Below are 57,167 nucleotides of genomic sequence, written 5' to 3' on the forward strand. Positions count from 1 at the left end.
TATCGAGCGGCGAGCGAGTGCAGCTTCATCCGCTGCTCGGCCTCGGTGAACAGCCTTGGCAGCAGACCGGGGGTGCGGGTGACTGAGCGCTCGAACCGCGCGATGTCGACGAGGTCGATGCCGGTGCCCATGATCACGATGCCAGCCTACTCGGCGGCATCCGGCGGCATCCGGCCGACACCACCCTGCCCCCACGGCCCGGGCCTCCCCTTCCCGCACACTTGTCGGCGCAGAAGACGGGCGCAGTTCGGAAACGCCCATCTGCGCCGACATCCGTCCATCGCGCCGTCATCCGTGCGCCCGGCACGACGCGCACTCCTCCTGCACAGGAACCTGATTCGGCTGGACCATCCACAATCCGCCGGAATGGGGCCCGCGCGACCCGGCGTCCGAACATGCTCGAATGATGTTGGCACCCGCAGAACTTCTCGCGCGCTTCGGCGGAGTCGCGCGCGGCGTTCTGCTGCAGCAGTTCGGGTGCAGCAGGCGCGTGCTCGCGGATGCCGTGAATCACGGCACCATCCGGCGCATCCGCCCCGGCGTCTTCGCGCTGCCCACCGCCGACCGGAAGATCGTCACGGCGGCAGCGCACGGCGGCGAGCTGACCTGCGCGGATGCCCTCCGCGCGAACCGCGTGTGGGTGCTGTCGAGCCCCGACGACGTGGTGCACGTGTGGTTGGGCCGCGCCGGCCGACCGCATCCGCATCCTGCCTGCGAATGCGTCGTGCACCACTCCCCTGGCACGTCCCGCGTCGGACACGCTTCGGTCGCGACGGCGCTGATCCACGCTTACCGATGCCTGCCGGCCGAGGAGTTCTTCGCCGCCTACGAGTCGGCGTGGAACCGCCGGCTTCTCACGGCATCCGACCGTCGGCGCATCGCTGCCGAGCTGCCGCAGGCGGCGCAGTGGATGCTGCAGCTAGCCAGGTCCGACGCGCAGAGCGGGCTGGAGTCGCTGCTTCGGTTCCGGCTGCACCTCCTCGGCATCCGGCTGGAGTGCCAGGTGCAGATCGGGCAGGTCGGGCGGGTGGATTTCGTGGTCGGGGGCCGTCTCATCCTCGAAGTCGACGGCCGCGAGAACCACCACGACGCCGAGAGGCGCCACAGCGACCTCGTGCGCGACGCGGCGTCATCCGCCCTGGGGTACGAGACACTGCGGTTCGACTACTCGCTCGTGGTGCACCAATGGGACCAGGTCGTGCCGGCGATCATCGCCGCGATCGGGCGGATCGGCGACTGACGCAGCCTCGGCCTGCGGGTCGGCTGCCTGCGCGCCTCGCACACATGTCGGCAGAAAGACCGGATGCCAGCAGCATCCGCCCATTTCTGCCGACATCCGTGAATCCTGCCGACATCCGTGCGGGACGGCGGGTGGCAGGGTGCGGGGCGGCGGGTGGCAGAGTGCGGGGTGGCCGGTGGCAGGGTCCCGGATGCCAGGGAGCCCGCCACCCCAGCTCACTCGACGGTGACGGACTTCGCGAGGTTGCGCGGCTGGTCGACGTCGAGACCCTTCGCGGTGGCAAGCGCCATGGCGAAGATCTGCAGCGGCACGACGGCCAGCACGGGCTCGAACATCGCGCCGGCGAGCGGGATGTGGATGACCTCGTCGGCGAAGGGCAGCACCGCGGCGTCGCCCTCTTCCGCGACGACGATCACACGGGCGCCGCGCGCGCGGATCTCCTGGATGTTCGACACGACCTTCGAGTGCACCAGCGCCGAGTGGCGCGGCGACGGCACGATCACGAACACCGGCTGACCGGGCTCGATCAACGCGATCGGGCCGTGCTTGAGCTCACCGGCGGCGAAGCCCTCGGCGTGGATGTACGAGATCTCCTTGAGCTTGAGCGCACCCTCGAGCGCGATCGGGTATCCGACGTGGCGGCCGAGGAACAGCACCGAGCGGGTGTCGGCCATCCAGCCGGCGAGCTGGGTGACGTGCTCGTTCTCGTTCTCGAGCACCTGGGCGATCTTGGCGGGCAGCTCCTGCAGCTCTGCGACATCCGCGGCCGCAGAAGCAGAGAGGGTGCCGCGCACCCGGCCCATGTGCAGGCCGAGCAGCAGCAGCGCGGTGATCTGCGCCGAGAACGCCTTGGTCGATGCGACGGCGACCTCGGGGCCGGCGTGGGTGTAGACGACGGCATCCGACTCGCGCGGGATGGTCGCGCCCTGCGTGTTGCAGACCGACAGCGTGCGCGCGCCGCGCTCGCGCGCGTACTTCACGGCCATCAGGGTGTCCATGGTCTCGCCCGACTGGCTGATCGAGACGACCAGGGTGTTCTCGCCGATCACCGGGTCGCGGTAGCGGAACTCGTGGGCGAGCTCGACGTCGACCGGCACACGTGCCCACTGCTCGATGGCGTACTTGCCGACCAGCGCCGCGTACGAGGCGGTGCCGCAGGCGGTGATGATCACGCGGTCGATGCCGACGAACAGCTCGTCGAGCCCGTCGAGCTCGGGGATGACGACCTGGTCACCCTGCACGCGCCCGCGGATCGTGTTCGCGACGGCCTCGGGCTGCTCGGCGACCTCCTTGGCCATGAACGACGACCATCCGCCCTTCTCGGCGGCGGCGGCGTCCCACGAGACCTCGAACGGCTGCGCCTCGACGGGGTTGCCGTCGAAGTCGGTCACCTCGACCGACGAGGGGGTGATGGTGACCATCTGGTCCTGCCCGATGGCGAGCGCCTTGCGGGTGTGCTCGACGAAGGCTGCGACGTCGGAGCCGAGGAAGTTCTCGCCCTCGCCGAGGCCGATCACCAGCGGCGAGTTGCGACGCGCGCCGACGACGACGCCGGGCTGGTCCTGGTGCATGGCGAGCAGCGTGAAGGCGCCCTCGAGGCGGTTCACGACGGCGCGGAAGGCGGATGCCAGATCGCCGGATGCCCGGTACTCGCGCCCCAGCAGAGCTGCAGCGACCTCGGTGTCGGTCTCGCTGCGGAACGTCACGCCCTCGGCGATCAGCTCGTCGCGCAGGGCGGCGAAGTTCTCGATGATGCCGTTGTGGATGACGGCGAGCTTGTCATCGTCGGCGAGGTGCGGGTGCGCGTTGACGTCGGTCGGGCCGCCGTGGGTCGCCCAGCGGGTGTGGCCGATGCCGGTGGTGCCCTCATTCAGCGCGTGGTCGGCGAGCGAGTCGCGCAGGACTGCGAGCTTGCCGGCCTTCTTGCGCATGCCCAGGGAACCCTGCTCATCGATCACGGCGATGCCGGCCGAGTCGTAGCCGCGGTACTCGAGGCGGGCGAGCCCGGCGAGAAGGATGTCCTGGCTGGGGCGCGGGCCCACGTATCCGACGATTCCACACATGGTCACCAGAATAAGTGAGCCGATTTGCGAGGGCTCCGAACGAATCCCCGCGAGGGGCGACCGGGCGGTTCACAGCGGGATCGAGCATGATCTGTGCATGGCCACTTCTGACCCTGTCGCGGATGCCCGCGGTCGAGCCCGCTCCCGCCGAACCCGTCGCTGGATCTGGGGCATCGTCTTCGTCGTCGTCGGTGTGCTCGTGGCCGTCGCCGTGGTGGCCGTCGGCTACCTCGGCAGGCTCTCGGCCTCGTACGACAAGGCCGAGACGCTGCCGTCGTCAGAGGTCTTCCCGACGGCGACGGCGCGCCCGGCCGATGTGAACGCCGAAGCGGTGAACATCCTGCTGCTCGGCTCGGATTCGCGGAAGGGCCTCGGCGGATCGCTGGGCGACATCCGCGGGCAGCGCGCCGACACGATGCTGCTGGTGCACATCCCCGCCGACCGGTCTGGCGTGCAGGTGATCTCGTTCATGCGTGACAACTGGGTCGAGATCCCCGGTTACGGCAACGCGAAGCTGAACGCCGCCCTCGCCTACGGCGGCACGCCGCTGCTCGTGCAGACGCTCGAGCAGATCATCGATGTGCGCATCGACCATGTCGCGATCACCGACTTCGAGGGGTTCAAGGGTCTGAGCGAGGCGCTCGACGGCGTGACCGTCGACAACCGCATCGCGTTCAAGAATGGCGGCTACACGTTCCCGCAGGGCAGCATCGACCTGCGTGGCGACGAGGCGCTGGCCTATGTGCGCGCCCGGTACCCGTTCTCAGACGGCGACTATCAGCGTGTGCGCAACCAGCAGGCGTTCATCAAGGGCATGGTCGACAAGCTTCTCAGCCGTGAGACGCTGACCGATCCCGGTCGCATCGCCGCGTCGGTCGACGCGCTCGCGCCGTACCTGGCGGTGGATGCGGGTCTGGATGCCGGCACCGTAGCGTCGCTCGGGATCAGCCTGCGCGATGTCGACAAGAGCGAGATCCTGTTCCTCACCTCACCGACGCTCGGTACCGGCATGGTGGGCGACCAGTCGATCGTGAAGCCCGACTGGGACGGCCTCGCCGCCCTGTCGGATGCCCTGCAGAACGACACGGTGCCGCAGTACGCCGCCGAGCATCCGAGCCAGTAGTCAGACCTTGCGCAGCTGCACGCTCTCGACGGCGTGCTCGGCGCCCTTGCGCAGCACGAGCGTCGCGCGGTGCTTGGTGGGCATGACGTTCTCGACGAGGTTGGGCATGTTGATCTCGTTCCAGTAGCCCAGCGCTGTGGTCACCGCCTCGTCGTCGGTGAGGTGCGCGAACACGTTGAAGTACGACGACGGGTTGCTGAAGGCTCCCTGACGCAGGGCGAGGAAGCGGTCGATGTACCAGCGCTCGATGTGCGCGGTGTCGGCGTCGACGAAGATCGAGAAGTCGAACAGGTCGCTGACCGCGACGTCGTTCGGCGCGGGCGGCGGCTGCAGCACGTTCAGTCCCTCGACGATCACCACGTCGGGGCGGCGGACGACGACGTGCGCGTCGGGCACGATGTCGTAGCGCATGTGCGAGTAGAACGGGGCGCGCACCTCGGCGGCGCCGCTCTTCACCTCGGTGAGGAACGAGATCAGCGCGCGGCGGTCGTATGACTCGGGAAAGCCCTTGCGGTCCATCAGACCCCGGCGCTCGAGCTCGGCGTTCGGGTAGAGGAAGCCGTCGGTGGTGACCAGCTCGACCCGCGGGGTGCCGGGCCAGCGGCTCATCAGCTCGCGCAGCAGGCGCGCGATGGTCGACTTGCCGACCGCGACGGAGCCTGCGACACCGACGACGAACGGGGTGGTCGTGTCGCTCTCCTGCAGAAACGCACTGGTCGCCGCGCCCAGCTCGCGCGTCGAGCTGGCGTACAGGCTGAGCAGCCGGCTCAGCGGCAGGTAGACCTCACGCACCTCGGTGATGTCGAGTCGGTCGCCGATGCCCCGGATGCCGACGACCTCGGTCTCGGTGAGCGGCTGATCGAGCCCCGCGGCGAGGCGCGCCCAGTCGGCGCGGTCGATCTCACGGTACGGAGACAGCGGCTGGTTCGGGGCGACGCTCACGCAGCCAATCGTAGCGAGAGCGTGCGGATGCGGGCGCGTGCGGACGCATGCCCCGTCGGCTCGCGAGCGCCCCGCTACACTGACGCTCATGTCGAGGGCATCCGCGTCGCAGCCCCCGACGATCCGCTATTTCGGAGACAGCCGATGCCGCTCGATCTGGCAGTGGCAGCTGATCGTCGCGTTCACCACGGTGGCGATCGCGGTCGGCGTGGCGGCCCTGTCGCCGGTGCGCTTCGTCGACTGGAGATTCAGCGTCAGCGTGATCCTGATCGTCACGATCACGATGGCGACGCTCTCGATCCCGTGGCACCGGCTCGGCTCGGCCGCTGTTCTCGCCCTGCCCGTGTTCGACGCCCTGATGATCGGCCTGATGGTCTCCGGCCAGACGCCGGCCGGCTCATTCCTCTGGGTGTTCCCGGTCGCGTGGGTGGCGACGTATTTCCGCACCGCGGCGCTGGTCGGGATGCTCTCGCTGATCGCCGGGATCGAGCTGGTGATCCTGCTGACATCGGGCATCACGGTGCAGGCGACGATGGAGCTGCTGATCTCGGTCGTGGCCCTCTGCTTCGTGGGTGTCATCATGAGCGTCGGCTCGACGCGCAACAGATCGTCGCGTCGGCTGCTCAGCGCCCAGTCCGACCGTCTGGTGCATGCTCTCGAGCGCGTGCGGCTGCAGAAGGCGCGCAATCTGCGCGTGCTCGACGCGCTCGACATCGGCGTGGCGCGGGTCGGTCGGGGCGGTGTGGTCGAGGTCGCCAGCGCGGCGTTCCGTCGGCTCTACGCGCTGGAGTCAGCGGTGGACCTGCATCCCGCGCGAGCGGTGGAGTACCGCACGCGGCGCGGCGACGTCGTGCCCGCGAGCGAGACGACGATCTCTCGCGCGGGGCGGGGCGAACTCTTCCAGAACGAGGTGGTGTGGTTGTTCGGCCTCGACGGACGCTGGCGAGCGCTGCGGGCGTCGACCAAGGCGATCGATCCCGACGTCGCCGACGACGGGCTGCTGCTGCGCGTCGAGGACGTCACCGAGAGCATCGACCCGCGTGCCGGGGAAGATGCGGTGCGCCGCTCGATCGCGCACGAGCTGCGCAATCCGCTCACCGCGGTGCTGGGGCACGTCGAGCTGCTTCTGGAACGCGACGATCTCGATGCCGCCGCACGACGGCAGCTCGACGTGGTCGAGCATGCCGGCGCCCGCATGGAGCAGCTCATCGACCGCGCGCTGAGCGTGCCCGGCGCCCGCGACGATGACGCCGACGAGCCGTTCGATCTGGCCGACATCGCCGGCGCATCGGTGGAGGGATTCGCGCCGGCGGCCGAGGCGAACGGAGTGGCCATGGAAGCGCGCCTGTTCGAGGATCTGCCGATCCGCGGCGATGCGTTCCGCCTGCGTCAGGTCGTCGACAACGTCGTCGGCAATGCCATCAAGTTCGCCCAGCGCGGCGGACGGGTGATCGTACAGGGCCAGCGGGAGGAGAGCGGAGACGTGCGGCTGCTCGTGACAGACAACGGGATCGGCATCTCGGGCGAAGATCTGCCGCGCATCTTCGAGCGGGAGTTCCGCACTCAGCTCGCGCGCCAGCGCGGCATCCCGGGCACCGGTCTCGGATTGAGCATCTCTCGCGACATCGTCATGTCGGAGGGCGGTCGGCTCGAGGTGACGAGCGAACTCGGCCAGGGCACCAGCGTCAGCATCGTGCTGCCCACCTTCGACGCGGATCGGGAGCGGATGCCCGCATGATCACCTCCACACTGATGATGCCCGTCGTCGTGCTGACGACGCTGGCGACGGTGATCTCCGTCGGTCTCGGATTCCTTCCCCGGCCCTCCCGGTCGGCGGCGCTCTGGGCGACGGCGTTCGCGATCGCGATGGTGGGCGCGTACGTCTGGCTGGCACAGGAGCACACCGCTCCCGAGCAGCTGCGCGCGCTCGGCTCGGGTCTCGTGATCACTCCGATGCCGTTGATCTGGGCGGGTCTGCGGGCCTACCGCGGCCTGGACAGGCAGCATCTCGCGGTCGCCTTCCTGTTCGGTCTGCTGGCGCCGGTCACGCTGCTGCTGTCGACCTTCGCCGACGTGTACGGGGTGGCGCTGCGCGTGGTGTTCACCGCGATGTCGGTGTTCGCGGCTCTGATCATCGTCGAGCTGGTGCGCCTCGGGCCGCGGCTGCGCGACGAGGCCCTGCCGCTGCTGGGCGTCTCGTTCGGGTTCATCGTGTTCGCCGTCATCGTCGACGTGAACGGCGTGATGGTCATGACCGGCGCGATTCGCGCCGCCGAGGGCTCCGACAGTCTCGAACTGGTCCGCACCCTGAACCAGGTCGGCATGGCGGCGTACATCGTCTGCGCGCTGATCACCACGCTGCTGCTGACCATCTGCGGCGACGACGCGGCGGTGACGCCGCGAGACGCCTTCGAGCGCACCGCCCGCAACCGGCTCGAGCGCGCGCAGGCCGCCGACGACGACGGGTGGTCGCTGATCGACATCCGCCTGGATGATCCCGATGACATCCGCACGGCGACCAGCACGGCCGCGTTCCACGCCGTCACCGAGAGGTTCGCCCGTGACATCGAGAGTGTGCTGCCTGCGGATGCCGACATCGACAGGGTCACCTCGACCCGCTTCGTCGCCCTGGTGCCGCGGTCGCAGGGCGGGGTGCGCGAGCTGCTCACGCAGCTTCTCGAGAGGGTGTCGACCATGGAGCCCCACCACTCGGTGCCGGTGCGGCTGACCGCCAGCATCGGCTGGGCGCCCGTCTCGGCGATCGGGTACGACTTCTCGACCCTGATCACCCACGCTGATGCCGCCGCCCGTCACGCCTACTCTGCGGGCGGCGACCGCTGGGAGCGCCGGCGCGGCGACGCGGCGACGCGCGGATCGGCTCCGGCAGTCGAGCGTCGCGGCGGGGTCATCGAGGGTCGGTCACGGTAGCATCTGCGTGGGGGAAGTGCCAGTACTGCCGAGAGCTCGGCGTCATGACCTCCAGAGTTGGGGGACTCTGAGATGCTCGACGCGAATGAGCGGCACAAGACGGCGGTGATCGTCGAAGACGATCCGGATGTGCGCCACCTGCTCTCGGAGGTGCTGGAGGCGGCGGGATTCACCACGATCGCCGTCGACAACGGCCTGGACGGCGTGCGGGCCGTGCGAGAGCACCATCCGCTGATCACGACGCTGGATGTCACGATCCCGGGCATCGACGGCTTCGAGGCGGCGCGGCGCATTCGCGCCGAGAGCGAGACGTACATCATCATGCTGACCGCGCTCGACGGCGAGACCGACGTGGTGCTCGGGCTCACCGCCGGTGCCGACGAGTACATCAGCAAGCCGTTCCGTCCGCGCGAGCTGCGCGCGCGGATCAACGCGCTCCTGCGGCGTCCGCGCGCCAGTGCGCCGGCCGCCTGGGTCGCCCATCACGATCTGCGCTTGCACCCTGATGACCGCTCCGTGACCGTCGGCGACGACCAGATCGACCTCACCCGCACCGAGTTCGACCTGCTCGCGGCGCTGCTGCGCGAGAAGGGCCGGGTGCTCAGCAAGGCCGACCTCGTGCAGGTGCTGCGCGGTGAAGAGTACTCCGTCGGCGTCGGGCTGCTCGACGCCGACAAGCGCTCGATCGAGGCGCACATGACGAATCTGCGCCGCAAGCTCGGCGACAGTGCGGTGCAGCCCCGCTACATCGAGACCGTCCGCGGGGTCGGCTACCGCCTGACGTCTGCGGCCGGGGCCTGACCGGCAGACCGGGCGGTTCGCTCGCGCAGTGAGGGTCGGGCCTCTGCTCCTCCCCATCGACTCGCACGGCGTTCGGGCGCCGCGCGCAGTCTGGCAGAGGCCCGATGCGCTCGGGTGTTCCGCTACGCACGGCTCACGCTACCGACGGCGGTCACGGCCGCGAAGCCGTTCAGCAAGAACAAGCGGTTACCTGCGCTGATCCTGAGGGAAGGTCGGATCGGCCGGGCCGTGCGGGCGTTCGCAGGGGCCCGTAGCCCCGTCAGCACGCCGCGATACGATCGGACCCGTGCGCGTACTCCTCACCGGCGGTGCCGGCTACATCGGCTCTCATGTCGCTCTCGTACTTCTCGAGCGCGGCGACGACGTGATCGTCGTCGATGACTTCTCGAACAGCAGCCCCGAGGGGCTGCGCCGGGTCGAGAAGCTCACGGGCGGGTCGATCGAGCTGGTCGAGGCCGACCTCGCCGACCGTGCCGCTGCCGAGGCCGCGCTCGCCGACCTCGACTTCGAGGCGGTGATCCACCTCGCGGGCCTCAAGGCGGTCGGCGAGTCGGTGGCTCAGCCCTCGCGGTACTTCCGCACCAATCTCAACTCGACCCTGAACCTGCTCGACATCATGCGCGCGAAAGACGTGCGAAAGCTCGTCTTCAGCTCGTCGGCGACGGTCTACGGCACGCCGGATGCCGATGTCGACCGTCTCGACGAGTCGCAGCCGATCGGGATCGGGATCACCAACCCGTACGGTCGCACCAAGGCGTTCATCGAGCAGATCATCGCCGACGTGCAGCAGGCGTGGCCCGAGCTCGAGGCCGTGCTGCTGCGCTACTTCAACCCGGTCGGCGCGCACCCGTCGGGAGAGATCGGCGAGGACCCCGCCGGCATCCCGAACAACCTGATGCCCTTCGTCGCCCAGGTGGCGGTGGGGCGCCGCGAGAAGCTCTCGGTGTTCGGCGACCAGTACCCGACCGTCGACGGCACGGGTGTGCGCGACTACATCCACGTGATGGATCTGGCCGAGGGGCACGTCGCGGCCCTCACCCACCTCTCCCCCGGCGTCGAGGCGTACAACCTCGGCTCGGGCGAGGGCCACAGCGTGCTCGAGGTGGTTCGCGCCTATGAGGCGGCGAGCGGACGCGAGATCCCGTTCGAGGTGGTCGCCCCGCGCGCGGGCGATCTCGCCGCCTCCGTCGCCGACCCGGCCAAGGCCAACGCGGATCTCGACTGGCGCACAACCCGCACGCTCGGCGACGCGTGCCGCGACTCGTGGGCATGGCAGACCAAGAACCCGAACGGGTTCGCACCGGTCGGGTGAGCGCGGCTTTCGGCAGCGAGCCGTAGGGTGATGCCATGACCGAGCGTGACGACCTCAATCGCCCCCGCCTGCGACGGGCGGATCTGCGGCGCCTGCGCGATGCGCTGACGAAGGGCGAGGCTCCGCTGCCTGCGACCGTCACGCCGACACCGGAACCCACGCCCGCGCCGGCGCCTGCGCCGGTTCCTGCTTCGGCGAACGCCGCCACCCACGGCGGCACGATCATGACGGTGTGCACCGGCAACATCTGCCGCTCGCCCATGGCCGAGGTGCTGCTGCGCTCGGCGCTGAGCGACCTCGGGGTGCGCGTGCACAGCGCCGGCACGCATGCGCTCGTCGACGAGGCGATGACCGAGCAGGCCCTGCAGCTGGCCGTCACCCATGGGGCCGACACGACCGTCGCGGGCGAGCATCGCGCCCGCCTGCTCACCGAGCCGCTGCTGACCGAGACCGACCTCGTGCTCACCATGGCGCGAGAGCACCGCTCGCACGTGGTGCAGATGATGCCGGCGCTGCTGCGCCGCACCTTCACCGTGCGCGAGTTCGCGCGCCTGGGGGCCACGCTCACCGACGACGAGGTGCGCCGCGGTGTCGCCGCGGCCGGGGCTGACGGCGGCGCGCGGCTGCAGGCACTGGCGCGTCTGGTCGGCGGCCAGCGCGGCCTGGTGCCCGCCGATCCCGACAACGACGACGTGATCGACCCGTACCGCCGCTCGCAGAAGACGTACGATCTGTCGGGCTCGCAGCTGGCTCCTGCAGTGACCGAGGCTGCCCGGGTGATCCGCGCCGCGCTCACGTGAGCACTGCCGATATGACGGCACGGCGCCGGCGACCCGTGCTGCGCGTGCTGCCGAACCTGCTGCTGGCCCCCTATGCGCTCAGCGTCTTCCTCATCACGCTGCTGCCTGCCTCACAGGCGGGCCGGGTGACGGGCATCGTCGACCTGCTCGCCCGGTGGGTCGACGCGCGTGTGCCGTACGTCGAGTCGTATGCCCTGCTCGAGTTCCTCGCCAACGTGGCGCTCTTCGTTCCGCTGGGCGTGCTTCTGCGCTGGGGATGGCCGCGGATGCCGTGGTGGATCACGACCCTGATCGGACTGGCGATGACCCTGACGATCGAGTCGGTGCAGACGCTGCTGCCCTCGCGCTTCCCCACGATCTCGGACGTGATCGCGAACACGGCGGGAACGGCGCTCGGCGCCCTGTTCGTGGCGACGCTGTCGGTGATGTTCCGCCGCCGCTGACCCGGCCGGGCCCGCCTAGGAAGCCATGAGCCGGGCCGCAGCAGCCCAGCAGGATCAGCCCTGGCCCGCCAAATACTCGGCGAGTGCGAGTGCGCTGTCGCGGGGTGCGAACCCGGTGCCGGTGATCTTCGCGAGGTCGAGCACGCTGTTGCGAGGTCGAGGTGCCACCGGGCCCGTCGCGTTCGCAAAGTACTGCGCGGTGGTGACCCCGGTCACCCGGGCGGGGTCGTGGCCCGTGAGGCGGAAGACCTCGCGGGCGATGTCGGCCCACGACTGGCGCTCTCCGCTGCCGGTGACGTTGTAGACGCCGTACGCCGCGCGGCTCTCGAGAAGGTGCACGGCCGCGGCGGCGAGGTCGTCGGTGAACGTGAGCCGCCCGGTCTGGTCGTCGACGACGGAAGGATCGATCCCGCGCTCAGCCAGAGATCGCATCGTGCTGACGAAGTTCTTGCCCTCTCCGATGACCCACGAGGTGCGCAGCACGTAGTGGCGCGGCGCGGTGACAGCGGCCAGATCGCCGGCGGCCTTCGTCTGCCCGTACACCCCCAACGGTGCCAGCGGGTCGTCTTCAAGGTAGGGGCGGTCGGCGCGACCGTCGAAGACGTAGTCGCTCGAGATGTGCACGAGCGTGATGCCATGCTCGGCGGCGACTGCGGCGAGGCGCGCGACGGCCGTGGCGTTCACGGCCCACGCCGCGGCACGCCCGTCGGGGCTCTCGGCCGCGTCGACGGCGGTGTAGGCGGCGGCGTTGACGATCGCGCCGTACTCGCGCCAGCGCCGGGCGGTGCCCAGATCGGCGGAGGTGAGGTCGAGCGCGCCGCGGGTGGCGTACTCGACGTGCGGGTGCTCGCCGAGCTGGCGTCGCAGCGCGCGACCGAGCTGCCCGTCGGCCCCCGTGACGAGGATCTTCTTGGGCGGGATCGGGGTGACCTGCGCGAGCCGCGGGTGGTTCTTGTCTTTGTCGGAGATCTCGACCTCGGCGAGCGGAATCGGCCAGTCGACGGCCGCGGTCTCATCGGCGAGATTGAGGAACGCGTACTCGGCGTCGGGTGACCAGTGGTCGTTGACCAGGTACACGTAGGCGGTGTCGGGTTCGAGCGTCTGGTACGAGTTGCCGACGCCGCGGGGCACGAAGATCGCCTTCGAGGGGTCGAGTTCAGTGGTGAAGACAGTGCCGAAGGTAGGGCCTTCGCGCAGGTCGACCCAGGCGCCGAAGATGCGGCCGGTGGCGACCGAGACGTACTTGTCCCACGGCTCGGCGTGGATGCCGCGGGTGGTGCCGACCGCGTCGTTGAACGAGATGTTGTTCTGCACGGGGCCGAAGTCGGGCAGGCCCGCGGCGGTCATCTTCTCGCGCTGCCAGTTCTCTTTGAACCAGCCCCGGCTGTCGCCGTGCACGGGCAGGTCGAGAACGACCAGCCCGGGGATCGGCGTCTCGATGACCGTCAGCGTCTTGCCGAACGCGACGCTCACTGGCCCTTCCCCGCGTAGAACGCCTCCACCGCGTCCTTCGACGGCGCCCACCACGACTCGTTCTCGCGGTACCAGTCGATTGTGGCGGCCAGGCCCGCCTCGAAGTCGCCGTATTGGGGCATCCAGCCCAGCTCCTCGCGCAGACGCGTCGAATCGATCGCGTAGCGGAGGTCGTGGCCGGCCCGGTCGGTGACGTGGTCGTATGCGTCGGCCGGCTGGCCCATCAGGGTGAGGATCAGCTCGACGACGGTCTTGTTGTCCTTCTCGCCGTCGGCACCGATCAGGTACGTCTCGCCGATACGCCCCTTCTCGAGGATGGTGAGCACGGCCGAGGAGTGATCGTCGGCGTGGATCCAGTCGCGCACGTTCTGGCCCGCGCCGTACAGCTTCGGGCGGATGCCGCGGATTACGTTCGTGATCTGCCGCGGGATGAACTTCTCGACGTGCTGGTATGGGCCGTAGTTGTTCGAGCAGTTCGAGATCGTCGCCTGCACCCCGAACGAGCGCACCCAGGCGCGCACGAGCAGGTCGGAGCCGGCTTTGGTCGATGAGTAGGGCGATGACGGGTTGTACGGTGTCGTCTCGGTGAACCGCTCGGGGTCGTCGAGCTCGAGGTCGCCGTAGACCTCGTCGGTGGAGATGTGGTGAAAGCGCACATCGTGCTTTCGCACGGCCTCGAGCAGCGTGTATGTGCCGATGATGTTCGTGTCGAGAAACGGCCGCGGGTCGTGCAGCGAGTTGTCGTTGTGCGATTCGGCCGCGTAGTGCACCACGGCATCCGCGTCGGCCACCAGCGCGTGGACGACGGCGGCGTCGGCGATGTCGCCCTGCACGAACCGCACCCGCTCTTCGGGCAACCCGTCAAGAGATGCGCGGTTGCCGGCATACGTCAGCTTGTCGAGCACCGTCACGTCGTGATCGGTGTGCTCGATGACGTGGTGAACGAAGTTCGAGCCGATGAATCCGGCGCCTCCGGTGACCAGCAGTCTCATCGATCGCCCCTCTCGAGCAGTTCCAGCAGATACGACCCGTAGCCCGACTTCACCAGCTTCTCGGCGCAGCTGCGCAGCTCGTCGTCATCGAGAAAGCCCTGCCGCCACGCGACCTCTTCCGGAGCCCCGATCTTCATGCCGGTGCGTCGCTCCATGGTGCGCACGTAGTCAGAGGCATCCGTCATCTGGTCGAACGTGCCCGTGTCGAGCCATGCGGTGCCGCGCGGCAGCACCTCGACCTGCAGCTTGCCGCGACGCAGGTACTCGCTGTTCACGTCGGTGATCTCGTACTCGCCGCGCGCGCTGGGCGCGAGGTTGCGCGCGATCTCGACCACGTCGTTGTCGTAGAAGTACAGACCGGGCACCGCGAAGTTGCTCTTCGGCTGCGCCGGCTTCTCTTCCAGCGACACCGCCTGCCCATCGCCATCGAACTCGACCACGCCGTACGCGCTCGGCTCGGCCACCCAGTAGGCGAACACCGCACCGCCGTCGATGTCGGCGAACCGCTTCAACTGCGTGCCCAGGCCCGGCCCGTAGAGCAGGTTGTCACCGAGAACGAGGGCGACGCTGTCGTCGCCGATGAAGTCGGCGCCGATCGTGAACGCCTGCGCCAGCCCGTCGGGCGAGGGCTGCTGGGCGAACGACAACCGGATGCCGAACTGCGATCCGTCCCCCAGCAGACGTTGGAAGTGCGCCGCGTCATGCGGGGTCGTGATCACCAGGATGTCGTCGATGCCGGCGAGCATCAGTGTCGACAGCGGGTAGTAGACCATCGGCTTGTCGTACACCGGAACCAGCTGCTTCGAGACGCCCAGCGTGATCGGATGCAACCGCGTGCCCGATCCCCCGGCGAGAATGATCCCCTTCATCTCTCCCCTTCCCCTCGCCATTCTGTCGGTCCCCGCTCGCGCGGACAAGCAAGCGCGCTGACGCCGCCGAAGCGATGCGCGTTCGGACGTCGCTTCCATCGGATGCACGGCCACGGCCTCATACGATGGAGAGCATGACGCTGACAAGAGCCGAGCGCCGTGCTGCCCTGACGCGCCGACCCCTGTTTCGCAGCTATCGCTTCTGGATTCCCGCCGGGGTTGTGCTCGTTCTTCTCGTCGTCGCCGGCATCGCCGCGGTGATCGGCAAGCAGGTGTACGACCATGCCATGTCGGCTAAGGGCTCGCTCGAGCAGGCGATGCCGCTCGCCTCGAAGGCCGCCGATCAGGTCGTCGCCGGCGACAGCGAAGGGGCGAAGGCGACAGCTGCGCAGCTCGCGAAGCTGACAGCGGATGCCAGAGAGCAGACCAGCGGCGATCTGTGGAAGGGCCTGGAGTGGGTGCCGGTCGCGGGCGCCAACCTGCACGCGGTGCGCACCGCTGCGGCTGTGACGGATGATCTCGTCACCGATGCGCTGACGCCGGCAACCGCGCTGTCGCTCGACGCCCTGAAGCCGATGGACGGCGCGATCGACCTCGACGGCATCGCCACGATGCAGACGGTCGTTTCACAGACCGCTGACGCCGTCGAGAAAGCGGCTGACGACCTCGATGCAATCGACCGCGACGCGCTGATCGACCCGGTCGACAGCGCGATCGGGAAGCTCACCGGCGCGATCGACGAGATCCAGCCGATGCTGAAGCCCGCGGCAGAGATCCTGGGTGTGCTGCCCGAGGCACTCGGCGCCGACAAGCCGCGGCACTACCTCATGATCTTCCAGAACAACGCCGAGTCGCGCGGTACCGGCGGCAACCCGGCGGCGCTCGTGATGATCGACGTCGACAAGGGCAAGATCAGCATCGGGCAGCAGGCGTCGAGCGCTGACTTTGAGAACGGCCGCGAAAAGCCCGTCATGCCGCTGAGCCCCGAGACCGTAGCCCTATACGGAGACAAGATCGGCCGCTACATCTCAGATGCCACTATGTCTCCGGACTTCCCCGAGACAGCATCGATCGTGCGTGCTTGGTGGGCGGAGGAGTTCAACACGCCAGTCGACGCGGTCATCTCGTTCGACCCCGTCGCGCTGAGTTATCTGCTGAAAGCCGCCGGCCCCGTGGAGGTCGCGGCGGAGCCGCTTGAGGTCGGCGGGGGCCGAGAAGTGCAGGTGTTGACGGAGCCTCTTGTGCTCACTGCTGACAATGCGGTGCCCTTCCTGCTGAATCAGGTCTACGTGGAATACGAGGGTGGCCAATACCAGGACGCCATCTTCGCAGCGTCGGCGCGCTCGATCTTCTCTGCTCTTACTTCGGGAAGCGCCCAGCCGAAAGCTCTGCTCGAGAGTTTGGGGCGAGCTGTCGACGAGGGGCGACTGATGTATACGCCGACGACCGAAGCCGAAGCGGAGCTGGTAGCCGACTCGAAGCTCTCGGGCAGGCTACCGACCTCAAATGAGGAGTCGACCATCGTCGGCGCCTACATCAACGACTTCACGCAATCCAAGCTGGATTACTACATGCAGTTCGATCTCGCCGCTACGTCGACCCAGTGCACTTCACCTGAGGCGCCGGTCTTCACCGTAACCTCCACGCTGAACAACACTGTTGACCCGGCCGAAGCAAAGGACTTGGCGCCGGCCATTCACCCCGCAAGGTACTTTCCGAAGGGGCACATCGCCACGGACCTGGTCGTGTACGGGCCGGTCGAGGCGAAAGCGACGCGCATAACCGTCGACGGAAAGATCACCAAGGCCACGCAGGTGGGGCACTTGGGGCGCCCTGCCATCAAGGTGCCCATCATCAACAAGCCCGGGCAGACTCATGTCGTCGAAGTTGTCTTCCAGGGAGCGGAGGGCGAGTACGGCTCTCTGGACGTGCGGCACACGCCGATGGTGCGCCCAGCCACCGTCGAGCTCAGCTCGCCTGGTTGCGAATGAGTCGAGACACTGACCGAGCGTTCAGCGAGAAACCTACAGCTCATGGACAGAGAAGTGGCGCGCGGATTCGAGTGCGGCTTCCACCACCGCCAGGGTGCGCTGCCCCTGCTCCATGGTGACGACGTCGGTCTGCTCGCCGAGCACGGCGTCGCGGAAGGCCTCGTGCTCGACCCTCAGCGGCTCGCGCTTGGCGAAGGCGTATCGGGTGACGTCACCCTCCGACACGCCGCGGAACGAGGAGACGGACTCCCATTCGAGGGGAATCGTGCCGTTGGCGTAGAAGGTCAGGTCGCCCGTGGAGGTGTCGGCGACGAATGCGCCCTTCTCGCCGGTGACGACCGTGACGCGCTCCTTCATCGGGCTGAGCCAGTTCACGATGTTGTTCACGATCACACCGGATGCCGTGCGGCCGGTGATGGTGATCATGTCCTCGTGCTCACGTCCGGACTTGAACGCGGTCTGCGCGAAGACCCGGTCGTAGTCGGACTGCACGACCCAGGCGGTCAGGTCCACATCGTGCGAGGCGAGGTCCTTCGCGACTCCGACATCCGCGATCCGGGCCGGGAACGGGCCCTGTCGGCGGGTGACGACCTGGTAGACGGCACCGAGCTCGCCCGCCTCGATCCGCCGGCGCAGCTCCTGCAGCGCCGGGTTGAACCGCTCGATGTGTCCCACCGCGCCGATCAGACCCGCATCCTTGAACGCGTCGACCATGCGCTGGCCGGCCTCGAGGGAGTGCGCGATGGGCTTCTCGACCAGCGTGTGCACGCCCGCGGCGGCGAGCTTCAACGCGGCATCCTCGTGGAACCGGGTCGGCACCGCGACCACCGCGATGTCGATCCCCGCGTCGATGAGCGCGTCGATGTCGGGCAGCACCTGCAGCTTGCCCGCCACACCGTGCGGGTCACCGCCGGGGTCGGCGATCGCGACGAGGTCGACCCCGTCCAGTTCACGCAGCACCCGCGCGTGGTGCCGGCCCATCATGCCGACGCCGAGCAGTCCCGCCCGCAGCGTCTCGGCCATCAGGCGCCCGCTCCGGCGACGGTGTTCACCGCGGTGACGATCCGCTCCAGGTCCGCCTGCGTCAACGACGGGTGCACCGGCAGCGAGACGACCTCGCGTGCCGCCCGCTCGGTCTCGGGCAGATCCAGGCCCGGCGCGTACGGCGCGAGCGACGGCAGCCGGTGATTCGGGATCGGGTAGTACACCCCGGAACCCACCTGGTGCTCATCCTTCAACGCCCGAACGAAACCGTCCCGATCCTCCGGCACGCGGATCGTGTACTGGTGATACACGTGCACCGCACCCTCCGCGACCGGCGGGACCACGACACCGCGCAGGTTCGCGTCCAGGAACGCCGCGTTCGCCTGACGGGTCTTCGTCCACGCGTCGACCTTCGTCAGCTGCACCCGCCCGATCGCGGCGTGGATGTCGGTCATGCGGGCGTTGAACCCGATCACCTCGTTCTCGTACTGCCGCTCCATGCCCTGATTGCGCAGCAGCTTCACCCGCCGGGCGATCTCCGCCGTGGCCGTGGTGACCATGCCGCCCTCACCACTGGTCATGTTCTTCGTCGGATACAGGCTGAACATCGCGAACTCGCCGAACGAACCCACCGGGCGGCCGTCCAGCGACGCACCGTGCGCCTGCGCCGCATCCTCGTACAACGCGACACCCCGCTCGGCGGCCAGCTTCTCCAGCTCGCGCATCCGCGCCGGGTGACCATACAGATGCACCGGGAGGATGCCCTTCGTCTGCGGCGTGATCGCCGCAGCCACCGCCGCAGGGTCCAGCGTGAACGTCTCCGGCTCGATATCGACGAACACCGGCGTGCCACCCGTCAGCGCCACCGAGTTACCCGTCGCTGCGAACGTGAACGACGGCACGATCACCTCATCGCCCGCACCCACACCCGCCGCGAGCAGGCCCAGGTGCAGACCAGCGGTGCCGCTGTTCACCGCGACCGAGGGGCGCCCCGGCACGAAATGCTCCGAGAACTCCGCCTCGAACGCCGCCACCTCGGGCCCCTGCGCCACCATCCCACTGCGCATCACACGGTCAACAGCTTCGCGCTCCTCATCACCGATGATCGGCTTCGCCGGGGGAATGAACTCGCTCATACGTAATTGACTCCTCAAGATGGGATCTGCGTTCGGTAGTGATCGGCGCACGGTCAGGATGCGGTGCCGACGACGATTCGCGGGGTGCCGGCCCAGAGGGTGGCGTCGGAGGCGTTGCGTCCGTCGACGAGCAGCTTCACGCCGGGGATGCTCGCGGGTGCGAGGGCCCGGTAGTCGGCGTGGTCGGTCTGCAGGATCGCGAGGTCAGCGGCGTCGCCGATCGCGTACGGCTCGAAGCCGAGGCGACGCAGCTCGTCGTCGCTGTAGAGCGGGTCGTGGACGACGACCTGGGCGCCGCGGGCCTTCAGCGCGTCCACGGTCGGGAAGACGCCGGAGAACGCTGTCTCCTTCACCCCACCACGGTAGGCCGCGCCGAGCACGACCGCCCGCTGCCCCTTCAGATCACCCAGGATGCCCTCGGCCTGCGCGACCAGCCGCTCGGGCATGGAGGCGTTCAGCTGACGGGCGACGCGCACGATGTCCGCATCCGGGTCAGTCGACAGGTACAGGCGCGGGTACACCGGGATGCAGTGCCCGCCGACCGCGATACCCGGGCGGTGGATGTGGCTGTACGGCTGCGAGTTACAAGCATCGATCACCTTGTACACGTCGATGCCGTGCGAGGCCGCGAACAGACCGAACTGGTTCGCCAGGCCGATGTTCACGTCCCGGTACGTCGTCTCGGCCAGCTTCGCCATCTCCGACGCCTCCGTGGAACCGAGATCCCACACCCCGTTCGGCTGCGCGAGATCGGGCCTCTCGTCGAACTGCAGCACCGCCTCGTAGAACTCCCGCGCCCGACGGTTGCCCTCCGCGGACAGCGCACCGATCAGCTTCGGGTACTTGCGCAGGTCCTCGAACACCCGACCGGTCAGCACACGCTCCGGCGAATACACCACATGGAAGTCGACACCTTCCGTCAGCCCGGACCTCTCTTCCAGCATCGGCTTCCACCGCGTCCGCGTCGTCCCCACCGGCAATGTCGTCTCGTACGAGACCAGAGTCCCCGGAGTCAGATGCTCCGCCAGCGATCGCGTCGCAGCGTCCATGTACCTGAAATCCGGCTCCCAGGTCTCGTCGTCCACGAACACCGGAGCCACCAGCACCACCGCATCCGCCCCCGGAATCGCGTCCGCGTAATCCGTCGTCGCACGCAACCGACCAGCAGGGATCAGTTCCTCAAGACGCTCCTGCAGATGCGCCTCACCCGGGAACGGCTCCACCCCCGCGTTGATCGAGTCCACAGCCTTCTGATTCACATCGACACCGACCACATCATGACCGGAAGAGGCGAACTGAACAGCAAGAGGAAGCCCGATCTTTCCCAGGGCGACGACGGCGACACGCATAGATCCAGTCTACGGCGTGCGGGTCCCTCATCTGTGGTGCCGGGGGCACACCTTGGATGAATCGGCCTGACTTTCGTTCCTATCGGGAGCCTTGTCCGGTAGGTGCCGGTTGGCCTGATTCTTGGCCAGCGTAGTACGCGTCCTCGACCTCGATGGGGGTGCGCATGTCGAGCTCTCCGTGGAGCCGTGAGTTGTTCCACCACCACACCGATTCGAGGGTCGCGAGTTCGACCTGCTCGACGGTCCGCCAGGGGCCGCGCTGGCGGATGCACTCAACCTTGAACAACGAGTTCAGCGCTTCGGCCATCGCGTTGATGCTCCTATAGTTGTCAACTCATGATTTCGTCGGTTCAGGAGTCTGTCTTGATGAGGTGGTAGACCTCGCGGATCACGTAGCGTTTCAGGCATCGGATGATGTCGCATTTGCTCTTGCCTTCGGCGGTGCGGCGGGCGACGTAGGCGATTGTCGGTTCGTGGAATCGCATCCTGACGATCACGGTCCGGTAGATCGCCGCGTTGAGCTGACGGTGCCCTCCGTGGTTAATCCGGTGCTTCCCGCTGGTCATCCCGGACCCTGTAGGGATGGGGCTGATGCCGGCGAGCTTCGCGAACGCCGCCTCGCTCTTGATGCGCTCGGGGTTGTCGCCTGCGACGATGAGGATCTCCGCAGCGGTATCGACGCCGATCCCGAACTCGTCAAGTAGGTGCGGGGCGCTTTGGAGCACGAGCTGCTCGATCTGCGCCTCGAGGTCCTTGATCTCGTCGTTGAGCGCGATCCAGCGTTTCGCGATCGACCGGAGCGCGTGAGGATTCGCGTCCTCGGGCGTCTCCAAGCCGCGCGGTCGGAGCGCGGCGCAGTGCCGCGCGACCATCATCTGAGTCTTCTTCGCGGTCTCGCGTCGGAGGTCCTCGGACGCGTGGACGAGCATCGCTTTGAGGGTGATCATCGCGCCGGTGCGGTCTTTCACCGCGGTATCGTGCGTGACTTTCAGCTGCCGGATCATCTCGACGGCGCCGACTGCGGTCTTCGGGACCGCGGTCGCGAACCCCGCGAGTACGGCCCGGGCGGCGTTCTCCGCGTCCAGGGTTTCGGATTTCCCATTCAACCTGCGCAGCCGCCGGTCGGGACGTGAAACCTCGATCACCTTGTGGCCGTGGCGGCGGACGAACGAAATGAGTCCGGCCCCGTAGGACCCGGTTCCCTCAATCCCGAACACGATGATCTTCCCGAAACTCACCGCCCATTCCAACAGCTGCTGAGGGCGCGCGGCCGACGGCGGCGCGATAGCCGCGCGCGGTAGGAAAGCCCTGCACTGCCGGTCGGAGGACTCGGCAGATGAGCTCATCCCGAGCAAACCGGCCACGTGACGGACCGCGCTCATCATGTTCGGGTGCGACGGCCGCGTCTCCGCGAGCATCCGCAACGCCCGCTCACTCATCTCCGGCGAGTACTTCCTGTTCATCGTGTTCCATCCTTGCTTGAAGAACGGGACGAAAGTCGGGCCGATTCAGAAGCGGCATAACCGAACCAACACCGTGTCCACGATCAAGGGTCAAGGCCCCTGGCCCTGCTCAATTGTCGTGAGCTCGGTGTGGTGCCCGAGGACGGCGTCGCGAAAGGCTTCCTGCTCCACACGCAGCGGCTCGCGGTTGGCGAAGGCGTACCGGGTGCCGACGCCCTCCGACACGCCTCTGGCCGCCGGCGAGCGCGCCAGCTTCCGGCGCCTCAGTGGAAGGGCCAGACTATCCGTGTGTCACTGCGGCATCCCCCGCCAAGAACCCATCGAGCGCAGACGCGGCGGCGCGACCGTCGTGCCATCTCGTCGCGTACTCGCGCGACGCCCGCGCACGGGATTCAACCGCATCCGGAGATGAGCCGCTCAAGTCTCGCAATGCATCACGCAGGGCACTGGGTGCACAGTTCACAACTGGTGTGTCCTCGCCGTACGTAGCGATGGTCGCCTCGCTGATGTTCGCAACCACAATTCGCCCCGACGCCATCGCCTCTACGGCGGTCACGCCATACGAACCCGACCGCAATTGATCGACGACTACATCGACGCTGCGGATAAGCGCACGCATCGATTCTCGGGAGACGATGCCCGCATGCACATATTCGATCGCTCCTGCGGCGTCTAGTTCGCGGAGCACGGGGTCGATGAAGCGCGTTCCCTTGATGTCAGGATTGCGCTGGCTGGGTTGATGCAAGACGCGCAGCTTCCGTCCGCGCGTCTCCGGCAGTGGGGCGTCCCAAGTGGCTACGTCCACGGTGAGTGGCAAGAGCTTCGCACCATTCACCTGTGACAATAGGTCTGGTGTTGTGACGAAGACTGGGAGCCCGCTGTCGAGCACCTGCGCCCGGTTTCGCGCCGCCTTCTCGCCCTGAGCAACCCGCCAAGCACGTGGCACGTCGTGGAAGTACGAGTCCTGTGAAGCTTCCATGCTCAACATCGGGTCCCGGGCGTCGCTACCGTGAAAGACAACGGCTGAGGCAACGCCGCGCGCAGACCATGCCGCGACCTGGTCAACAAACGTTCCTTCTCGTGGATCCACTCCGAGCGGAATGTTCGACTCATTCAGCAGGTGGGTCATGTCCACACCTAGGTGAGTCACCACCAAATTCCGTACCCAGCGCGGGCTCAAACGGTAGTGCGGGATCTGCCGGTCACTCGGCCGTACCAGGCGTTCACGACGGAGCACCCGCGATAGCGCACCTCCAGTACCGATCGAGAACGCGGGCTGCGGATGCACAGCGCGTGCCCACGCGGTAGCCTGAGAAGCGGTGTTCAACGGTCCAATCCCGAGCATCAACGACCGCCCTTCGAACCCCAAGTGACAGAAGGTGTCCGTCCAACGGGTGCACCTCAACGAAATCCGATCGGTTCCGATCGGGAGAAGACAACGATGACCAGGATAGCCGAGACGTTTGCACCGCTTGCGTATGATCAGCGTGATGTGTCGCCCTCAACGCGTAGTGCATCCCAAGCGTTGCTCGTACGGATAATGCCGGGGCTTGCCACATTCGCCATGAGCATCTTGGTCGGCCGTATCGGCGGAGTGCAAACGCTCGGCGAGGTGCAGTTAGTCCTGTCGACTTCGATGATGGCTAATCTTCTTTTCCCGACGCCAGCTGGAAGCATCGCGGCGCGCTTCCTTGCACGCGCTGCTCTTCCATCGTCCACCCATCCGCCGGCGAGTGTAGCCCAATTTTTCTTGAAGGTGACGTCAGTCGCCGCTGGCGTGCTGGTTATGCTCGTTGTCGGCGTCCAATGGCTTGGACTTAAAGCCGACGCAGTCATCGTCGTGATGTCCGCCTTGATGACGATCGCCTTTGCGGCGAGAGCACTTGCGGAAGGGATCCACGCCGGTCTTGGTCAAATGGGAAGGCTCGGCACCTGGAGCACGCTGATCTCTATCGCGAGCGTATTGGGAGTGAGCATTCTGCTGCTTCTTGGCGTACGGACAGCAGCCTTGCTCCTGCCATTAATGATCGGCAACCTTTCCATCCTCTTATATGCCTTGCCGCCTCGTTCAGCAACCTTGGCCGCGTCGGTACGTGCCGACGCCTTTCGCTATGTCAGCCTCGGTGTGATTGGCACCCTCGCCAGCTCGGGACTCGCGCAGGCTGCTGTACTTGCCGCCACGCTGCTCGAGGGCATCGAGTACGTTGGCACTTATTCCGCCGCGATGACTCTCACGACACCGTTCGCCATGATCGCCAGCGCACTGAGCCTGATCCTATTTCCAGCGTTCGCTCGAGCGCATTCACAAGATCAAGCTGCGCGGCTACGCGGAGTCGCAGAGTTGGCAACTCGCCGACTCATGGTCGGCCTCATCGCTGGCGGCCTGCTACTCGCACCAACAGCACCCGCGATCGTGGTTACTCTATGGGGCGACGAGTTCTATCCGGCCGCAAGCATGGTTGGGGTCCTGGCTGTCGCCGCCATCCTCAACGGCATATCGGTGCCCATAGTGAATGCGCTGACCAGTGAATCCGCCCGCGGAATGACGCTCTCGGTGGTATTCAGCTGGAGCGGCTTTGCCGTGGCCATCGGAACTGCGACCGCGCTTAAGCTCAGCGGTGTCCCGAACGCCATCCCTATTGCCTACGCAACGGGGGTGGCGGTAATCGCGGCACTTCCGATGATTTATGCATCGACCGTTCTCCGACTAACTCTGGGCTCCGTCTTTCTGAAGGCTAGCGCGGGGGTCGCGCTGATTCTAATTACCAGTGTGACGTCGATATCAGCAAAGCCTCCCGCCTTATTGTCGCTCGGCGTCGCGCTGATCTTGGCTGCCGCCTGGCTCGCCGCCAATTATCGCGATTCGCTGGGGATGGCGCGAATGATTGTCTCGGAAAGGTGAGTTCCGTGAGGGTGATGAACGAACCAGCCGGCGCGCTAAAGGATCCGGAGCAGACTGGCTCCCCGGCTCCCGTCGAAAAAGGTCGGCGGTTCTTCAATGTGCTAGTGTTCATATTACCCACGCTCGCGGCACTTGGCCCGCTAATTCCTGGCTTTGGGCCGGTCTTCGGGTTTCGTCTCGTCGCGCTCATCGCTATGGCGGCATCGCTTGCAGTAAGAGTGAAACACCCCGCGCGAGATCACGTCCGAGGCGCGGTCGTTTTGCTACTGACGGCGACTGCACTTTCAAGCGTTCTATTCCTTCTGCTAGACCAGCTCTCGGCGCCCGGCCTGCGTGAGCTACTGAGCGTTTCTATTGGCCTCGGCCTCCTAGTCACGTTTACCCGTGTTCCCCTTGTGCGTTCCACACTGAGGGCACTCACCGGGGGATGGCTTGTTGCCTTTGTGGTTACCGCATGCGTCGCATGGCAGGAAATCACGACTGGCCAGCGGATGCCGAATTATCTGCCAGGGCGCAATCTGGTCGACCTCGTGACGGAAACTGCGCCCGCCAGCACACTCGGCAATCCAAACGACTACGCAAGCATGCTCGTCCTTGGTGCGCCGATCCTCTTAGCCGGCTTAACAGCTTTTGAAGGTCGCGTAATGCGCCTGGCCATCTTGCTTGCTCTCGCTCTGACGCCAATCATGATATTCCGAACCGAAAGCAGGTTCGGTCTCGCCACTATCGCCCTTGTGGCTGCGATTATGCTGATCTTGCACAAGCGCGCGGGAACCATCATTGCGGTTCCGTTCATCCTCGCAGGGCTGGTTGTCGCGTTTCTCGCCGAGTCAACAGTGACAACACTCATCGACCCGAGCGTTCAGAGTTGGTCGGAATTCTTTATTGACGGGGGATCCGGATCCGTGCGGGCAACCCTGGTGCGCAACGGTTTCCTAATCGCTGCGAGCACGGCATTCATGGGCGTCGGGCCCGGTGGATTCGCCGCAGCTCTAACCACTGTCCCCGGCCTCGGATTTACAGCAGGCATCGAGAGCCCCCACAGCTTGATCACAGAACTAATCAGTCAGTACGGGGTCGCAGTTCTCGGGGCGTTCATCTGGCTCTTCGTCACGCTCATCCGCTCAGCTTGGATTCAGTCGTTTTGGTCACACGGCTGGAAACGGGCGACATTCAACTCGATCATCGCAATCGCCTCGCTCACGCCCGTGTGGTCCATGATGACGAGCACCGCCGTGTCGTCATCGATCTTCTGGCTCGCATTAACCGCGATCGTTTGGATTACCCAGCCAGTCCAAGCTCGGGAATACTCCGACATCAACCTGAACGCTTCTCCGCCCGCTTATCAACCATGACACGAAGACTTCACGAATGAATTTCACTCCCATGACGACCCCTACTTCCTGCACGCGTTGCGTGATGAATTCTGAGGTCGACCCCGACCTTGCCATCGAGGACGGCATCTGCAATCACTGTCGACGATACGACGCATTACTCGGTTCGAGGATCGTCCCCGTTGCAGAGCGGCCTGCGCGGCTCAGACAGCTTGTCGCTGCAATTAAGTCCGCCGGCGCAGGTAACGAGTACGACTGCCTGATCGGGGTGAGCGGCGGCGTCGACAGCTCTTACGTGGCGATGAAAGTGCGTGAGCTGGGCCTCCGGCCGCTGGCTGTGCATGTCGATAACGGGTGGAACTCCTCACTGGCTGCCCGGAACGTCGAGAACGTCCTCCGCACGCTCGACATCGATCTGTCCACCACGGTGCTTCGTCTCGACGAGTTCTACGACCTTCAGCGAGCCTTCTTGCGTGCGTCCACACCTGATGCGGACATTCCCTCCGACCACGCGATCCAGGCAACGCTCTGGAAGGAAGCGCGACGTCACGGCATCCGCTACATCATCTCCGGGATGAACTTCGCGACGGAGTCAATCAGCGTCCCGTCATGGTCGTATGGACATTCTGATTGGCGCTACATATCCGACATCCATCGCCGACACGGATCAGTGCCGCTTCGCACGTACCCCCATTTCGGGTTCGCGGAACTCGGATGGACGACCGTGGCGAAGCGCGTGCGCATCGTTTCGATCCTCAACTACCTCGAGTACGACAAGACCGCCGCCGTGCACGAGCTTCAGGACAAGCTCGGCTGGGTGCCCTACGAGGGCAAGCACTACGAGTCCATATACACGCGTTGGGTGCAGGGCTTTTACTTGCCAACGAAGTTCAAGATTGACAAGCGGCGAGGACATCTATCTGACCTCATCAACTCCGGCCAGATCACGCGGGAGGAGGCGCTGGCCGCTCTAGAATCTGACGACTACCCCGCAAGCCTGCGCCGCATCGACACCCAACTCTTGCGGAAGAAGCTGTCCCTCTCGGAGGCGGAGCTCGAAGAAATTCTCGCGCAACCTCGCCGGTCCTTTCGTGACTTCCGTAGCTCCTACAGCTTCGTTCAACTGCTTCGGCGCTCCGTGAATACACTTCGCAAAGCAGGGCTGTACCCGCGATGACTCCAACGAAAGGTCTGAATCTACACATCTACCCGGCCCCGATTCTCTCCGAGAGTCGCATCTTCCGTCAAACTCTTGCCGTCGCGCGGGCGTCGTTGTTCGACGAGATTGAGATATGTGGAACTCCGGCTCACGGTCTCCCGCAGACCGAGCCTCTGTCCGAAGGCCGCACAATCCGCCGGATAGGCGCCGACATGAAGCGAACTGGTTCGGTAGTCGCTCGGGTTCGGTATCAAGTCGCTTGGTCCTTCCATGTCTATCGCACGTATGCGTCTTCGGATCTACGGATCGTCAATGCCCACTCCGTCGCCGTGCTTCCAGTTGCCGCGATGCTTGCGCGACGCACTGGCGCGAAGCTGATCTACGACACACACGAGCTCGAGACCGAGACCTCGACGTCCCACGGGCTGCAGGGCCAGGTGTTCAGACTCGCTGAGCGGTTGCTGATTCGAAAGAGCTCGGCAGTGTTCGTGGTGAACGACATGATCAAGGAATGGTACGAAACCACCTACCGGGGCCTTCGGACGATCAGCATCGTGAACGCGCCCGACCAACGCGCCGCGGGAGCAGCACACGACCTACGAGCTGTTTTTGCTATACCGCCGACAGATCGACTTTTCGTCCACGTCGGAAACATCGTCCGAGCGCGCTATATCGTGGAGATTATCGAGGCGTTCGCAGGCCGCCCAAGTGATCATGTTGTGTTCCTCGGCGACGGAGACCTCGGGCGCGTGGTTGATGACGCGGCTGCCACACTCCCTAACGTCCATCATCATCCCAGCGTAGATAGCGATTCGGTCACTGCGACCCTATCCACCGCTGATGTGGGCATCTGTCTGATCGAGCCGACGTGCTTGTCATACGAACTCGCGCTTCCCAATAAGGCCATCGAGTACGCCTCCGCAGGGTTGCCGTTCATTCACAACGACCTACCGTCCGTACGGCGATTGCTTGCAGAAGGACTCACGAGCTTTCTGGTGAAGGATGTGCAAGGGGAGCTGAGCCGCGTGCTCGATGGGCTCTCAGAGCAGGTCATCTCGGCTGGGCGAGCCGAAATCAGCGAGGTTAGACTCCCTAAGTGGGGCGAAGAGTCGGGAAAGATGCTCGACGTCTACGGCACACTCATAGCGGCGAAAACGCGGAGAGGGGGCCGCGCATGACGGTCGGCATCATCGACTATGGTGTGGGCAACATCGGCTCCTTGATTAACATGTTCTACCGCCTAGAGATCGAGGCATCCGTGATCACGGGCCCTGCGGAGGTCCGGAACCACGAGCATGTCCTGCTACCCGGGGTCGGTGCTTTCGATATCGCCATGAGCCAGCTTCAACGGACAGGCTTTGACGATGCCGTGCGTTCACACGCGGACGCAGGCCGTCACTTGCTTGGCATCTGTCTAGGGATGCAACTCCTTCTCGACTCGAGCGAAGAAGGACAGCTACCGGGCTTCGGCCTTATACCGGGAACCAGCCGGAAGTTTGCTGCAACAAGCCACATCCGGGTGCCACATATGAGTTGGTCTCAGGTGCGCCCCGAGCGGAATCATCCGCTCGTCGACGACCTTCCCGAGAACCATCGGTTCTATTTCGTACACAGTTACCGGGTAGTTTGCGACTCAGCATCGACCGTTCTAGCCACTACAGAGTACGGAGAACGCTACCCGTCGATGATCTCAAGCGGGTCGGTGGTCGGTGCACAGTTCCATCCGGAAAAGAGCCATCGATTCGGCATGCGGATGCTGAAGGCGTGGGCGGCACTATGAGACCTCGAATCATCCCTGTTTTGCAGCTTCACAAGGGGTGGCTGACGAAAAGCCGCAGATTCCGAGGGAACCCTTACCTCGGCGACCCCGTAAACGCCGTACGCATCTTCAATGAACTCGAGGTGGACGAGCTTGTCCTCTGTGACATCTCCGCCAGCCGCGGGGAAACGCCACTGGATGTCGGCCTCATCGGATCAATCGCTTCAGAGGCGTTCATGCCTGTTGCATACGGCGGGGGTATCTCAACTGCCCGGGAGGCGACTCTCCTCGTAAGAGCCGGAATCGAGAAAGTGATCCTCAACACTGCGATCGCCCGCGCCCCCGGTCTCGTCACGCAGATTGCGTCGGAGCTCGGCAGTCAGAGCGTCGTCGCGAGTGTGGACGTCAGCGCCGCCACGGGGAAGCCCCGCGCATACGTGGCGAATGGCCATATCGACAGCGGACTTTCGCCTGTTGAGTTTGCCGAGCAGGCGGTCCGCTTGGGTGTGGGTGAACTCATCGTCAGCTCGATCGACCGAGACGGGAGTGGCGCAGGCTACGACCTTGAAACCGTGGCGAGCGTGGCGGGGGTCGTTGACCTGCCTGTCGTCGCTCATGGCGGCGCCGGCTCACTCGAAGACTTCCGGTCCGCGGTTGAGCATGGAGCGGCAGCGGCCAGTGCTGGGAGCCAGTTTGTCTTCTTCGGAAGGCATAAAGCCGTGCTGATCACCTATCCGAGCGAGTCTCAGCTTGACGGTCTATGGTCGCGACCGACCGTCTGACAGCTGAGCATTCACTTGCTGCGACGCCGCGGTGGTGAGGGCGTCGGCGAATCTGCGGCCGAGGACCGCGTAGTCGTACTCATCTTCGAGGAGTCGCCTGCCGTTTGCTCCCCAAGTCGCGCGCTGAACCGGAGAACTGCGTCGGACAGCCTGCAGCGCACGGGTGAACGCCGCCGGATCGGCAGCTGGGGCTGTTACTCCGGCAGCCGCTTCAGCTACTGGATTATTCGGCGCGTTGGTCGCGATGACCACGGGTCGCGCTGCCGCTAGGTAATCGAACAGCTTGTTCATACTGATGCCATGTCTGTAAACCGGCAAATCAAGGACGTTGATCACCAACGCGTCAGCGAGCGTTGCTACCGCTGGAACCTCCGCCTTGGTGATCACCCCCCGGAAGTCCACGGCGTGGCCGATCCGCAGTTCTTGCACCACATCGCGGACCCTCGGAAGGGAGGGACCGCCACCGTACAAGACCAATCTTGTGTCATCAGCGAGCGGCGCGAAAGCGCGAACGATTTCTTCCACGCCGTTCGCCAGGCCAATCGACCCGAAGTACATGAAAACGAAATCGCCGTCCACCGTTTCCTCTTGAGGTGAGTGGTCGAAGTCCGCCGCGTCGCATCCGTTCGAGACCCAGACGATCTTCTCGCGAGGCACGCCTCGCTCCTCAAGATAATGAGAGGCGAAGGGCAGCAGCGTAACGATCACGGACGCTTTCCGGCAAAGCACCCGCTCCATAAACCGCAGGAGCCATGCGATGCCAGAGGAGGAAGGGAGCTTGTTCATGTCGATCAGGGTTTGAGGCCAGAGATCTCTGATCTCGAATACGAATGGAACGCCCAGCCTGCCGGCGAGCACTGAGGCGGCCCACGCCGCGAGAGGGTGAACGGTACTCCCGACTACCACTTCTGGTCTAGGGAGGCCTCGAGTTCCCGACGGAAGGAGCAGGCGCACCGTGAACACCAAGATATTCAAGAGCCGGACGATCCCGTTGCCGCTGTATGCCGGTGCGCGTAGGAAGCGAAATCGCACATCCCCCACAGTGCGTTCCATCTGGCGCGCGCGAGTTGAAATGCGCTGCCTCCCCGAGGGGTGCTCAGTGCTCGCTGCGATGATCGTCGGGGCCCAACCGGCCTGAGCGAGATGCTTGGACAGGCTGAAGTGCCTTGATCCGCTAGCTGACTCGGAGGGGTCCGTGGCGTAGTGGTTGACTATCCAGACAGTTCTCATCGCGCGGGCACTCCCTTCACAACGACGCCCGGAGACACATCGCGCGTCACACAGGCCGCCGCGCCCACGGTCGCTCCCTCGCCTATGTTCAGCCCCTGCAGTACGACAGCGCCTGCACCGATGAGCACTCGCCGCCGCACGTTCGCAGAGCCAGACAAGATGGCTCCGGGATTGACGGAGACGAAATCTCCGACAACCGTGTCATGGCCGATGATGGCCCCTGGGTTCACGTGTACGTGCTCGCCGAGACTGACATTTGTCGAAAGTTGAACACCGCCACAGACGACGACGCCCATGCCAAGTTGCACCTCCGACCCTATCGTGGCATTGGGGTGTACAAGCGCGGGGACTGCCTTCGCCTGACCGAGCGCGAGTCTGACGTACGAACGGACCGCCGGCGAACCAATGGCAATAACATGTCGAACCCTTGAGACCACCTCAACGTTGTCGGAGATCGTTCCAAGGTGATAGTAACCGCGCGCGCCGAGCCGATCTACATCGATGGGCCTAGGCGAATCGTCGATCACACCGACCACACTCCAGATCGGATCCTCGGCGACCTCGTTGATTGCCTCGATCACATCTAGTGTTTCGCGTCCGAAACCTCCCGCGCCGATGACGACGATGTCTTCAGGCATCGACGTCTCCGAACTTTCTCATGGTCGCATGCCCTTCCGCCGAGATGCCCTCTCGCCGGACGACGGAGCGAACGGTGGCGACGAGCACCCGCACATCAAGGGCAAGGCTGCGCCGTTCGACATATTCGACGTCGAGACGGAACCTGTCCTCCCAAGGCAAGCCGTTTCGCCCGCTGACCTGCGCTAGTCCGGTGATGCCTGGGCGCACGTGGTGTCGGCGCGCCTGCTCGGGCGAGTACAACTCGAGATACTCGATGAGGAGCGGTCGCGGACCGACAATGCTCATGTCTCCGCGAAGTACGTTCCACAGGGAGGGCAGCTCGTCGAGGCTGGTCGATCGCAACAGCTTGCCGAAGGGCGTCAATCGGTCTGCGTCAGTCACCAATCCCTCGGCTGGGTCGATGTCGCGCATGGAGCGGAACTTGTACAGTGTGAAGATCTTCCCGTCGCGGCCGGGCCTCTTCTGTGCGAAGAGCACCGGCCGCCCCAGCCTGACCGCCACGGCCACTGCGACGGCGGCGATCACCGGCGACAGCAGCACAAGAGCCGTCGCGGCACTCACAAGGTCGAGGACGCGCTTGAGCACGTCATATGGATGACGGGAAGACTTCGCCATATCAGCGGCTACCCAGAAAGTCGGTGATCGCGTTCACTACGCGCTCGCGCTGCGCTTGGGTCAGCGCAGAGCCGCTGGGTAGGGTCAGGCCGCGCTCGAACAGCCGCTCGGAGGCTCCGCTGATCACACCGGGGTAGCTCTCGAACACCGGCTGACGATGCATCGGCTTCCACAGCGGGCGACTCTCGATGTCGCCCTCTGCTAGCGCTGCGGCCAGTTCAGAGGGCGCCCAGCCCGCAGCATCCGGATCGACCACGATCGAGGTGAGCCACACATTGTCATCTTCGTCGCCATCTGCCCCGAACACCTCGACGCCCTCCACATTGCGGAAGAGCTGCTTGTACAGCTCCCTCATCTCACGGCGCTTGGTGATCATGGCATCGAGCCGAGACAGCTGCGCACGGCCCAGGGCGGCGAGCAGGTTGCTCATGCGGTAGTTGTAGCCGACGTCGGTGTGCTCGTAGTGCACGACCGGCTGCCGCGCCTGCGTCGCGAGGTAACGCACGTGCTGGGCCGTTTCGGCATCGTCGGTCAGCAGCATGCCACCACCCGATGTGGTCATGATCTTGTTGCCGTTGAACGACACGATCGACGCGCGGCCGAAGCTGCCCGCGGCCTTCCCCTTGTGCGTGGCGCCGAGAGACTCGGCGGCGTCGGCGAGGACCGGCACCCCGAACTCGTCGGCGATGGCGAGGATGCTGGTGTAGTCGATGGCCTTGCCGAGCAGGTCGACAGGCACGATCGCTGCCACCTTCTCCCCGGCGTCGCGCAGCTGAGTAAGCGTCTGCCGCAATAGCTGCGGATCCATGTTGCCCGTGGAGATGTCGGCATCGACGAAGAACGGCTCGGCGCCCGTGTACATGATCGCGTTCGTTGTCGCGGCGAAGGTCATGGTGGACGTGACCACGATGTCGCCCGGGCCGACGCCCAGCGCCAGGAGACCGAGGTGCAGTGCGGCTGTTCCCGAGCTCAGCGCCACCGCGTGAGCGACGCCCACACGGTCGGCCAGTTCACGCTCGAAGGCGTCGACGTCGGGCCCGAGCGGCGCGATCCACCCCGACCGCATGGCTGCGATGATGGCGTCTTCTTCGAGCTGCGTCACGTCGGGCGACGACATGTAAATGCGCTCAGCCATTGACCTTGCCTTCACTGATCGAGATGGGCTCGATGATCGCGGTGTCGTTCTGGCGCGGCTCGGCAGCCATCCGTGCTTCCCAGCCGGCCTTGTCAAGGCGCTGCGGTGTGATCGGGTCGGCCGTGGTGTGGGAGATCTGCGGATGGAACGGCCGCTCGAGGTTCTCGCGCGAACCGACCAGTTCTTCATGCAGCTTCTCGCCGTGACGAAGACCCGTGAAGATGATCTCGATCTGCTTGCCCGACATCGCGATCATGCGCTTGGCGACTTCGAGAATCGAGACAGGCTCGCCCATGTCGAGAATGAGAACCTCTCCGGGCCTGCCGATGCCACCGGCCTGAATGACCAGCTGGCAGGCCTCGGGAATGGTCATGAAGTACCGCGTCGCCTCGGGGTGCGTCACGGTGAGTGGCTTGCCCTCGCGGATCAGCGTCTGGAAGGTCGGCAGCATCGATCCGCGGCTGCCGATCACATTGCCGAACCGAACCGAGACGTAGTTCAGACCTGTCGACTCAGCAGCCCACGCCGTGAGCTTCTCGGCGACGCGCTTCGAATGGCCCAGCACGCTGGTCGGGTTGGCCGCCTTGTCGGTCGAGATGTTGACGAAGTGCTCGGCCCCGACACGCATGGCCGCTTGAAGCACGTTGAGCGAACCGAGCACGTTCGTCTTCCACGCTTCGTCGGGGTACTGCTCGAGCATCGGCAGATGCTTGAGCGCGGCGGCATGGAACACCACCTCGGGGCGGCGCTCATCGAAGATCGCGTTCAGCACGTCGGCGTCCCGGATGTTCGCCAGAACGACATCTTTGCTGTCGAGCAGACCGTGGCCTGCGGTACCCAGCTGCGCGATCTGCAGGCCGGTCTCATCGCGGTCGAGCATGATGAGCTCGCTGGGGCCGAACTTCGACAGCTGACGGCAGAGCTCTGAGCCGATCGAGCCGCCCGCGCCGGTGACGAGTACGCGTTTGCCGGTGATGTAGCCGGCGATCAGCTCGACGTTGGTGTCGACCGGATGCCGCCCGATCAGGTCTTCGATGCTGATGTCGCGCACGTCGGTGGGCGACTGCTCACCCGACATGAGGGCGTTCAGCGACGGCGTGACGGCGACTCGCGCCCCTGCACCTGCGGCGCGGTCGCTGATCTTGCGCAGCATCACGCTGTCGGCCTGCCCCATCGCCACGATGACCATGGTGGCCCCGGTGCGGCGGACGGCGTCGGCGATGTGTGATGTGCGACCGACCACAGGCACCCCGCGCAGCACGAGGTTCTTCTTGGCAGGGTCATCGTCGAGCAGACCCACCGGGCGGATCGGCGAGGTCGGATCGGTGGTCATGTTGTGCAGCAGTTTGTCGCCGAGGTACCCGGCGCCGACGATCAGCGCGGGCTCGGCGTCTTCACCGGGCTTGCGAGAACGGTCGAGCAGCAGACGCGCCATGTAGCGCACCCCGAACATGAAGAGCAGCACGATGGGAGCCGCGAGGAACATCGTCCCTCGGGGAATGTTGACCACTGTGCCCGTCGTGATCACGATCACGCCGAGCACGAGGGTGATGCTCATCACGATCAACGCGAGTAGACGCACCTCGTCGAAAGAGCCGTAGGGATGGCGGCCGCGGTAGAGCTTGGTCGCGAAACCGGCAGCGACGTGAAGGGCCGCAGCGATGACTGCCAGTGCGACAGTCGCCAGCCAGCCGTCGAGCGGCATGGCGAACTCGAAGCGCAGCGAGACGGCGAGCAGCACGCCGATTCCCCAGGCGAGCGCGTCGACGGCGGCAGCAGCGGACCGTCGACGACGCTGCATCACCGACACGCTCGACACGATGCTGATCTCTCCGGTCGCAGGCGCGACAAGCCCCACCTCTTCAGCCTTCATACTCTGATTACCCCCACGGATCCGGGTTCCCCCGCGCTCCATATTCTCACAGCGAGCAGCCGGCTCCCGTCCGTGCATCCGTTCAGACGCCGTCGACTGGGGGTATCGGCGAACCAGAATCCGTCGATTCGCCAGGGTCGCCCGAGTCCTCCGGCGGGGTCGTCGGCTCTGTCGGAGTCGGCTCGGTGGGCGTCGGCTGCGGCTGTGGGCGCTGCCGCTCACGCTCGCGCTGCCGTGCTCGCTCAGCCTCTTCGCGCTCGGCTTCTTCCCTCACGCGATCGGCGTAGACCTGCGCCGAGACCAGCGCGATCACAGCGTCGCGGTACGTCTTCAGCGCTTGCGGGCCCTGTTCGTTCAGCAGGTTACCCGCGGAGATGACCTCAGCAGCGGCGCTCACGGCATCCTCCAGATCCTGCGCTGCATCCGGATTCTCGTCGATGACCTTGCGCGCGACGGCGGGAAAGCCGGCGGTGAACTTCTTGAGCTCACCCGCGAAGGCCGCGACCCTGGCATCCAGCGCGGTTCGCGCATCACGCACGTCGGCACTCAGGCGATCGATCTCGGCGAGCTGCAGCTGCGCGTCGTCGATCGCCGCGGCGACATCAACGAGAGAATCGGTGTCGACCGTGCCCCGGGTGTACTCCTTCGGCATCGCGGGAGATTCGAACGCCGACAGATCGGTGCGATAGGAATCGAGTGCCGCGAGAGCGGTGTCGAGCGCCTTCGGATCTGCGATCGGGATGGTGCCCGCATCAGCGGGCGCCTCGGTTTCGCCCGGGGGGATGTCGGCCGGGTCGGGGGCTGATCTCACCGACTCGAGCGCAGGGCGCAGCGCTGCCGCGGCAGCATCCGCTTCTGCGACGGACTCGATCAGACGCCCTCGCGCCGATTCCAGCCCCGCGGTCGCGCTCTCGATCGTCTTCTCGTCGGCCGCGAGCACGCGCAGGGCATCGGTCGCCGGGCTCGCCGTCGCGGCCTGCACCCCGCCGATCAGCCCCGCCGCCGCCAGGGCGACGACGGCGAGAGCGGCGACAGAGACATTGAGCAGGTCGAATCGGCGGCGCGGCCGGCGACTGTCGGGGTGAGACGTGGCCGGCACCGTGCCGAGCGGTCGGGCGTCGGCGAGGGCGCCGTCGACCATGGCGACAAGCGCCGGACGGGCCGATGCACGGTGGGTGCGGTCGATGTCGGCGCGCCGATCGCCGAGAAGCTGGTCGAGCCGGCGCACGGTCTGTTGCTCGTCGGCAGACACGTCAGCACCGGTCTGCCGTCTGCCATCGGGAAAGAGGTCGTCGAGTGTGCTCATCACCGTTCCTGTCGAGCGGAAGCCGTCGTCGCCGGCGGGCAGCCGATACCCTCAGAGGATACCCGGGGGGACGTCCCCCGCGTCATGCCACGGGAGCCATATGGATCTGCGCGACTTCATCCGCGTGCTTCGACGACACCTCGTCGTCGTGGTCGCCGCCATCGTCATCGGCCTCTGCAGCGGCGCGATCGTCGGGCTGGTGACGCCGCAGAGGTATGAGGCATCGACGCAGCTCATGGTGAGCGTCGATGCCGGTGGGGACTCCACCGCCATCGAGCTGACGCAGGGCGGCAGCTATGCCCAGCAGGTCATCGAGAGCTATCGCAGCGTGCTCACCAGCTCGGTCGTGCTGCAGCCGGTCATCGACGACCTCGGGCTCGACCTCTCGGTCGCCCAGCTGGCAGGCAAGGTGAGCACGAGCGTCGCCACTGCCGGTGTCATCATCACCGCGACCGTCAGCGACGCCAACCCCGGTCAGGCCGCTCGCATCGCGAACGCCATCGGCGACAGCTTCACCACGGTGATCACCGATCAACTCGAGCGCCGCGAGCAGGCGACCGCATACCAGATCCGCATCGTGCCCGTGCAGCCCGCCACCGTGCCGACGCAGCCGGCCGCACCCAACCTGCCGCTCTCCGTCGCGCTGGGCGCGGTGGTCGGCCTCGCCGCGGGAATCGGCGTAGCGCTGCTGCGTGAGGTGCTCGACCGCCGCATCCGCACTCTCGCCGACGTCGAGAAGGCGGTCACGGCCCCCGTGCTCGGCGGTGTCGCGTTCGACCCGAAGGCATCTTCCCGCCCGCTGATCGTCGCGAACGCACCGCTCGATCCGCGCGCCGAGGCGTTTCGCAGTCTGCGCACGAACGTGCGTTTTCTCTTCCCCCCGCACCAGACCGCTGTCTTCGTCGTCACGAGTGCCGGGCCGAGCGAGGGCAAGTCGACCACGGCGGCGAACCTCGCGCTCGCTCTCGGCGAATCGGGGTACCGCGTGGCGCTTCTCGACGCCGATCTGCGCAAGCCTCGAGTCGCGGGGCTGTTCGGCATCGAAGGGGCGATCGGGCTCACCGACGTGCTGATCGGCCGTGTGGCCGTGAGCGACGTCATGCAGCGCTGGGGGCGCGGCACGTTCTTCGTCCTGCCATCGGGAACCGTGCCGCCGAATCCGGCGGAGCTGCTCGGCTCGGATGCGATGAGCACCCTGATCGACGATCTGAAGGCCGCGTTCGACGTGGTGATCGTCGACGCGCCGCCAGTGCTGCCGGTCACCGACGCCGCGGTGCTCTCTCGCCTCGCCACCGGGGTGCTGCTCGTGGCCGCCGCAGAGGCCACCACCACCGACAACCTGGCCGCCGCCGCGGCGCGCATCGAGGCCGCCGAGGGCAGTGTGCTCGGCACCGTCGTGACGATGCTGCCGATCCGCGGCGCCGACAAGACCGCCTACGGCACCTACGGCTACGGCGCACTGGCCAAGGCCTGACCCGCGGGGAGACGCCGCGTGTGTGAGAATCGAAAAGTTGCCTGAACTGAGGAGAAGACCCGCGTGGAGCTTCGCGACTACGTACGCATCCTGCACAAGAACTGGATCCTGCTGCTGATCCTGCTCGTGCTCGGGCTCGCCGGCGGCGCCGGCTACGCGGCCTTGCAGGCCCCGAAGTACGTGGCCTCCACTCAGCTGTACGTGTCGGTGCGCACCGAGGGGGCGGCCACCGGAGACCTCGTGCAGGGCACCACGTTCGCCCGGCAGATGGTCACCAGCTACGTCGATGTGGTGAACACCGCCCTCGTGCTCGAGCCGGTCATCGACGAGCTCGGGCTCGACACCACGGTCGCCGGACTCGCCTCCCGGGTGGCGGCGACCACGCCCCTCAACACGGTGCTGATTGACATCTCGGTCACCGACGGCGACCCGAAGCAGGCGGCCGAGATCACCAACGCCGTCGCCGAGAGCTTCGCCGGCGTGGTGCAGAGCACCCTCGAGCAGCCGGCGGCCGAGGGCGCCAGCAGCCCGGTCACCGTCACCGTGACCGAGCCCGCCGTCGCACCCGACGCGCCGAGCGCGCCGAACGTGCGCATGCTCATCCTGCTCGGCGGACTGCTCGGCCTGGCTCTGGGCGTCGGTCTCGCCATGCTGCGCACGGTGCTCGACACTCGCATCCACACCCTGCACGACCTCGAAGACATCACCGACCGCCCGATGCTCGGGGGCATCGCGTTCGACCCCGATGCGCAGAAGCGCCCGCTGATCGTGCACGCCGACCCGCGCAGCCCACGCGCCGAATCGTTCCGCACCCTGCGCACCAACCTGCAGTTTCTCGACGTCGAGGGCGGGCCGCGCATCTTCGTCGTCTCGAGCGCCGGCCCCGGTGAGGGCAAGTCGACCACCACGGCGAACCTCGCGATCGCGCTGGCCGAGACCGGCGCACGCGTCGCGCTGATCGACGGCGACCTGCGTCTGCCGCGCGTCGCCGACTACATGGGCCTCGAAGGCGGGGTCGGCCTGACCGACGTGCTGATCGGCCGCGTCGATGTCGCCGACGCGCTGCAGAAGTGGGGCCAGAACGAGCTGTTCGTGCTCACCAGCGGCCGCGTGCCCCCGAACCCGAGCGAGCTGCTCGGGTCGGCCGCGATGAGCCAGGTGCTCGGCCCGCTGGGCGAGTACTTCGACTACGTGCTCATCGACGCCCCTCCCCTGCTGCTCGTGACCGACGCCGCCGTGCTCGGCAAGAAGACCCGCGGCGTGATCCTCGTCGCCGCATCCGGCAAGACGAAGAAGCAGGAGCTCGCCGGCGCCGTGCGCAGCCTCGCGACCGCCGGTGTGAACCTGCTCGGCACGGTCGTGACCATGCTGCCCACCAAGGGACCCGACAGCTACGGCTACGGCGCCTACACCTACGGCTCGAAGCACGTGGTCGATCAGGCCGCCCCCGAGATGAGCGCGAAGCAGGCGAAGCCCCGCCGGCGATCGACCGCGAAGGCCGGCGTCAGAGCGGGCTGAGCACGATGAACGCGTGAGCGCGATGGCCGCTCGACCGCCGATGAGATGCGATTGCGCATTCTCATCGGCGGTTTTCTTTTCACGAAGTACATAGCCAAACTAACAATTGCCTTACCCGCGTAGACCGCTATAGACTCGCGCCAACGGCTCATGGGGGGCCGTGAAGCGGATGGGGATCCGCTGTTCTGGGGACACGATCTGGGGAGATCATGGTGACGCGTCATCAGCGCTGCCGAGCGAGCATTCGGCCCATCTGGGGTCGTCTCGCGGCACCTTCTGAACGGTGCCATTCTGAACGGTGCCTGTCGCGTTCGCCGCGCCGTCGTCCCTGCCCACGCCCAGCGCAATCCCGCGCTCCCCCGGCGCGCGCACGAGATTCCGCACTGAACATCAGCGGATGCCGCTGGGGAGCCGCATCCGCACCGTGATCTGGGGTCACGGAAGACAGCACCGAGGGGTCGGTGCGTTGTCGAACACTCACCGCCCGTGGGCGGTGACACTGGGGAAAACTGGGGAAACAATGTCGCACTGGGGTTTGCGCACATCATCGGCTCGTGGAGCTTCGCAATGACGTCCGTAGAGGAAGTCCTGGAGCTGACCCGAGGCGGAACGGGCTTTCACACCCAAGCCGCTTCACGAGTCATGCGCGCGGTGTCCGACGTCGTCGTGGCACCGCGCGCAACATCCACGCTGGAGCAGCGTCTTCGGTGGGAGCGGCGCTATCGCACGCTTCTGCACATCACCGATGTCGGCACGATCGCGCTCGCGATCGGTCTGACCGTTGGCGTCGAGGTTCAGCTTGGGGCCGCACTCGTCGACAGCCTCCTGCACGCAGCCCTGCTGTGCGCGGTGTGGCTGGCGATGCTGAGCGGCACCCACACGCGCGACGCTGCTCTGTTCCGCCCCAGTGCGGCAGAGTATCGAGGCGTTGCGCACGCCACCGGCTTGGCATTCGGCATCCTCGCCTTGGGCGATGTGGTGCTGAGCCTGCATGGAATGCAGCTGCTCGTGCTCATCGCCGCCCCCCTCGGGCTGGGCATGCTGATGCTGAGCCGGTGGTCGTGGCGGCGTTGGCTCACCGTGCAGCGCGCCGAGGGAGCCTTCTCCTCGCGCACGCTGGTCATCGGCGACACCGACGACGTCGAATACGTGATCGAGAGCCTCGGTCGCAACAACTCCGCCGGCCTTCGGGTCGTTGGCGTCACGCTGCTCGACACCGACGAACACGAGCTGATCATCGGCGACGGCGCCTACCCGGTGCTGGGCGACCTCTCCTCGATCGGCGACGTCGCCCGCGATCTGGGCGCCGATACCATCGTCGTGGCCAGCCGCCCGCAGGGCGACGCCGAGTTCGTGCGCCGTCTGAGCTGGCAGCTCGAAGGCACGGCGGCCGAACTGGTGCTCTCGAGCCGGCTGACCGACGTCGCCGGCCCCCGGCTGTCGTTCGAGGCGCTCGACGGCCTGCCGCTGATCCGCATGCGGATCCCCACCTACTCGGGCGGGCAGCACATCGTCAAGCGCGCTCTCGATATGACGGTCGCCGCGTGCGCGCTCATCCCGATCGCCCTGGCCTACCCGGTGATCGCGCTGCTGATCAAGCTCGACTCGCCCGGCCCGATCTTCTTCTTCCAGGAGCGAATCGGGCGCGACGGCACGCCCTTCCGGATGGTGAAGTTCCGCTCGATGCATGTCGACGCCGAACAGCAGCTGGCCGCGCTGCGCGCCCAGAACGAGGGCGCGGGCGTGCTGTTCAAGATGAAGGACGACCCGCGCGTGACCCGGGTCGGTCGGGTGCTGCGCAAGCTCTCGCTCGACGAGCTGCCGCAGTTCTGGAACGTTCTCACCGGCGCCATGAGCGTTGTCGGCCCCCGGCCACCGCTGCCCAGCGAGGTCACCGGCTACGACGGCAACGTGTTCCGCCGACTGTACATCAAGCCCGGCATCACCGGACTGTGGCAGGTCTCCGGACGCAGCGACCTGACGTGGGACGAGAGCGTGCGGCTCGACCTGCGATACGTCGAGAACTGGTCGATCGTGAACGACCTGCAGATCATGTGGCGCACGGCGAAGGTGATGTTCGCACCGACAGGAGCATACTGATGTCTCTCATCGACCGCGTGAGCGGAAGCGTCTCGAGATCTCTGGTCACCGGCTTGCCGTCGGTCGACATCGACGGCACACCGGTGCACCTGGTCGACGGTGAGGACGCGTGCGGCCTCATCGCCGACGCGGCCGAGCACAGCACGTCGCGCCCGCTCGCCGTGGTGTCGATCAACCTCGACCACGTTCACCACTTCGGCCAGTCGCAGCTCAGGGCTCGGCACGCGCCGCCCCAGGCCGTCGACGACAGCGTGGAATGGCTGAACCTCATCGACGGCGCGCCCATCGCGCAGCACGTGCGGCGCGTCACCGGCATCCCGTGCCCGAAGCTGTCGGGCAGCGACCTCATCGGACCGGTGCTCGACGACGCCGCGAACCAGACGATGTCGGTCGGGGTGATCGGTGGCATGCCCGAGGTCACCGCCGAGCTCACCGCACGGTTCGCGGCCGACTGGCCTGGCATCCGCTTCGCCGGTCACTGGACCCCCGGTCGCGACGAGCTCGGCGACCCCGATGCGGCCGCACGGATCGCCGCGGAGATCCGCACCGCCCGCGTCGACATCCTCCTGGTGTGCCTGGGCAAGCCGCGGCAGGAGAGGTGGATCGCGCAGTGGGGCGCCGCCACCGGCGCCGGCGCGCTGCTGGCATTCGGCGCGGTCGTCGACTTCTTGGCGGGGCGCGTGTCGCGCGCCCCGTCATGGGTCTCGGACGCCGGCATGGAGTGGGCCTGGCGTCTGATGCTCGAACCGAGGCGGCTCGCCCGGCGGTACCTCATCGAAGGCCCGCCCGCCTACCTCGCCGTGCGACGGTCGGCGGCATGAGCCGCGCCCTCGAAGTCGCCTCAGCCCGGAAGATCGGAGTGATCATGCAGCCGACGCCGTCGCAGCGCGAGCACCAGCCACGCCAGCGCCGCGCCGACCAGGGCTCCGAGCGCGTTCGCGGCGATGTCTCGAGCACTCGACAGCCGCGCGGGCAGCACGAACTGCACGAGCTCGACCGAGACCGAGAGCAGCACGGCGAGCAGCACGCCCACCCACGCCCGGCGGAACAGCACGGTCAACAGAAAACCGAGCGGGATGAACAGCGCCACGTTCGCCGGCCCCTCGATCCAGCCCTGGCGGAAGTCGTGAAACCCGAGGTCTTCGCGAAACCAGGCCACCAGCGCTTCGAGGATCCGGCCCGGACCGACCGGAGACAGCAGCAGCACGCCGGCCGCGGCGACGTACGCACCGAGCGCCCACAGCGCCCACTTCTGACGACGAGTCGGCCGCGGCATGCGACGAGTCTGGCACAGGCCTCTCCGACGAGGACAGCCCCGGCAGAGCGCCCCTCGGCGATCGCACAGGCATCCGTCATCATCCCCGCTCACAACGAGGAGCGGGTGCTCGCCCGCACCCTCGGCCCGCTCGCAGCTCACGCCGCCCGAGGCGCGCTCGAGGTGATCGTCGTGTGCAACGCGTGCACCGACCGCTCGGCCGACGTGGCCCGGGGGTTCGCCGGGGTGACGGTGATCGAGACCGGCACCGCGTCGAAGCCGCACGCGCTGAACCTCGGCGACGCGCACGCCACGGCGTGGCCGCGGATCTACCTCGACGCCGACATCGTCGCAGCGCCGGAGAGCATCGGCGACACGGCAGCGGCTCTCGCCGAGGGCGCGTGGCTGGCGGCACGACCTCAGGCGCGATTCGTGACGACCGGCGCCGGGCCGATCGTGCGCGCGTACTACCGAGCCCGCTCTCGGGTGCCGTCGCTGAACAGCGCCATGTGGGGGGCCGGCGTGTACGCCCTCTCTGAGCAGGGGCATCGCCGTCTGGTGTCGTTTCCCGACGTGACTGGCGACGACCTCTGGGTCGACCGGCTCTTCACCCCCGCCGAGAAGACGGTGATCGGCACCACCCCGGTGGCGGTGCAGGTGCCCCGCACCCTCGGGGCGCTCATCGCGATCAGCCGGCGCAACGTGGCCGGAGCCCGCGAGCCCGGGCCCGACAGCGGGCAGATGCATGCTCCTTCTCGCGTCGTGCGTGAGCTCGCGGGCACAGTCCGCTCGCCGCTGAGCGCGGTGGATGCCCTGGTCTACGTCGGAGTCGCCCTGTGCGTCCGACTCACGCGCAGCAGCGCCCGACGATGGGAGCGCGATGACACTTCTCGCCGCTGACGACACCTCGGCCCGCATCGCCGCCATCATCGTCACCTACAACAGCGCCGCCACCCTCGGAGCTCTGCTCGCCTCACTCAACGCGAGCACGGTCGGCGTGCGCGTCATCATCGTCGACAACGGCTCGGCCGACGACACCCTCGCCGTAGCCGCCACCGAGCCGCGCGCCCTGGTCGTCGCGACCGGCGCCAACCTCGGCTACTCGGGTGGGATCAACGTCGGCCGGCAGCATGTCCGTCAGGGCGAGCACATCGCCATTCTCAACCCCGACCTCGTCGTCGACCCCGACACGCTGCAGGTGCTGCTCGAGGTGATCGACGGCGACCCCGCCGTGGGCATCGCCGCGCCGCAGCTGCGCGGTCTGCACGACGACGACCGGTTCGACAGTCTGCGCCGCGAACCCACCGTGCTGCGCGCGCTCGGCGACTCGGTGTTCGGCAACCGCTGGCGCTCGCGCCCCGCCTGGCTCGCCGAGACGCTGCGAACCGACGACGACTACGCGCGCGGGCGCGACGTCGCGTGGGCCGGAGGCGCGGCGCTGCTGATCTCCGCCGCCTGCGACCGCGCGGTCGGGGCGTGGGACTCGGCGACGTACTTCCTCTACTCGGAGGAGACCGACTACGCCCGTCGCGCCCGGGACGCAGGGTTCGTGGTGCGCTACGCGCCCGCGGCCGTGGCCCGGCACGAGGGGTCGGGATCGGGCCAGCCCGCGCCGCTCGTCGCGCTGATCTCGGTCAACCGCATCCGGTACTTCCAGCGGCTGCACGGGCCGGTGCGCACCAAGCTGTTCCGCATGGCGGTCGCCGTGCAGCACGCCATCCGTCCGCACGACCCGCGCCACCGCTTCTCGTTGCCGGTCGTGCTGAACCGGCGGCGGTGGACTGGTCTGCCTGCGGGCGACGCGACGCCCGCAGCTCTCCGAGCCCGCTCCGGCGCCAGCATCCGCTCCACCCCTCTCACCGCTGCGGAGGGACCATGACCGCGAAGGCCGTCACCGCGCCGCGCGTGATCACACTCAACTTCCACGGCATCGGCGAACCGGGTCGCGAGCTCGAACCGGGCGAGGAGCGGTTCTGGATCACGCCCGAGAACTACCACCGCATCCTCGACGTGGCGCTGGCGCACCGCCGGTACGTCGAGTTCACCTTCGATGACGGCAATGAGTCCGATCACAGCATCGGCCTGCCGGCCCTGCTCGAGCGGCGCGCACACGCCAGGTTCTTCATCATCACCGATCGCATCGACACCCCGGGCTCGCTCAGCTCCGCTCAGATCCTCGAGCTCGCCCAGGCGGGCATGGGCCTGGGCACGCACGGCGCGAGCCACCGGCCGTGGACCGAGCTCGCTCGCATCGGCGAGCTGCGCTGCGAGCTGCTCACCTCGACCGGCGCCCTGCAGCAGATCGTCGGCCGGCCCACTCGCCATGCCGCCTTTCCGCAGGGGCTGTACGACCGGGCCGTGCTGTCGGAGCTGCGCGCACACGACTTCCTGCGGGTGTACTCGGTCGACGAGGGATGGGCGCGCGCCGGGTCGTGGATGCGCACCCGGTACTCGGTCATCCGCACCGATACGGCAGAGAGCATCCGCAGACTGCTCGACTCCCCCAACCGAACCGCCGGCCGCTGGCCGATGCGGCCGATCAAACAGGCGGTGAAGAGATGGCGATGAGAAGCGGGAAGCCGGTGGTGCTGCTCGGTTTCGCTCAGGCGTTCGCCGCGATCGAGGCGGCGTGGTCGCTGCAGGACGCAGGCATGCAGGTGGTCGCCTTCGCGCGGCGCGGCAAGCGCAGCGCGCTCAGCCGCATGCGCGACGTGATCGTGCACGAGGTCACCCCGCCCGAGGTCAGCATCGAGCAGTGCCTGGCCGATCTGGCCGATCTGGTCGCGCAGGTGCAGCCAGACGGCATCCTGCCGCTCGACGACGCATCACTGTGGCTCACCTCCTGCCTCACCTACGATCGGGCGGAGCTGATCGGGCCCTCTCCGGATGCCGCTGCGCTCGCCCTCGACAAGCACGCGCAGGTGCAGGCCGCCCAGCTCGCCGGCATGCGCGTACCCCCCACCCGGCTGGTCCGCTCGGCGAGCGAGCTCGGGGAGCTCGAGTGGCCGGTCGTCGTCAAGCCCGCCGAGGCGGTGCGCGCAGAAGGCGACCGGCTCACCCGCCCTCGTGGCGTGATCGCGGCCGATCGTGCCGAGCTCGACGCAGCGCGCGACGGACTCGGCGACGGGCCGCTGCTGGTTCAGCCCTACATCACCGGCGTCGGCGAGGGCGTGTTCGGATACGTGAACGAGCACGGCGTCTCGGCGCTCAGCGCGCACCGACGGGTGCGGATGGTCAACCCGCACGGCTCGGCGTCGTCGGCGTGCACGTCGATCGACGTCGACCCCGACCTCGCCGTCTCGGTGCGCGAGCTGATCGCCGACCTGCAGTGGCGGGGGCTGTTCATGGTCGAGCTGCTGCGCGACGACGACGGCGTGCCCTGGTTCATGGAGTTCAACGGCCGCGCCTGGGGCAGCCTCGCACTGGCCAGGCGTCGTGGATTCGAGTACCCGGCCTGGGCCACGCAGCACGCCCTGGGCATGCCGCAGACGCCACCGCAGCCCACGGCACCCGCCTCGATCACCGCCCGGCATCTCGGCCGCGAGATCGCGCACCTGCTCTTCGTGCTGCGCGGCCCGCAGTCGCAGGCGGTCACCGCGTGGCCGGGGCGCGTGAGCACCGTGCGACAGCTCGCGCACATCTCACGCGACGACCGGCTGTACAACTGGAACCCGCGTCGACCCTCGGTGCTCGTCGGCGACACGATCGACACACTGCGCGATCTGGTGAGCGGGCGACGGAGGGCGGGATGAGCGTGCTGCGCCTGGCACCGCACGTGCACTCGTGCTTCTCGGACGACTCGGACTGGGAGCTGTCACGACTCGTGCGGGTGCTGGTCAGGGCAGGCTACGACGGCGCCCTGGTCTGCGATCACGACCGCACGATGGATGCCGACCTCTGGGCACGCGTGCAGCACGAGTGCGACCGGCTCGGCGACCGGACCGGCTTTCTGCTCGTGCCGGGGATCGAGTACCAGGACCCCGATCACGTCGTGCACATGCCGGTGTTCGGCCGCGCGCCGTTCTACGGCCGCTCCCCTGTCATCGACGACCTCGTGCGCGAGGCCCGTGCCGACGGCGCGGCAGCGATCTTCGCCCACCCCCTCCGCCGCGATGCGTGGCAGCGCTTCGACCCCGCATGGTCGGAGCACCTGAGCGGCATGGAGGTGTGGAACCGGAAATACGACGGTGTACGGCCGAACGGATGGGCGCTGCAGCAGACGCAGCAGCACCGGCTCGCCGCCACCGTCGCCCTCGACTGGCACGGCACCCGACAGCTGTACCCCCTCGCGCTGCGGGTGCCGTCGCCTCAACACGGCAGCAACCGCGAGCGCGGCGACGCCGTCGTCGCCGGGATGCTCGCCGGCCGGATGCGCGCCACAGCCTTCGGCGTCGACGTGCAGCGCTTCTCGCACGGACTGCTGGGGCAGTCGTCTCGCCGGTTCGAATCGGCGCGCCAGTGGATGGCGCCGCGCGTGCGGCGCGTGGAGAACCTGCTCAGGAGGGCATCATGACCGCTGTCGATCACCTGGTGCTGACCAGGTTCAACCTGCCCACGCCCGGGCCCGAAAGCCTGGTGCGCGCCCAGGAGGGCTGGCTGCAGAACCGCGTCGCACTGTTCGAGCGGCACACGGTGCCCACCATGCGTGCGCAGTCGCAGACCGCGTTCACCTGGATCATCTACTTCGATCCGCAGTCACCCGACTGGCTTCTCGAGCGCATGCGCCCGCTCGTCGACGAGGGGCTCTTCGTGCCGATCTACCGCGAGCGCGTGGACTGGACCGACGTCGTCGCCGACGCTCGCGCCACGTTCGGCGACACGCACGGCGACCTGTTGCTGACCACCAACCTCGACAACGACGACGCCGTCTCGATCGACTTCATCGAGCGGCTGCAGCAGGCCGCCCGCCGGCATCCGGATCACGCGATCTACCTCCGCACCGGACTGATCCTGCAGGGCGACGCGCTGTACCTGCGCGACGACCCCGAGAACGCGTTCTGCAGCGTCAGCGAGCGGTGGGACGCGCCGATCACCGCCTGGCGCGACTGGCACAACCTGCTGCACGATCACCTGCCGGTGGCGAGCCTGCCCGGCGCCCCGGCGTGGCTGCAGGTGATCCACGGACAGAACGTGAGCAACCGGGTGCGCGGGGTGCGCACCGATGCGGCGCAGCATCGGGACGCGTTCCCCGGGCAGCTCGACGGCATCGCCGATGCTCAGGCGGGTCGGCTGTGGCTCGACCGGTCGGTGATGCATCCGCTGCGCGAGCTGCGTGACTCCGGGCGCTCGATCGGCAAGCGCATGATCCTGCGCGTCGGCGGCAAGCAGTCGCTCGACCGGGTCAAGCAGGTCGTCCGCCGGCTCGGCTGACGGACGCCGGGAGGCTCAGCGCACCGCTGCCGACGCCCGGCGCGGCGTGCCGGCCGGACCGAGCAGTCGCTCGCGCAGACGACGCGCAGGCGGGGAGGCGGGGAACTGCTGCGCATCAGCGCGGCCGATGGTGCGCACCGCGCCGCACAGGCCGATGCAGAGGAAGAGCAGCCCTGCGGCGATCGGGAACGACAGCCCGTCGAAGAACGCGAACAGCAGCCCGGCCGTGGCGACGGATGCGGCGAGCGAGCGCCCCATCAGCCGGGTGTCGTCGACTGCGGCGCCGCGCCCGGCCGTCGTCCCGCTCCAGATCGCCGCGGCGAACAGAGCGGCGAAGGCGAGGGTGCCGATCACGCCCGTCTCTATCAGGATGCCCAGCCACTGGTTGTCGAAGATGAAGTACCTCGGCAGCAGCGTGCCCACCCCCACCCCGATCAGTGGCGAGGCGCTGAGGAAGCCCGGCGCCATCTCCAGCCCCACCTGGCGCGACAGGGTGCTCGTGTCGGTACCCACACCGGCGAACATGCCCACGAGCGTGCCGTACAGTCCCGGCGTGACCATCATCACCGCGCCGCCCAGAAGCACGCCGCCGCCGATGATCACGATGCGGAAGTGCTTGGGCAGCGCCGGAATCATCAGCACGATCGCCACGCCGAATCCGATCAGCGTCGACCGCGACACGGCGAGGAACGACGCGGCAGCGAGCAGTCCTAGAAAGAGCCACCAGCGCAGCCGCTGGGACTCCTGCCGATGACTCACCCGCAGCGTCGCCACGGCCAGCGCCAGCGGTACGGCGATCGACAGCGCCGTGCCGTACTCCAGCGGGTGCGTCGCCGTGCCGGATGACCTCAGGAACGTGCCGCGCGTCTCGACCCCGCCCACCGACTCCGAGAACCCGGGCAGCGCAGTGAACGGCTCGAGGAAGCTCTGGCCGGTCACGAACTGCACGATGCCGAGCGCGGCCAGAAGCGCACACGCGATCACGATGCGCTGCACCATCACCAGCAGCTCGTTCATCGAGCGGATGCCGTCGATGGCCACCAGCACGACGCCACTCCATGAGAGCAGCCTCAGCACGGCGGAGATCGCCGGGCTGACCTGATCGGCGGGCTGCCCGCGCAGCAGTGCGACAGCGAAGCCGACGAGCACGACGACCAGCAGCACCGCCAGCGCGATGCGCACCGGCTGACGCACGGGATCGAGGTCGATGCTCGGCGACTGCACCCGCGTGAAACCCCACCAGAGGAACAGGAAGATCCCCCACAGGAACTGGGGTCGCCCATACGCACCGAGGGCGCTGAGGGCGAGGTTAGACGGCAGAGCGACCAGCAGCACGAGGTACACGGTCAGCATGGTCACCGCCGACACCCCGCGCCGGCTGCGCATGCCACGGTGCGTGCTGGCCGAGATCGGGATCGGGACCGCCGCCTGCGCCTCTCGGCTCACGGCACCCTCGCCGCCGGCTCGGGAAGACGATCATCCTGCGCGTCCTCAGCTGTGTCGGCGGAGTGCTCGTCATCATCGTCGAGGTCGTCGTCCTCCCGAACGCCCTCCACTGCCGTACCCGCCTCGTCCTCGGCCACCACGAGTGCCGGCGGCACCCGGCGCCTGCGGCCGCGGCGACGAGAGCGCGACCGCGCGAGACCGTCGATGAGGGCGACCAGCAGCAGAGTCAGCACGCCGACACCCACCGCCGCTCCACCCGCGGCGACCATCCGGTTCTTCATGCCGACGACGCCCTTCTCGTCCTGGGTGAGGGTGACCAGAGTGATCCGCTCGTCGTCGGGAATGCCCTCGGTGCTCTGGATCTCACGCAGCGTCGTGTCGGTCAGCGTCACCAGCTCGTCGACTGCCCGCCCGGCGTCCGCGTCGCTCTCGGAGACAGCGGTGATCAGCAGCACCGGACCCGAACTGAGCGGGTCACGGGTGACGGTGATCTCGGCATCCGGATACGTCTCGGTCACATCGGCGAGCACGTCCGGCGATCCCATCTTGCGCGTCAGCACGTCGGCCGCCTGCGAGAGACCCCCCACGTAGAGGAAGGGATTCGCGTCTTCGGGGATGGTTCCCGGCCCGGGCAGCATGAGCTGCGTGGCGGTGCGCGTGTAGTCGACCTTGACGACGGTCCAGGCCCCGTACGCAGCCGCCACGGCGATCAGCAGACCGGCGACGAGTACGTACCAGCGCCTGCGCAGCGCGCCCATCATGTCGGCGATGTTCATGCTCTCGCTGCCCCTTCCATCGCGCGTTCTGTGCGCGCCGTCGAACGTCTCGTGCCCACGTGCTCCGCACGGGGGCGTCGGCGAGTGCTGCCGAGGCTGCCGCGGATCCCGCCTCGGCCGGTGCGCCAGGTGAGCACCAGACCGCTCAGGATGGCTCCGGCGGCGCCGAGCGCGAGCAGGGCGAGCAGCTGTGCGGCACGGCTGGGGGCGACCTGCTCGATGTCCAGTGAGAGCGGCTCGACCTCGTATTGCACCCGGGCGTCGGTGTCGATGCCGATCGCCTTCTGCTGGGCATCCGCGGCGGCGAACACTCGCTCGACGGTGAGCTGCTGCTGCTGACGCACCCAGTCGCGGGTGGGTCCGACGATGTCGATCGCGACCTCGGCGATGCGGTACGACACCGACCACTGCCCGCCGACGTCCGGCACGCCCACGAACACCCCCTGACGCACGCCGATTCCGTACGGCTGCGCATCCGCGTCCGAGTAGCGCACGCGAGAGGTGTTCTGATCGACCTCACTGGCCACGGTCGCGGCGAACGTGATGATGCCGGGCTCGGTCGACCCGCCCTCGTCGAGCGCGGCACCGGTGGGCACCGTGAACGCGATCATCGTGCGCGTCGTGTACAGACCCGACGACGACAGCAGCTGCCAGCCCGCGACGATCGTCGCCACTGCGATGAGGGCGACGATGAGCCATCGTCGCCGCAGCGTCCCCTGCATATCGCGCATGACCACGCGATCCCCTTCCCCAACTCAGACAGTCCCCACTGGTGCTTTGAGTTGAGAGCAGCTCGTCGCCGAGCTTCCCCTGTCCGACGATCGTATCAACGCGCGCTCCGCGGCGACACCCCCGACGCTCGACGCCGGTGCTCGGGCGTGCTTCACTGGTGGCGGGGAGTGTCCGTTCGATCTGGGGAGCATCGGGCAATGAGGCGACGAGACGTCGGAAGATGCACGGCGGCGATCCTTGCGCTCGCCGCCGGGACGGTGGTGGCGGCGTGCACGCCGGTGCCTCACGAGCGCGAGCTCCCGGTCGCCTCGGGGACTGCGCCGCCGCCTGGGGCGTCACCGGTGCTCGACCTGCCGCGCGTGCCGTGGGAGGGAGGGCCTGAGTACTGGTCGCAGTTCGCGGATGCCGTGGACTGGACCGACCCGTCGTTCTTCCCCATCGTGCTCTGGTTCAACGGGATCAGCAACGACGGCGAGGTGCGCTGGGACAAACAGCACGGCATCAACACCTACGCCGGCATGTGGGAGGGCACCGACTTCGCACTGTTCCCCCGCAACGACGTCTACTGGATCGGCGAGGGCCTCAACGACACCTTCGACGCGGATTCACCGCACTGGCCGGGAGTCTTTCTCGATGACGAGGTCGACGGGCGCTACTCCCCCGCCGAAGGCCTGGCGCTGCTGCGGGGCCTGCAGAGCGAGCACGGCGGGGCCGACAAGTTCACCTGGGCCAACTTCACGCAGCTCGTCATCGGCGAGGACCTCGACGTGCCGGTGCAGGAGCAGTATGTGAGCATCCCGGATGTCGTCTCGGTAGACATGTACTGGTACACGATCCCGTTCTGCGACTGGCGGCCCTACCGGGGCGACTACTACGTAGACCCCGTACCAGAGCAGACCTGTCGCACGGCCTCGAGCTACGGCCGCACCCTCAGCGGATTGAGCGTGCGCGACGAATCCGACGGACGGCTCCGCCCGCGCTGGGGAGTGATCGAGAACCTCAACGGCCTGTCCGGCGCAGACCACGTCCGCTACATCTCGCCGGCCCAGCTCCAGGGCGCCGCGATGAACTCGATCATCAACGAGGCGCGGGGGCTGCTCTGGTTCAACCAGTCCTTCACCGGCGAGTGCGAGAGCTCTGGCGTCGTCCGTCAGGCGCAGATCGAAGGCGACGACTTCTGCGGCGTCGAACAGGTGCGGGCCATGGGAGAGGTCAACCAGCTCATCCACGACCTCGCGCCGATCATCAACACCCAGTCGTACGTGTGGAACTTCGGCGAGGGGCTCGACACGATGCTGAAGGCGCATGACGGGCACGCCTACGTGTTCGCCATGACCGACGGCGGCACCGGCCGGCGCAGTCTCACTCTGCCCGAGGGCGTCGGCGGCGCACGTGCGGAGGTCGTCGGCGAGGATCGGGAGATCGCGGTGACCGGCGGGGTCCTCACCGACGACTTCGCCGCGGAATCCAGCTTCCACATCTACCGGATCGCGCTCTGACCCGGTTCTGCGGCCGTCATGCTCGCGGCGGCTGCTCATCCTCTAGATTGAAGATCGCGACGGCGATTCCGTCCGCAGGAAAGGGTTTCGACCAATGTGGCGAAAGCTCATCGGCAAGTCCCCACGACAGGTGGCGCAGCGCGCCGTGCAACGCGTCGCACGTCGGCTCGACGTCGACGAACTCGCCTTCCCCCTGCTCGACGGCGATCTCGCCGACTCGCAGGTCGGGCCCGCGGCCGACCGGGATCTCCCCGGCCCCGTCGCGGCTGCGACCGCACCGCGAGGCGACGGGCGACGTGTCGCCTGGCTGGCATATCCCCCGCAATCGGGCTCGGGAGGGCACACCACCCTGTTCCGGATGATGGAGGCGTGCCGGGCTGCGGGGTTCGAGAACACGCTGCTGCTGTACAACCGCTACGGCAATGACCTCGCCGAGAGCGCCGCCACCGTGCGCCGTGCCTGGCCATGGCTGCAGTGCGACATCGCCTTCGTGCCCGAGCGGATCGAGGGCTTCGATGCGGTGGTCGCCTCGGCCTGGTCGACTGCGCACGTCGCCGTCACGCGCACCGCGCCGGGCACACGGGGGCTCTACTTCGCTCAGGATTTCGAGCCGTTCTTCTATCCCCGCGGCGGTGAGTACGCGATGGCTGAAGACAGCTACCGCCTGGGGCTGCGCATCGTCTCGCTGGGCGCCATGGTGCGCGACAGCATCCGCGAGCACACCGGCGTGGAATCGACCATGATCCCGTTCGGGGTCGACCGTGAGGTGTACCACGCTCTGCCCGGCGCACGCCGCAGGTCGGGCGTGCTGTTCTACGCCAAGCGCGGCAACGACCGACGCGGGTATCGCCTGGCGATCCTCGCCCTGCGCGAGTTCCACCGCCGGCACCCCGACGAGCCCATTCACGTCTACGGCGACATGGCGGGCGACCTCGACGTGCCGGTCATCGACCACGGCAGCCTGCGTCCGTCAGAGCTCAACGAGCTGTACAACAGCGTGGTGACCGGCCTTGCACTGTCGTTCACGAACATCTCACTCGTCGCCGAGGAGATGCTCGCAGCGGGAGCGGTGCCGGTCGTCAACGATTCACCGCTCGCCCGGGCCGACCTGTCGAACCCGCACGCGCTCTGGGCGCCCGCCACGCCGGCGGGGCTGGCCGGTGCGTTGGGGGCGGCGGTGTCACGGCTCGACCGCGACGCTCACGCCGAGCAGGTCGCGCACAGCGTGAGCACCCTCTCGTGGAACGAGACGGGTGCGCGCTTCGCCGGCATCCTCACCGCCGAGCTGGACTCCCAGCGCTGACGCCACCCCGCCGCTGTCGCGGTCGCCGGTCACCCGGGCGAGCCGAGGTAGGCCTCCAGTTCGGCCAGACCGACGTTCTCGGTCGCCGACGACGTGGAGCCCACGGTGAAGCGCACCGAGGTGACCGACCGTGCCGGGAAGGTGACGATGGTCGCCGAGCCGTCGTTGTTCAACGCGGGCACGGCCACCGTCGAGCCGTCCGAGAAGCGCAGCGTGCCTCCCGTCACCCGATCGGCCGGGTTGGGACGGTCGTACAGGTGGATGCGGTCGATCTGCACCGCTGCCGGCCATGAGAGATCCAACCATGCGCCGGCGCGTTCGCCGTTCGACGACCACTCCGCCGTGCCGTTGGCCGGCCATCCCGAGATCACCGCGTCGATGGCGCGGGTGGCCCCCTGCCCGGCCGCCTGCGACGACGCCATGATGTTCGCATTGCGGGCGACATTCGGGCCGGAGTACGGCGCGGGCCCTGCCGTCGGCGTCGGTTCGGGAGCCGGCGGCGGTGGCGGCGGGGGCGGCGTCGGATCGCCGTCGTACGCCTCGAACTCCGCCAGCCCCGCGTTCTCGGTGGCCGACGAGGTCGTTCGCACCGTGAAGCGCAGCGTCGTGGTGGACCGCGCGGGGAAGGTGACGACCGTCGCCGAGCCGTCGTTGTTCAGCGCCGGCACATCGACAGTCGACCCGTCCGAGAACAGCAGCGTTCCGCCCTGGATGTGATCGGCCGGGTTCGGCCGGTCGAAGAGGCGCACCCGGTCGATCTGCTGCGCGCTCGACCACGACAGCTCGGCCCACGCGCCCGCCCGCTGTCCGTTCGACGACCACTCGGCACCGGCGTTGGCCGGCCACCCCGAGATCACGCCATCGATCGCGGCGGTGACCGGCTGCCCCGTCGCCTGGGTGGACGCCGCGATGCGCGCGTTGCGTGCGAGGTCGGGTCCGTCATACGGAGCGGGCCCTGCCACCGGCTCCGTGCCCGGCTGCGGGACCGCTGCGGGATCGCCGTGGTAGACCTCGAACTCGGCGAGACCCGCGTTCTCGGTCGCCCCCGACGTCGAGCCGACGGTGAAGCGCACGGTCGTGGTCGACCGCGCGGGGAACGTCACGACCGTCGCCGAGCCGTCGTTGTTCAGAGCGGGCACGGCGACCGTCGTCCCGTCCGAGAAGCGCAGCGTTCCGCCCTGGATGTGGTCGGCCGGGTTGGGCCTGTCGTACAGACGCACCCTGTCGACCTGCTGTGCGCTCGCCCACGTCAGTGCGATCCAGGCGCCGGCGCGCTGACCGTTCGACGACCATTCCGCACCACCGTTCGCCGGCCACCCCGAGATCACGGCATCGATGGCCGCCGTCGCCGCCTGTCCTGGCGCCTGGGAGGACGCCGCCACACCGGCGTTGCGCGCGATGTTCGGCCCTGAATACGGCGCGGGGCCGGGAACCGGAGTCGGCTCGGGGGCAGGCTCGGGATCGGGATCGGGTGCTTGGGCGGGATCGCCGTCGTACGCTTCGAACTCGGCGAGCCCGACGTTCTGCGTGGTCGACGACACCGCGGTCGCGATGAAGCGCACCGAGGTGACGGTGCGCGCCGGGAACGTCACGACGGTCGCCGAGCCGTCGTTGTTCAGCGCGGGCACGGTCACGTTCGAACCGTCGGAGAACCGCAGCGTCCCACCCTGCACGTGGTCGGAGGGATTGGGCCGGTCGTACAGGTGCACGCGATCGATCGGCTGCCCGGCCGACCAGTGCAGTTCGATCCACGCGCCGGTGCGCTGCCCGTCAGACGACCACTCCGCGAGACCGTTCGCCGGCCAGCCGCTGATGACCGCGTCGATCGCGCGGGTCGCGCCCTGGCCCGCCGCCTCGGACGATGCCGCGATGGTGGCGTTGCGGGCGACGTTCGGCCCGGCATAGGGAGCAGGTCCCGCCACGGGCGTCGGCCCCGGCTCCTCCACCTGAGCCGGATCACCGTGATACACCTCGAACTCGGCGAGGCCGACGTTCTGCGTGGTCGACGACACCGCCGTCGCGGTGAACCTCACCGAGGTCACGGTGCGCGGTGCGAAGGTCACCACGGTCGCGGTGCCGGCGTTGTTCAGTGCGGGCACGTCGACCGTCGAACCGTCGGAGAAGCGCAGTGTTCCCGCCGTCACCTGGTCGGCGGAATTGGGACGGTCATACAGCTGCACCCGATCGATCAGCTGGCCGGTCGACCAGGTGACGCTGATCCATGCCCCGGTGCGCTGTCCGAGCGACACCCATTCCGCGCCGCCGTTGCCCGGGTAGCCCCCGACGACGCCATCGATGGCACGGACGGCCTCCTGGCCGGCGGTCTGCGTCGAGGCCTGCACCTTGGCGTTGCGCGCCAGGTCGGGCCCGGAGTACGGCGCCGGACCGGCGACGGGCAGCACGTCGGCGACGAGCGGCGCGCGGTACTGCCGCTCGGTCCAGTCCGCGACGACCCCACTGGGGCATCCGTCGCCGGAATTGCAGAGGTCGGGATCGTGCGCGGCGTAGCTCTGCAGCGTCTCGATCTTGCTCGTCAGGTCGGCGCCGCTCACGTTCGGTGCCTGCGAGACCACCCCGTAGTCCTGGTACGAGCGCACCTCTCCGGTGAATCCGAACAGCGCCTGCAGGGCGATCGTGCTGCCCGCCGTGTGGTCGGAGTGGTTGTCCTGCCCGGGGCGGGCATCCTGCGTGCGGATCACCTGCGGCTGCACCTGCGATACGACGGCCGCGAGCGTGTCGATGAGCTGCGGCAGCGTGTACGTCTGCGACGCGTCCAGCGCCGAGATCGACGGGATCGCGCCCGTCCAGAGCCTCATCAACGACTGATTGCCCGTGCCGGTCGTGCCATTGCCCTGTATCCCGCCGTCGGGAAGCCGGAGGTAGATGAAGGTCGCTCTTCCGCTGCTGAGCGATGCTGTGGGCAGCGACCTGCCGGCGTAGGTGCGATTCTGCATCTGCCACGCCGTGTCGGGGGCCAGCCCCAGCATGTGCGCGTACGCGGCGCGCGGCCCCGCTTCGCGTTCCTGCCAGTAGCTGGTGGACATCCCCGCG

At 67.5% G+C, this 57,167-nt stretch carries 50 protein-coding genes (2 of these 50 cut by a window edge); 27 read left to right on the forward strand and 23 right to left on the reverse strand.

The window, feature by feature from the left end:
- Positions 1–137: the 5' portion of a holo-ACP synthase gene (locus V2S04_RS06195; protein WP_413637579.1), read on the reverse strand. It extends 226 nt beyond the left edge of the window; the window shows 137 of its 363 coding nt (coding positions 1–137); it begins with the start codon at positions 135–137; its stop codon lies beyond the left edge, outside the window.
- 266 nt (positions 138–403) lie between these two features.
- Here V2S04_RS06195 and V2S04_RS06200 point away from each other — a divergent pair, with 266 nt between their 5' ends.
- A complete protein-coding gene (locus V2S04_RS06200; protein ID WP_413637580.1) occupies positions 404–1,240 on the forward strand; it encodes an endonuclease domain-containing protein in 837 nt (278 codons plus the stop codon).
- Positions 1,241–1,455: 215 nt separating this feature from the next.
- Here V2S04_RS06200 and glmS read toward each other — a convergent pair whose 3' ends face one another.
- On the reverse strand, positions 1,456–3,303 hold the full coding sequence (gene glmS / locus V2S04_RS06205; protein WP_413637581.1) for a glutamine--fructose-6-phosphate transaminase (isomerizing): 1,848 nt from the start codon (positions 3,301–3,303) through the stop codon (positions 1,456–1,458).
- Between the two features lie 97 nt (positions 3,304–3,400).
- On the opposite strand from glmS, the gene V2S04_RS06210 reads away from it, so the two are divergent.
- Positions 3,401–4,426 (forward strand): LCP family protein, encoded by a 1,026-nt coding sequence (locus V2S04_RS06210; RefSeq protein WP_413637582.1) that lies wholly within the window; start codon positions 3,401–3,403, stop codon positions 4,424–4,426.
- Here V2S04_RS06210 and coaA read toward each other — a convergent pair whose 3' ends face one another.
- On the reverse strand, positions 4,427–5,368 hold the full coding sequence (gene coaA / locus V2S04_RS06215) for a type I pantothenate kinase (RefSeq protein WP_413637584.1): 942 nt from the start codon (positions 5,366–5,368) through the stop codon (positions 4,427–4,429).
- An 88-nt stretch (positions 5,369–5,456) separates the two neighbouring features.
- Between coaA and V2S04_RS06220 the strand changes: the two genes are divergently transcribed.
- From V2S04_RS06220 to V2S04_RS06245, 6 genes are all read left to right on the forward strand, one after another.
- Positions 5,457–7,106 carry a sensor histidine kinase gene (locus V2S04_RS06220; protein WP_413637585.1) on the forward strand — a complete coding sequence of 550 codons (1,650 nt, stop codon included), beginning with the start codon at positions 5,457–5,459 and terminating at the stop codon, positions 7,104–7,106.
- Positions 7,103–8,296 carry a diguanylate cyclase domain-containing protein gene (locus tag V2S04_RS06225; protein ID WP_413637587.1) on the forward strand — a complete coding sequence of 398 codons (1,194 nt, stop codon included), beginning with the start codon at positions 7,103–7,105 and terminating at the stop codon, positions 8,294–8,296. The genes V2S04_RS06220 and V2S04_RS06225 overlap by 4 nt, the downstream gene beginning before the upstream one ends.
- A 72-nt stretch (positions 8,297–8,368) precedes the next feature.
- Positions 8,369–9,097 (forward strand): response regulator transcription factor, encoded by a 729-nt coding sequence (locus tag V2S04_RS06230; RefSeq protein ID WP_413637588.1) that lies wholly within the window; start codon positions 8,369–8,371, stop codon positions 9,095–9,097.
- A 286-nt stretch (positions 9,098–9,383) separates the two neighbouring features.
- The gene (gene galE, locus V2S04_RS06235; protein ID WP_413637589.1) at positions 9,384–10,409 is read left to right on the forward strand and encodes a UDP-glucose 4-epimerase GalE; all 1,026 of its coding nucleotides are present in this window, start codon (positions 9,384–9,386) and stop codon (positions 10,407–10,409) included.
- A gap of 35 nt (positions 10,410–10,444) precedes the next feature.
- Positions 10,445–11,209: a low molecular weight phosphatase family protein gene (locus tag V2S04_RS06240; protein WP_413637590.1), complete on the forward strand. Its 765-nt coding sequence runs from the start codon at positions 10,445–10,447 to the stop codon at positions 11,207–11,209.
- The gene (locus V2S04_RS06245; protein WP_413637591.1) at positions 11,206–11,652 is read left to right on the forward strand and encodes a VanZ family protein; all 447 of its coding nucleotides are present in this window, start codon (positions 11,206–11,208) and stop codon (positions 11,650–11,652) included. The genes V2S04_RS06240 and V2S04_RS06245 overlap by 4 nt, the downstream gene beginning before the upstream one ends.
- A 54-nt stretch (positions 11,653–11,706) precedes the next feature.
- Here V2S04_RS06245 and rfbD read toward each other — a convergent pair whose 3' ends face one another.
- Genes rfbD through rfbA form a run of 3 tightly spaced genes read right to left on the reverse strand, consistent with a single transcriptional unit; the run spans position 11,707 to position 14,986 of the window.
- Positions 11,707–13,125 (reverse strand): dTDP-4-dehydrorhamnose reductase, encoded by a 1,419-nt coding sequence (gene rfbD, locus V2S04_RS06250; RefSeq protein WP_413637593.1) that lies wholly within the window; start codon positions 13,123–13,125, stop codon positions 11,707–11,709.
- Positions 13,122–14,117: a dTDP-glucose 4,6-dehydratase gene (rfbB, locus tag V2S04_RS06255; RefSeq protein WP_413637594.1), complete on the reverse strand. Its 996-nt coding sequence runs from the start codon at positions 14,115–14,117 to the stop codon at positions 13,122–13,124. Before rfbB ends, rfbD begins: the two co-directional genes overlap by 4 nt.
- A complete protein-coding gene (gene rfbA / locus V2S04_RS06260; RefSeq protein ID WP_413637596.1) occupies positions 14,114–14,986 on the reverse strand; it encodes a glucose-1-phosphate thymidylyltransferase RfbA in 873 nt (290 codons plus the stop codon). The genes rfbB and rfbA overlap by 4 nt, the downstream gene beginning before the upstream one ends.
- A 134-nt stretch (positions 14,987–15,120) precedes the next feature.
- On the opposite strand from rfbA, the gene V2S04_RS06265 reads away from it, so the two are divergent.
- Positions 15,121–16,977 (forward strand): DUF4012 domain-containing protein, encoded by a 1,857-nt coding sequence (locus V2S04_RS06265; protein WP_413637598.1) that lies wholly within the window; start codon positions 15,121–15,123, stop codon positions 16,975–16,977.
- A gap of 33 nt (positions 16,978–17,010) precedes the next feature.
- Here the strand turns inward: V2S04_RS06265 and V2S04_RS06270 are convergent, their stop codons facing one another.
- The 6 genes from V2S04_RS06270 to V2S04_RS06295 all read right to left on the reverse strand — a co-directional run bounded on the left by V2S04_RS06270 (position 17,011) and on the right by V2S04_RS06295 (position 23,038).
- A complete protein-coding gene (locus V2S04_RS06270) occupies positions 17,011–18,000 on the reverse strand; it encodes a Gfo/Idh/MocA family oxidoreductase (RefSeq protein WP_413637599.1) in 990 nt (329 codons plus the stop codon).
- Entirely contained in the window at positions 18,000–19,097 is a 1,098-nt protein-coding gene (locus tag V2S04_RS06275; protein ID WP_413637601.1) for a DegT/DnrJ/EryC1/StrS family aminotransferase, read from the reverse strand. The genes V2S04_RS06270 and V2S04_RS06275 overlap by 1 nt, the downstream gene beginning before the upstream one ends.
- A gap of 53 nt (positions 19,098–19,150) precedes the next feature.
- Complete coding sequence (locus V2S04_RS06280; RefSeq protein WP_413637603.1) at positions 19,151–20,446, reverse strand: nucleotide sugar dehydrogenase; 1,296 nt, start codon at positions 20,444–20,446, stop codon at positions 19,151–19,153.
- 79 nt (positions 20,447–20,525) lie between these two features.
- Complete coding sequence (locus tag V2S04_RS06285) at positions 20,526–20,753, reverse strand: IS3 family transposase (RefSeq protein ID WP_413637605.1); 228 nt, start codon at positions 20,751–20,753, stop codon at positions 20,526–20,528.
- 43 nt (positions 20,754–20,796) lie between these two features.
- On the reverse strand, positions 20,797–21,909 hold the full coding sequence (locus tag V2S04_RS06290; RefSeq protein ID WP_413637607.1) for an IS110 family transposase: 1,113 nt from the start codon (positions 21,907–21,909) through the stop codon (positions 20,797–20,799).
- Positions 21,910–22,189: 280 nt separating this feature from the next.
- Entirely contained in the window at positions 22,190–23,038 is an 849-nt protein-coding gene (locus V2S04_RS06295) for a glycosyltransferase (protein ID WP_413637609.1), read from the reverse strand.
- 312 nt (positions 23,039–23,350) lie between these two features.
- On the opposite strand from V2S04_RS06295, the gene V2S04_RS06300 reads away from it, so the two are divergent.
- The 6 genes from V2S04_RS06300 to V2S04_RS06325 are packed head-to-tail and all read left to right on the forward strand — an operon-like array spanning position 23,351 to position 29,845.
- Positions 23,351–24,811, forward strand: a complete 1,461-nt coding sequence (locus V2S04_RS06300; protein ID WP_413637611.1) for a lipopolysaccharide biosynthesis protein — start codon at positions 23,351–23,353, stop codon at positions 24,809–24,811.
- Between the two features lie 14 nt (positions 24,812–24,825).
- A complete protein-coding gene (locus V2S04_RS06305; RefSeq protein ID WP_413638111.1) occupies positions 24,826–26,166 on the forward strand; it encodes an O-antigen ligase family protein in 1,341 nt (446 codons plus the stop codon).
- Between the two features lie 16 nt (positions 26,167–26,182).
- Positions 26,183–27,322: an N-acetyl sugar amidotransferase gene (locus V2S04_RS06310; protein ID WP_413637613.1), complete on the forward strand. Its 1,140-nt coding sequence runs from the start codon at positions 26,183–26,185 to the stop codon at positions 27,320–27,322.
- Positions 27,319–28,482, forward strand: coding sequence for a glycosyltransferase (locus tag V2S04_RS06315; protein ID WP_413637615.1), 1,164 nt, complete (start codon positions 27,319–27,321; stop codon positions 28,480–28,482). Before V2S04_RS06310 ends, V2S04_RS06315 begins: the two co-directional genes overlap by 4 nt.
- A complete protein-coding gene (hisH, locus tag V2S04_RS06320) occupies positions 28,479–29,084 on the forward strand; it encodes an imidazole glycerol phosphate synthase subunit HisH (protein ID WP_413637617.1) in 606 nt (201 codons plus the stop codon). Before V2S04_RS06315 ends, hisH begins: the two co-directional genes overlap by 4 nt.
- Positions 29,081–29,845: a HisA/HisF-related TIM barrel protein gene (locus tag V2S04_RS06325; RefSeq protein ID WP_413638112.1), complete on the forward strand. Its 765-nt coding sequence runs from the start codon at positions 29,081–29,083 to the stop codon at positions 29,843–29,845. The genes hisH and V2S04_RS06325 overlap by 4 nt, the downstream gene beginning before the upstream one ends.
- On the opposite strand, the gene V2S04_RS06330 is transcribed toward V2S04_RS06325, so the two are convergent.
- From V2S04_RS06330 to V2S04_RS06355, 6 genes are all read right to left on the reverse strand, one after another.
- Complete coding sequence (locus V2S04_RS06330) at positions 29,822–31,075, reverse strand: glycosyltransferase family 4 protein (RefSeq protein WP_413637619.1); 1,254 nt, start codon at positions 31,073–31,075, stop codon at positions 29,822–29,824. The two genes, V2S04_RS06325 and V2S04_RS06330, sit on opposite strands and share 24 nt — an antisense overlap.
- Complete coding sequence (locus tag V2S04_RS06335; RefSeq protein WP_413637621.1) at positions 31,072–31,713, reverse strand: NeuD/PglB/VioB family sugar acetyltransferase; 642 nt, start codon at positions 31,711–31,713, stop codon at positions 31,072–31,074. Before V2S04_RS06335 ends, V2S04_RS06330 begins: the two co-directional genes overlap by 4 nt.
- Entirely contained in the window at positions 31,706–32,329 is a 624-nt protein-coding gene (locus V2S04_RS06340; protein WP_413637623.1) for a sugar transferase, read from the reverse strand. The genes V2S04_RS06335 and V2S04_RS06340 overlap by 8 nt, the downstream gene beginning before the upstream one ends.
- 1 nt (position 32,330) lies before the next feature.
- Positions 32,331–33,464 (reverse strand): DegT/DnrJ/EryC1/StrS family aminotransferase, encoded by a 1,134-nt coding sequence (locus tag V2S04_RS06345; protein WP_413637625.1) that lies wholly within the window; start codon positions 33,462–33,464, stop codon positions 32,331–32,333.
- Positions 33,457–35,337 carry a polysaccharide biosynthesis protein gene (locus V2S04_RS06350; RefSeq protein ID WP_413637627.1) on the reverse strand — a complete coding sequence of 627 codons (1,881 nt, stop codon included), beginning with the start codon at positions 35,335–35,337 and terminating at the stop codon, positions 33,457–33,459. The genes V2S04_RS06345 and V2S04_RS06350 overlap by 8 nt, the downstream gene beginning before the upstream one ends.
- 82 nt (positions 35,338–35,419) lie before the next feature.
- On the reverse strand, positions 35,420–36,643 hold the full coding sequence (locus tag V2S04_RS06355; protein ID WP_413637629.1) for a hypothetical protein: 1,224 nt from the start codon (positions 36,641–36,643) through the stop codon (positions 35,420–35,422).
- 100 nt (positions 36,644–36,743) lie between these two features.
- On the opposite strand from V2S04_RS06355, the gene V2S04_RS06360 reads away from it, so the two are divergent.
- From V2S04_RS06360 to V2S04_RS06375, 4 genes are all read left to right on the forward strand, one after another.
- The gene (locus V2S04_RS06360) at positions 36,744–38,117 is read left to right on the forward strand and encodes a polysaccharide biosynthesis tyrosine autokinase (protein ID WP_413637631.1); all 1,374 of its coding nucleotides are present in this window, start codon (positions 36,744–36,746) and stop codon (positions 38,115–38,117) included.
- Positions 38,118–38,180: 63 nt separating this feature from the next.
- Positions 38,181–39,635 carry a polysaccharide biosynthesis tyrosine autokinase gene (locus V2S04_RS06365; protein ID WP_413637632.1) on the forward strand — a complete coding sequence of 485 codons (1,455 nt, stop codon included), beginning with the start codon at positions 38,181–38,183 and terminating at the stop codon, positions 39,633–39,635.
- Positions 39,636–40,277: 642 nt separating this feature from the next.
- On the forward strand, positions 40,278–41,735 hold the full coding sequence (locus tag V2S04_RS06370) for a sugar transferase (RefSeq protein WP_413637634.1): 1,458 nt from the start codon (positions 40,278–40,280) through the stop codon (positions 41,733–41,735).
- Positions 41,735–42,556 (forward strand): WecB/TagA/CpsF family glycosyltransferase, encoded by an 822-nt coding sequence (locus V2S04_RS06375; protein ID WP_413637635.1) that lies wholly within the window; start codon positions 41,735–41,737, stop codon positions 42,554–42,556. Before V2S04_RS06370 ends, V2S04_RS06375 begins: the two co-directional genes overlap by 1 nt.
- A 20-nt stretch (positions 42,557–42,576) precedes the next feature.
- On the opposite strand, the gene V2S04_RS06380 is transcribed toward V2S04_RS06375, so the two are convergent.
- Positions 42,577–43,011, reverse strand: coding sequence for a VanZ family protein (locus V2S04_RS06380; protein WP_413637637.1), 435 nt, complete (start codon positions 43,009–43,011; stop codon positions 42,577–42,579).
- Positions 43,012–43,092: 81 nt separating this feature from the next.
- Between V2S04_RS06380 and V2S04_RS06385 the strand changes: the two genes are divergently transcribed.
- From V2S04_RS06385 to V2S04_RS06410, 6 genes are read left to right on the forward strand one after another with little or no spacing between them, the layout of a single operon-like run.
- On the forward strand, positions 43,093–43,890 hold the full coding sequence (locus V2S04_RS06385) for a glycosyltransferase (protein ID WP_413638113.1): 798 nt from the start codon (positions 43,093–43,095) through the stop codon (positions 43,888–43,890).
- The gene (locus V2S04_RS06390; protein ID WP_413637639.1) at positions 43,871–44,869 is read left to right on the forward strand and encodes a glycosyltransferase family 2 protein; all 999 of its coding nucleotides are present in this window, start codon (positions 43,871–43,873) and stop codon (positions 44,867–44,869) included. Before V2S04_RS06385 ends, V2S04_RS06390 begins: the two co-directional genes overlap by 20 nt.
- Complete coding sequence (locus V2S04_RS06395; protein ID WP_413637641.1) at positions 44,866–45,558, forward strand: polysaccharide deacetylase family protein; 693 nt, start codon at positions 44,866–44,868, stop codon at positions 45,556–45,558. Before V2S04_RS06390 ends, V2S04_RS06395 begins: the two co-directional genes overlap by 4 nt.
- Complete coding sequence (locus V2S04_RS06400; RefSeq protein WP_413637643.1) at positions 45,555–46,742, forward strand: ATP-grasp domain-containing protein; 1,188 nt, start codon at positions 45,555–45,557, stop codon at positions 46,740–46,742. Before V2S04_RS06395 ends, V2S04_RS06400 begins: the two co-directional genes overlap by 4 nt.
- Entirely contained in the window at positions 46,739–47,503 is a 765-nt protein-coding gene (locus V2S04_RS06405; RefSeq protein ID WP_413637645.1) for a PHP domain-containing protein, read from the forward strand. Before V2S04_RS06400 ends, V2S04_RS06405 begins: the two co-directional genes overlap by 4 nt.
- On the forward strand, positions 47,500–48,360 hold the full coding sequence (locus V2S04_RS06410) for a glycosyltransferase (RefSeq protein WP_413637647.1): 861 nt from the start codon (positions 47,500–47,502) through the stop codon (positions 48,358–48,360). Before V2S04_RS06405 ends, V2S04_RS06410 begins: the two co-directional genes overlap by 4 nt.
- Positions 48,361–48,375: 15 nt before the next feature.
- Here V2S04_RS06410 and V2S04_RS06415 read toward each other — a convergent pair whose 3' ends face one another.
- The 3 genes from V2S04_RS06415 to V2S04_RS06425 are packed head-to-tail and all read right to left on the reverse strand — an operon-like array spanning position 48,376 to position 51,319.
- Positions 48,376–49,806, reverse strand: coding sequence for an O-antigen ligase family protein (locus V2S04_RS06415; RefSeq protein ID WP_413637648.1), 1,431 nt, complete (start codon positions 49,804–49,806; stop codon positions 48,376–48,378).
- Positions 49,803–50,582, reverse strand: a complete 780-nt coding sequence (locus V2S04_RS06420; protein ID WP_413637650.1) for a hypothetical protein — start codon at positions 50,580–50,582, stop codon at positions 49,803–49,805. Before V2S04_RS06420 ends, V2S04_RS06415 begins: the two co-directional genes overlap by 4 nt.
- A complete protein-coding gene (locus V2S04_RS06425) occupies positions 50,579–51,319 on the reverse strand; it encodes a hypothetical protein (RefSeq protein ID WP_413637652.1) in 741 nt (246 codons plus the stop codon). The genes V2S04_RS06420 and V2S04_RS06425 overlap by 4 nt, the downstream gene beginning before the upstream one ends.
- A 192-nt stretch (positions 51,320–51,511) precedes the next feature.
- Between V2S04_RS06425 and V2S04_RS06430 the strand changes: the two genes are divergently transcribed.
- Both V2S04_RS06430 and V2S04_RS06435 read left to right on the forward strand, forming a co-directional pair.
- Positions 51,512–52,813, forward strand: coding sequence for a hypothetical protein (locus tag V2S04_RS06430; RefSeq protein WP_413637654.1), 1,302 nt, complete (start codon positions 51,512–51,514; stop codon positions 52,811–52,813).
- A 94-nt stretch (positions 52,814–52,907) separates the two neighbouring features.
- The gene (locus V2S04_RS06435; protein WP_413637656.1) at positions 52,908–54,116 is read left to right on the forward strand and encodes a glycosyltransferase family 1 protein; all 1,209 of its coding nucleotides are present in this window, start codon (positions 52,908–52,910) and stop codon (positions 54,114–54,116) included.
- A gap of 29 nt (positions 54,117–54,145) precedes the next feature.
- On the opposite strand, the gene V2S04_RS06440 is transcribed toward V2S04_RS06435, so the two are convergent.
- A protein-coding gene (locus V2S04_RS06440; RefSeq protein ID WP_413637658.1) for a PIG-L family deacetylase crosses the window boundary here: on the reverse strand, positions 54,146–57,167 show its 3' portion. The gene runs 236 nt beyond the window's last position; only the last 3,022 of its 3,258 coding nucleotides appear in the window; its start codon lies off the right edge, out of view — the gene reads right to left on this strand; the stop codon is at positions 54,146–54,148.

Origin of the sequence: Microbacterium sp. OR21, from assembly GCF_047306785.1 — a bacterium.
In the GTDB taxonomy this organism is placed as follows: Bacteria; Actinomycetota; Actinomycetes; order Actinomycetales; family Microbacteriaceae; genus Microbacterium; species Microbacterium esteraromaticum_E.

Excerpts from the sequence above, each read along its gene's own strand:
- V2S04_RS06300 (WP_413637611.1), top strand. The coding sequence starts at position 23,351 with ATGACCAGGATAGCCGAGACGTTTGCACCGCTTGCGTATGATCAGCGT.
- V2S04_RS06380 (WP_413637637.1), bottom strand. The coding sequence starts at position 43,011 with ATGCCGCGGCCGACTCGTCGTCAGAAGTGGGCGCTGTGGGCGCTCGGT.
- V2S04_RS06390 (WP_413637639.1), top strand. The coding sequence starts at position 43,871 with ATGACACTTCTCGCCGCTGACGACACCTCGGCCCGCATCGCCGCCATC.
- V2S04_RS06265 (WP_413637598.1), top strand. The coding sequence starts at position 15,121 with ATGACGCTGACAAGAGCCGAGCGCCGTGCTGCCCTGACGCGCCGACCC.
- V2S04_RS06340 (WP_413637623.1), bottom strand. The coding sequence starts at position 32,329 with ATGGCGAAGTCTTCCCGTCATCCATATGACGTGCTCAAGCGCGTCCTC.
- V2S04_RS06290 (WP_413637607.1), bottom strand. The coding sequence starts at position 21,909 with ATGAACAGGAAGTACTCGCCGGAGATGAGTGAGCGGGCGTTGCGGATG.
- V2S04_RS06405 (WP_413637645.1), top strand. The coding sequence starts at position 46,739 with ATGAGCGTGCTGCGCCTGGCACCGCACGTGCACTCGTGCTTCTCGGAC.
- V2S04_RS06270 (WP_413637599.1), bottom strand. The coding sequence starts at position 18,000 with ATGGCCGAGACGCTGCGGGCGGGACTGCTCGGCGTCGGCATGATGGGC.
- V2S04_RS06210 (WP_413637582.1), top strand. The coding sequence starts at position 3,401 with ATGGCCACTTCTGACCCTGTCGCGGATGCCCGCGGTCGAGCCCGCTCC.
- V2S04_RS06200 (WP_413637580.1), top strand. The coding sequence starts at position 404 with ATGATGTTGGCACCCGCAGAACTTCTCGCGCGCTTCGGCGGAGTCGCG.
- rfbB (WP_413637594.1), bottom strand. The coding sequence starts at position 14,117 with ATGAGACTGCTGGTCACCGGAGGCGCCGGATTCATCGGCTCGAACTTC.
- V2S04_RS06305 (WP_413638111.1), top strand. The coding sequence starts at position 24,826 with ATGAACGAACCAGCCGGCGCGCTAAAGGATCCGGAGCAGACTGGCTCC.
- V2S04_RS06345 (WP_413637625.1), bottom strand. The coding sequence starts at position 33,464 with ATGGCTGAGCGCATTTACATGTCGTCGCCCGACGTGACGCAGCTCGAA.
- V2S04_RS06330 (WP_413637619.1), bottom strand. The coding sequence starts at position 31,075 with ATGAGAACTGTCTGGATAGTCAACCACTACGCCACGGACCCCTCCGAG.
- V2S04_RS06335 (WP_413637621.1), bottom strand. The coding sequence starts at position 31,713 with ATGCCTGAAGACATCGTCGTCATCGGCGCGGGAGGTTTCGGACGCGAA.
- V2S04_RS06350 (WP_413637627.1), bottom strand. The coding sequence starts at position 35,337 with ATGAAGGCTGAAGAGGTGGGGCTTGTCGCGCCTGCGACCGGAGAGATC.
- V2S04_RS06295 (WP_413637609.1), bottom strand. The coding sequence starts at position 23,038 with ATGACCCACCTGCTGAATGAGTCGAACATTCCGCTCGGAGTGGATCCA.
- V2S04_RS06360 (WP_413637631.1), top strand. The coding sequence starts at position 36,744 with ATGGATCTGCGCGACTTCATCCGCGTGCTTCGACGACACCTCGTCGTC.
- V2S04_RS06230 (WP_413637588.1), top strand. The coding sequence starts at position 8,369 with ATGCTCGACGCGAATGAGCGGCACAAGACGGCGGTGATCGTCGAAGAC.
- V2S04_RS06280 (WP_413637603.1), bottom strand. The coding sequence starts at position 20,446 with ATGCGTGTCGCCGTCGTCGCCCTGGGAAAGATCGGGCTTCCTCTTGCT.
- rfbA (WP_413637596.1), bottom strand. The coding sequence starts at position 14,986 with ATGAAGGGGATCATTCTCGCCGGGGGATCGGGCACGCGGTTGCATCCG.
- V2S04_RS06220 (WP_413637585.1), top strand. The coding sequence starts at position 5,457 with ATGTCGAGGGCATCCGCGTCGCAGCCCCCGACGATCCGCTATTTCGGA.
- V2S04_RS06325 (WP_413638112.1), top strand. The coding sequence starts at position 29,081 with ATGAGACCTCGAATCATCCCTGTTTTGCAGCTTCACAAGGGGTGGCTG.
- V2S04_RS06225 (WP_413637587.1), top strand. The coding sequence starts at position 7,103 with ATGATCACCTCCACACTGATGATGCCCGTCGTCGTGCTGACGACGCTG.
- V2S04_RS06310 (WP_413637613.1), top strand. The coding sequence starts at position 26,183 with ATGAATTTCACTCCCATGACGACCCCTACTTCCTGCACGCGTTGCGTG.
- V2S04_RS06410 (WP_413637647.1), top strand. The coding sequence starts at position 47,500 with ATGACCGCTGTCGATCACCTGGTGCTGACCAGGTTCAACCTGCCCACG.
- hisH (WP_413637617.1), top strand. The coding sequence starts at position 28,479 with ATGACGGTCGGCATCATCGACTATGGTGTGGGCAACATCGGCTCCTTG.
- V2S04_RS06400 (WP_413637643.1), top strand. The coding sequence starts at position 45,555 with ATGAGAAGCGGGAAGCCGGTGGTGCTGCTCGGTTTCGCTCAGGCGTTC.
- V2S04_RS06430 (WP_413637654.1), top strand. The coding sequence starts at position 51,512 with ATGAGGCGACGAGACGTCGGAAGATGCACGGCGGCGATCCTTGCGCTC.
- V2S04_RS06355 (WP_413637629.1), bottom strand. The coding sequence starts at position 36,643 with ATGAGCACACTCGACGACCTCTTTCCCGATGGCAGACGGCAGACCGGT.
- V2S04_RS06285 (WP_413637605.1), bottom strand. The coding sequence starts at position 20,753 with ATGGCCGAAGCGCTGAACTCGTTGTTCAAGGTTGAGTGCATCCGCCAG.
- V2S04_RS06275 (WP_413637601.1), bottom strand. The coding sequence starts at position 19,097 with ATGAGCGAGTTCATTCCCCCGGCGAAGCCGATCATCGGTGATGAGGAG.
- V2S04_RS06240 (WP_413637590.1), top strand. The coding sequence starts at position 10,445 with ATGACCGAGCGTGACGACCTCAATCGCCCCCGCCTGCGACGGGCGGAT.
- V2S04_RS06395 (WP_413637641.1), top strand. The coding sequence starts at position 44,866 with ATGACCGCGAAGGCCGTCACCGCGCCGCGCGTGATCACACTCAACTTC.
- V2S04_RS06315 (WP_413637615.1), top strand. The coding sequence starts at position 27,319 with ATGACTCCAACGAAAGGTCTGAATCTACACATCTACCCGGCCCCGATT.
- V2S04_RS06370 (WP_413637634.1), top strand. The coding sequence starts at position 40,278 with ATGCGCGCGGTGTCCGACGTCGTCGTGGCACCGCGCGCAACATCCACG.
- glmS (WP_413637581.1), bottom strand. The coding sequence starts at position 3,303 with ATGTGTGGAATCGTCGGATACGTGGGCCCGCGCCCCAGCCAGGACATC.
- V2S04_RS06420 (WP_413637650.1), bottom strand. The coding sequence starts at position 50,582 with ATGAACATCGCCGACATGATGGGCGCGCTGCGCAGGCGCTGGTACGTA.
- V2S04_RS06375 (WP_413637635.1), top strand. The coding sequence starts at position 41,735 with ATGTCTCTCATCGACCGCGTGAGCGGAAGCGTCTCGAGATCTCTGGTC.
- V2S04_RS06435 (WP_413637656.1), top strand. The coding sequence starts at position 52,908 with ATGTGGCGAAAGCTCATCGGCAAGTCCCCACGACAGGTGGCGCAGCGC.